The organism is Sphingobium sp. LF-16 (assembly GCF_003711185.1).
Lineage (GTDB): Bacteria > Pseudomonadota > Alphaproteobacteria > Sphingomonadales > Sphingomonadaceae > Sphingobium > Sphingobium yanoikuyae_A.
This window is the reverse complement of record NZ_CP029335.1, coordinates 2,550,029-2,606,635: the sequence shown is the minus strand read 5'-3', so window position 1 is coordinate 2,606,635 and position 56,607 is coordinate 2,550,029. Positions and strand designations below refer to the sequence as shown.

General features: G+C 65.8%; 54 protein-coding genes (2 of these 54 only partly in view). 36 read left to right on the top strand and 18 right to left on the bottom strand.

All coding sequences use genetic code 11. The features are described from left to right. The 5 genes from DIZ22_RS12190 to epsC all read left to right on the top strand — a co-directional run. Positions 1–694, top strand: the 3' portion of a protein-coding gene (locus DIZ22_RS12190) for a SulP family inorganic anion transporter (protein ID WP_004211076.1). 803 nt of this gene lie to the left of the window's left edge; the window shows 694 of its 1,497 coding nt (coding positions 804–1,497); the start codon falls outside the window, past its left edge; it ends in the stop codon at positions 692–694. Between the two features lie 285 nt (positions 695–979). Beyond that, positions 980–1,828, top strand: a complete 849-nt coding sequence (locus tag DIZ22_RS12185; RefSeq protein WP_010337000.1) for a TorF family putative porin — start codon at positions 980–982, stop codon at positions 1,826–1,828. Between the two features lie 194 nt (positions 1,829–2,022). Beyond that, complete coding sequence (locus DIZ22_RS12180; protein ID WP_004211079.1) at positions 2,023–2,733, top strand: response regulator transcription factor; 711 nt, start codon at positions 2,023–2,025, stop codon at positions 2,731–2,733. Continuing rightward, a complete protein-coding gene (locus DIZ22_RS12175) occupies positions 2,730–4,064 on the top strand; it encodes an ATP-binding protein (RefSeq protein WP_010337002.1) in 1,335 nt (444 codons plus the stop codon). The genes DIZ22_RS12180 and DIZ22_RS12175 overlap by 4 nt, the downstream gene beginning before the upstream one ends. Positions 4,065–4,179: 115 nt before the next feature. Continuing rightward, entirely contained in the window at positions 4,180–5,181 is a 1,002-nt protein-coding gene (gene epsC, locus DIZ22_RS12170; protein ID WP_004211082.1) for a serine O-acetyltransferase EpsC, read from the top strand. A 37-nt stretch (positions 5,182–5,218) separates the two neighbouring features. Here epsC and DIZ22_RS12165 read toward each other — a convergent pair whose 3' ends face one another. After that, a complete protein-coding gene (locus DIZ22_RS12165) occupies positions 5,219–6,898 on the bottom strand; it encodes an alkaline phosphatase family protein (RefSeq protein ID WP_048937796.1) in 1,680 nt (559 codons plus the stop codon). A 74-nt stretch (positions 6,899–6,972) separates the two neighbouring features. Here DIZ22_RS12165 and DIZ22_RS12160 point away from each other — a divergent pair, with 74 nt between their 5' ends. From DIZ22_RS12160 to DIZ22_RS12115, 10 genes are all read left to right on the top strand, one after another. Further along, complete coding sequence (locus DIZ22_RS12160) at positions 6,973–9,015, top strand: protein-disulfide reductase DsbD domain-containing protein (protein WP_122928223.1); 2,043 nt, start codon at positions 6,973–6,975, stop codon at positions 9,013–9,015. Beyond that, positions 9,015–9,752 carry a TlyA family RNA methyltransferase gene (locus DIZ22_RS12155; protein WP_048937798.1) on the top strand — a complete coding sequence of 246 codons (738 nt, stop codon included), beginning with the start codon at positions 9,015–9,017 and terminating at the stop codon, positions 9,750–9,752. Before DIZ22_RS12160 ends, DIZ22_RS12155 begins: the two co-directional genes overlap by 1 nt. A gap of 88 nt (positions 9,753–9,840) precedes the next feature. Next, positions 9,841–10,905, top strand: coding sequence for an efflux RND transporter periplasmic adaptor subunit (locus DIZ22_RS12150; protein WP_048937799.1), 1,065 nt, complete (start codon positions 9,841–9,843; stop codon positions 10,903–10,905). A gap of 4 nt (positions 10,906–10,909) precedes the next feature. Then, the gene (locus DIZ22_RS12145; RefSeq protein WP_048937800.1) at positions 10,910–14,014 is read left to right on the top strand and encodes an efflux RND transporter permease subunit; all 3,105 of its coding nucleotides are present in this window, start codon (positions 10,910–10,912) and stop codon (positions 14,012–14,014) included. Positions 14,015–14,032: 18 nt separating this feature from the next. Next, positions 14,033–14,581, top strand: coding sequence for a TspO/MBR family protein (locus tag DIZ22_RS12140; protein ID WP_048937801.1), 549 nt, complete (start codon positions 14,033–14,035; stop codon positions 14,579–14,581). Positions 14,582–14,621: 40 nt separating this feature from the next. After that, complete coding sequence (locus DIZ22_RS12135) at positions 14,622–14,933, top strand: accessory factor UbiK family protein (RefSeq protein ID WP_004211090.1); 312 nt, start codon at positions 14,622–14,624, stop codon at positions 14,931–14,933. Positions 14,934–14,975: 42 nt separating this feature from the next. Next, positions 14,976–15,482: a YbjN domain-containing protein gene (locus DIZ22_RS12130; RefSeq protein ID WP_004211091.1), complete on the top strand. Its 507-nt coding sequence runs from the start codon at positions 14,976–14,978 to the stop codon at positions 15,480–15,482. A 23-nt stretch (positions 15,483–15,505) separates the two neighbouring features. Further along, complete coding sequence (locus DIZ22_RS12125; protein ID WP_048937802.1) at positions 15,506–16,321, top strand: pyrroline-5-carboxylate reductase dimerization domain-containing protein; 816 nt, start codon at positions 15,506–15,508, stop codon at positions 16,319–16,321. A 62-nt stretch (positions 16,322–16,383) separates the two neighbouring features. Next, complete coding sequence (locus DIZ22_RS12120; RefSeq protein WP_004211094.1) at positions 16,384–16,887, top strand: asparaginase domain-containing protein; 504 nt, start codon at positions 16,384–16,386, stop codon at positions 16,885–16,887. An 81-nt stretch (positions 16,888–16,968) separates the two neighbouring features. Next, positions 16,969–17,214, top strand: coding sequence for a hypothetical protein (locus DIZ22_RS12115; protein ID WP_004211096.1), 246 nt, complete (start codon positions 16,969–16,971; stop codon positions 17,212–17,214). A gap of 38 nt (positions 17,215–17,252) precedes the next feature. Here DIZ22_RS12115 and DIZ22_RS12110 read toward each other — a convergent pair whose 3' ends face one another. The 4 genes from DIZ22_RS12110 to DIZ22_RS12095 form a co-directional block, all read right to left on the bottom strand. Continuing rightward, positions 17,253–18,410, bottom strand: a complete 1,158-nt coding sequence (locus tag DIZ22_RS12110) for a pyridoxal phosphate-dependent aminotransferase (RefSeq protein WP_122928222.1) — start codon at positions 18,408–18,410, stop codon at positions 17,253–17,255. Between the two features lie 145 nt (positions 18,411–18,555). Beyond that, entirely contained in the window at positions 18,556–19,083 is a 528-nt protein-coding gene (locus tag DIZ22_RS12105) for a CarD family transcriptional regulator (protein WP_004211100.1), read from the bottom strand. A 246-nt stretch (positions 19,084–19,329) separates the two neighbouring features. Next, positions 19,330–19,668 (bottom strand): ferredoxin FdxA, encoded by a 339-nt coding sequence (gene fdxA / locus DIZ22_RS12100; RefSeq protein ID WP_004211101.1) that lies wholly within the window; start codon positions 19,666–19,668, stop codon positions 19,330–19,332. Between the two features lie 159 nt (positions 19,669–19,827). After that, positions 19,828–20,508 carry an OmpA family protein gene (locus tag DIZ22_RS12095; RefSeq protein ID WP_026108966.1) on the bottom strand — a complete coding sequence of 227 codons (681 nt, stop codon included), beginning with the start codon at positions 20,506–20,508 and terminating at the stop codon, positions 19,828–19,830. Positions 20,509–20,655: 147 nt separating this feature from the next. Here DIZ22_RS12095 and DIZ22_RS12090 point away from each other — a divergent pair, with 147 nt between their 5' ends. Beyond that, positions 20,656–21,972 carry a hemolysin family protein gene (locus DIZ22_RS12090; protein ID WP_037510219.1) on the top strand — a complete coding sequence of 439 codons (1,317 nt, stop codon included), beginning with the start codon at positions 20,656–20,658 and terminating at the stop codon, positions 21,970–21,972. Between the two features lie 2 nt (positions 21,973–21,974). Then, complete coding sequence (locus DIZ22_RS12085; protein ID WP_048937805.1) at positions 21,975–22,781, top strand: kinase; 807 nt, start codon at positions 21,975–21,977, stop codon at positions 22,779–22,781. A gap of 40 nt (positions 22,782–22,821) precedes the next feature. Here DIZ22_RS12085 and DIZ22_RS12080 read toward each other — a convergent pair whose 3' ends face one another. Continuing rightward, positions 22,822–23,445, bottom strand: coding sequence for a c-type cytochrome (locus DIZ22_RS12080; protein WP_048937806.1), 624 nt, complete (start codon positions 23,443–23,445; stop codon positions 22,822–22,824). 172 nt (positions 23,446–23,617) lie between these two features. On the opposite strand from DIZ22_RS12080, the gene DIZ22_RS12075 reads away from it, so the two are divergent. The 7 genes from DIZ22_RS12075 to DIZ22_RS12045 all read left to right on the top strand — a co-directional run bounded on the left by DIZ22_RS12075 (position 23,618) and on the right by DIZ22_RS12045 (position 30,421). Further along, positions 23,618–24,508 carry a prephenate dehydratase gene (locus tag DIZ22_RS12075; RefSeq protein ID WP_048937807.1) on the top strand — a complete coding sequence of 297 codons (891 nt, stop codon included), beginning with the start codon at positions 23,618–23,620 and terminating at the stop codon, positions 24,506–24,508. 496 nt (positions 24,509–25,004) lie between these two features. Further along, entirely contained in the window at positions 25,005–27,332 is a 2,328-nt protein-coding gene (locus tag DIZ22_RS12070; protein WP_048937808.1) for an arylsulfatase, read from the top strand. Between the two features lie 84 nt (positions 27,333–27,416). Next, complete coding sequence (locus DIZ22_RS12065; RefSeq protein WP_122928221.1) at positions 27,417–28,136, top strand: sterol desaturase family protein; 720 nt, start codon at positions 27,417–27,419, stop codon at positions 28,134–28,136. 18 nt (positions 28,137–28,154) lie between these two features. Then, positions 28,155–28,592, top strand: a complete 438-nt coding sequence (locus DIZ22_RS12060) for a DUF2141 domain-containing protein (RefSeq protein ID WP_048937810.1) — start codon at positions 28,155–28,157, stop codon at positions 28,590–28,592. A 96-nt stretch (positions 28,593–28,688) separates the two neighbouring features. Further along, positions 28,689–29,600: a tetratricopeptide repeat protein gene (locus DIZ22_RS12055; RefSeq protein ID WP_048937811.1), complete on the top strand. Its 912-nt coding sequence runs from the start codon at positions 28,689–28,691 to the stop codon at positions 29,598–29,600. A 15-nt stretch (positions 29,601–29,615) separates the two neighbouring features. Next, positions 29,616–30,227, top strand: a complete 612-nt coding sequence (locus DIZ22_RS12050; protein WP_037510200.1) for an LON peptidase substrate-binding domain-containing protein — start codon at positions 29,616–29,618, stop codon at positions 30,225–30,227. An 8-nt stretch (positions 30,228–30,235) separates the two neighbouring features. Further along, positions 30,236–30,421 carry a Trm112 family protein gene (locus DIZ22_RS12045; RefSeq protein WP_234415735.1) on the top strand — a complete coding sequence of 62 codons (186 nt, stop codon included), beginning with the start codon at positions 30,236–30,238 and terminating at the stop codon, positions 30,419–30,421. 21 nt (positions 30,422–30,442) lie between these two features. Here DIZ22_RS12045 and DIZ22_RS12040 read toward each other — a convergent pair whose 3' ends face one another. Genes DIZ22_RS12040 through DIZ22_RS12025 form a run of 4 tightly spaced genes read right to left on the bottom strand, consistent with a single transcriptional unit; the run spans position 30,443 to position 36,028 of the window. After that, positions 30,443–31,966: a Ppx/GppA family phosphatase gene (locus DIZ22_RS12040; protein WP_048937890.1), complete on the bottom strand. Its 1,524-nt coding sequence runs from the start codon at positions 31,964–31,966 to the stop codon at positions 30,443–30,445. 7 nt (positions 31,967–31,973) lie between these two features. Next, positions 31,974–34,112 carry an RNA degradosome polyphosphate kinase gene (locus DIZ22_RS12035; protein WP_010337022.1) on the bottom strand — a complete coding sequence of 713 codons (2,139 nt, stop codon included), beginning with the start codon at positions 34,110–34,112 and terminating at the stop codon, positions 31,974–31,976. A gap of 3 nt (positions 34,113–34,115) precedes the next feature. Further along, on the bottom strand, positions 34,116–34,748 hold the full coding sequence (locus tag DIZ22_RS12030) for a hypothetical protein (RefSeq protein WP_004211120.1): 633 nt from the start codon (positions 34,746–34,748) through the stop codon (positions 34,116–34,118). Then, entirely contained in the window at positions 34,745–36,028 is a 1,284-nt protein-coding gene (locus DIZ22_RS12025; protein ID WP_048937813.1) for a hypothetical protein, read from the bottom strand. The genes DIZ22_RS12030 and DIZ22_RS12025 overlap by 4 nt, the downstream gene beginning before the upstream one ends. Positions 36,029–36,119: 91 nt before the next feature. On the opposite strand from DIZ22_RS12025, the gene purM reads away from it, so the two are divergent. The 3 genes from purM to DIZ22_RS12010 all read left to right on the top strand — a co-directional run bounded on the left by purM (position 36,120) and on the right by DIZ22_RS12010 (position 39,272). Beyond that, positions 36,120–37,214 carry a phosphoribosylformylglycinamidine cyclo-ligase gene (purM, locus tag DIZ22_RS12020; RefSeq protein WP_017500249.1) on the top strand — a complete coding sequence of 365 codons (1,095 nt, stop codon included), beginning with the start codon at positions 36,120–36,122 and terminating at the stop codon, positions 37,212–37,214. A gap of 116 nt (positions 37,215–37,330) precedes the next feature. After that, on the top strand, positions 37,331–38,281 hold the full coding sequence (purN, locus tag DIZ22_RS12015; RefSeq protein WP_048937814.1) for a phosphoribosylglycinamide formyltransferase: 951 nt from the start codon (positions 37,331–37,333) through the stop codon (positions 38,279–38,281). Between the two features lie 199 nt (positions 38,282–38,480). Then, on the top strand, positions 38,481–39,272 hold the full coding sequence (locus DIZ22_RS12010; protein WP_048937815.1) for a MipA/OmpV family protein: 792 nt from the start codon (positions 38,481–38,483) through the stop codon (positions 39,270–39,272). Positions 39,273–39,293: 21 nt separating this feature from the next. Here DIZ22_RS12010 and DIZ22_RS12005 read toward each other — a convergent pair whose 3' ends face one another. Both DIZ22_RS12005 and DIZ22_RS12000 read right to left on the bottom strand, forming a co-directional pair. Then, positions 39,294–39,584 (bottom strand): RNA-binding S4 domain-containing protein, encoded by a 291-nt coding sequence (locus DIZ22_RS12005; RefSeq protein ID WP_164488891.1) that lies wholly within the window; start codon positions 39,582–39,584, stop codon positions 39,294–39,296. Positions 39,585–39,597: 13 nt separating this feature from the next. Then, on the bottom strand, positions 39,598–42,534 hold the full coding sequence (locus DIZ22_RS12000; protein WP_122928220.1) for a helicase-related protein: 2,937 nt from the start codon (positions 42,532–42,534) through the stop codon (positions 39,598–39,600). 285 nt (positions 42,535–42,819) lie between these two features. On the opposite strand from DIZ22_RS12000, the gene DIZ22_RS11995 reads away from it, so the two are divergent. From DIZ22_RS11995 to DIZ22_RS11985, 3 genes are all read left to right on the top strand, one after another. Beyond that, positions 42,820–44,304 (top strand): M23 family metallopeptidase, encoded by a 1,485-nt coding sequence (locus DIZ22_RS11995; RefSeq protein WP_234415736.1) that lies wholly within the window; start codon positions 42,820–42,822, stop codon positions 44,302–44,304. Positions 44,305–44,344: 40 nt separating this feature from the next. After that, entirely contained in the window at positions 44,345–45,136 is a 792-nt protein-coding gene (locus DIZ22_RS11990) for a nucleotidyltransferase family protein (RefSeq protein ID WP_048937819.1), read from the top strand. 105 nt (positions 45,137–45,241) lie between these two features. Next, positions 45,242–45,604 carry a hypothetical protein gene (locus DIZ22_RS11985; protein ID WP_048937820.1) on the top strand — a complete coding sequence of 121 codons (363 nt, stop codon included), beginning with the start codon at positions 45,242–45,244 and terminating at the stop codon, positions 45,602–45,604. A gap of 95 nt (positions 45,605–45,699) precedes the next feature. Here the strand turns inward: DIZ22_RS11985 and DIZ22_RS11980 are convergent, their stop codons facing one another. Then, the gene (locus DIZ22_RS11980) at positions 45,700–47,046 is read right to left on the bottom strand and encodes a lipopolysaccharide biosynthesis protein (RefSeq protein WP_122928219.1); all 1,347 of its coding nucleotides are present in this window, start codon (positions 47,044–47,046) and stop codon (positions 45,700–45,702) included. Between the two features lie 126 nt (positions 47,047–47,172). Between DIZ22_RS11980 and DIZ22_RS11975 the strand changes: the two genes are divergently transcribed. Beyond that, positions 47,173–47,943: a phosphocholine cytidylyltransferase family protein gene (locus DIZ22_RS11975; protein ID WP_048937822.1), complete on the top strand. Its 771-nt coding sequence runs from the start codon at positions 47,173–47,175 to the stop codon at positions 47,941–47,943. Here DIZ22_RS11975 and DIZ22_RS11970 read toward each other — a convergent pair. Together DIZ22_RS11970 and DIZ22_RS11965 are read right to left on the bottom strand one after the other, a co-directional pair. Beyond that, the gene (locus tag DIZ22_RS11970) at positions 47,931–48,368 is read right to left on the bottom strand and encodes a hypothetical protein (protein ID WP_206364604.1); all 438 of its coding nucleotides are present in this window, start codon (positions 48,366–48,368) and stop codon (positions 47,931–47,933) included. The two genes, DIZ22_RS11975 and DIZ22_RS11970, sit on opposite strands and share 13 nt — an antisense overlap. A 118-nt stretch (positions 48,369–48,486) precedes the next feature. After that, positions 48,487–49,665: a BamA/TamA family outer membrane protein gene (locus tag DIZ22_RS11965; protein WP_234415737.1), complete on the bottom strand. Its 1,179-nt coding sequence runs from the start codon at positions 49,663–49,665 to the stop codon at positions 48,487–48,489. Between the two features lie 177 nt (positions 49,666–49,842). On the opposite strand from DIZ22_RS11965, the gene DIZ22_RS11960 reads away from it, so the two are divergent. Next, complete coding sequence (locus DIZ22_RS11960; protein WP_240626724.1) at positions 49,843–50,859, top strand: outer membrane beta-barrel protein; 1,017 nt, start codon at positions 49,843–49,845, stop codon at positions 50,857–50,859. A 24-nt stretch (positions 50,860–50,883) separates the two neighbouring features. On the opposite strand, the gene DIZ22_RS11955 is transcribed toward DIZ22_RS11960, so the two are convergent. The 3 genes from DIZ22_RS11955 to DIZ22_RS11945 are packed head-to-tail and all read right to left on the bottom strand — an operon-like array spanning position 50,884 to position 53,491. After that, positions 50,884–51,315 carry an HIT family protein gene (locus DIZ22_RS11955; protein ID WP_048937826.1) on the bottom strand — a complete coding sequence of 144 codons (432 nt, stop codon included), beginning with the start codon at positions 51,313–51,315 and terminating at the stop codon, positions 50,884–50,886. Continuing rightward, entirely contained in the window at positions 51,312–52,415 is a 1,104-nt protein-coding gene (locus tag DIZ22_RS11950; protein WP_048937827.1) for a CDP-alcohol phosphatidyltransferase family protein, read from the bottom strand. Before DIZ22_RS11950 ends, DIZ22_RS11955 begins: the two co-directional genes overlap by 4 nt. Then, positions 52,412–53,491: a glycosyl transferase gene (locus DIZ22_RS11945; RefSeq protein WP_048937828.1), complete on the bottom strand. Its 1,080-nt coding sequence runs from the start codon at positions 53,489–53,491 to the stop codon at positions 52,412–52,414. Before DIZ22_RS11945 ends, DIZ22_RS11950 begins: the two co-directional genes overlap by 4 nt. Positions 53,492–53,769: 278 nt before the next feature. Here DIZ22_RS11945 and DIZ22_RS11940 point away from each other — a divergent pair, with 278 nt between their 5' ends. The 4 genes from DIZ22_RS11940 to mdh all read left to right on the top strand — a co-directional run. Next, positions 53,770–54,558, top strand: coding sequence for a succinate dehydrogenase iron-sulfur subunit (locus tag DIZ22_RS11940; protein WP_004211148.1), 789 nt, complete (start codon positions 53,770–53,772; stop codon positions 54,556–54,558). Between the two features lies 1 nt (position 54,559). Continuing rightward, positions 54,560–55,021, top strand: a complete 462-nt coding sequence (locus DIZ22_RS11935) for a PaaI family thioesterase (protein WP_048937829.1) — start codon at positions 54,560–54,562, stop codon at positions 55,019–55,021. After that, on the top strand, positions 55,018–56,130 hold the full coding sequence (gene zapE / locus DIZ22_RS11930; RefSeq protein ID WP_048937830.1) for a cell division protein ZapE: 1,113 nt from the start codon (positions 55,018–55,020) through the stop codon (positions 56,128–56,130). The genes DIZ22_RS11935 and zapE overlap by 4 nt, the downstream gene beginning before the upstream one ends. Positions 56,131–56,446: 316 nt before the next feature. Beyond that, a protein-coding gene (gene mdh, locus DIZ22_RS11925; protein WP_010337480.1) for a malate dehydrogenase crosses the window boundary here: on the top strand, positions 56,447–56,607 show its beginning. Its footprint extends 802 nt past the window's final position; the window shows 161 of its 963 coding nt (coding positions 1–161); its start codon is at positions 56,447–56,449; the stop codon falls past the right edge of the window.

The following is a 56,607-nucleotide window of genomic DNA, read 5'->3' as shown; positions in this document are numbered from 1 at the left end:
TGATGGCGTGCGCACCAATTATAACCGCGAACTGAGCGCGCAGGGGGTGGGCAACCTGCTCTGCGGCGTGGCTGGCGCGCTGCCGATGACCGGCGTCATCGTCCGCTCGTCCGCCAACGTCCAGGCCGGCGCCAAGACCCGCCTGTCGGCGATCCTGCATGGCGCCTGGATCCTGGGCTTCGTCGCGTTGCTGCCCTGGCTGCTGCGCGAAGTGCCGATGGCGGCGCTGGCTGGCATTCTGGTCGTGACCGGCTTCCGTCTGGTCAGCCTGTCGCACGTCAAGCATCTGTTCCACCTCTATGGTCCGCTGCCGGCGATCGTGTGGGCCGCGACGCTGATCTGCGTCGTCGCGACCGACCTGCTGACCGGCGTGCTGGTGGGCATCGGCCTGTCGCTGATCGAACTGATCCCCCATGCCAGCCGCCTGCGCCTGGGCGTCGAGGAAGCCAGCCGCGGCGATGCGCATGAAGTGGCGCTGCACGGCACGGCGAGCTTCCTGAGCCTGCCCAAGCTGTCGGCCAAGCTGGAATCGGTGCCGGCGGGGCAACTGGTCATCCTCAATGTCGAGCGCCTGACCCATATCGACCATACCTGCGCCGAAATGGTGCGCGAATGGGCCGATCGCCGCACCGGCGCTGGCGCCAAGGTGGAGCTGTTCGGCGCGACCGGACGGATGCGCCAGCTCGTCGCCTGACAGGAGCCAGCATGACAGAAAAGCCGCCGCATCCCCGGATGCGGCGGCTTTTTCATGTTCAGATGCAATTCAGACATCAAATAGAAACAATATCGCTGGCAATTAGAAAAAAACCGTGATCGCTATATCACAGCGCCTCTCTTCCCTTGTGCAGATGCGAAGATAGAGGTTTGCGCCGACGGCTGGCGAGAATAGTCGAGTAGTCATCCGCCGGTACGGAAGACGATATTCCAACAGATCTTCGGGCCGCGGATGCAGGACGGAACATTCTTTCGTAAAAGGGGAATGTTCATGAAGTATCAAATCGCTTGTGCCGCTCTGGCTCTGATGTCGAGTGCGCCGGCCTTCGCCCAGGAAGAACCCGCAGGCCCGGTCACCGTGACCGGCAGCGTCGGCCTGGTTTCCGATTATCGCTTCCGTGGTGTTTCGCAGTCCGATCGCGGCATGGCGATCCAGGGTGGCCTGACCGCAACCCATGAAAGCGGCGTCTATGTCGGCACCTGGGGTTCCAACCTGTCGGGCTGGGGCACCTTTGGCGGCGCCAACATGGAACTGGACCTGTTCGCAGGCTATGCCATTCCTCTGGGCGACAGCGGCGCGACGCTGGACCTCGGCCTGACCTGGTACATGTACCCGTCGGGCGCCGACAAGACCGACTTCGCCGAACCCTATGTGAAGCTGTCGAGCCAGGTCGGCCCGGTCAAGGGGCTGCTCGGCGTGGCCTATGCCCCCAAGCAGGAAGCGCTGGGCAAGTGGTGCAGCGACGCTGATTGCACCATCTACAAGCCGGGTGACAAGGAAGATAATTTCTACATCTGGGGCGATGTCAGCGGTGCGATCCCGAACACCCCGGTTAGCCTGAAGGCGCATCTGGGCTGGTCGAACGGCAATAGCGGCCTGGGCCCGAACGGCACGTCGGTCGCGCCGACCGGCAAATATCTCGACTGGCTGGTCGGAGCCGACCTGGCCGTGCCGGGCACGCCGCTGACGCTGAGCATCGCCTATGTCGACACCGACATCGCTCGCGTCGAGGAAAATTATCTGCGTCCCAACTTCCAGGTCGCGGACGGCGATAATTTTGGCAAGTCGATCGCGCGCAGCACGGTCGTCTTCTCGATCTCGGCCGCTTTCTGATCTTTACGGATCGGGCCCGTTCGCGCGGGCCCGATCTGCTGTATTTCCGGGCCTTATCTTGTGCCGAGCTGTCGCCGGCGTGACAAATTGTTGCTGTGGCCCCCGTCAACTGTTTCGGCAGCAAGCTGCGGTTGACCCTCCACCGGTCGCTGCTTATCTCCCAACATCATGAACAGCCTGATGTTGCTCCGCGCATGACCGCCCCCTCGATCATCCTTGTCGAAGACGATCCGCCGCTCCGCACGCTGACGGCGCGCGCGTTGCAGGAACATGGCTATCAGGTCCGTCCGGCCTCGTCCGGTCCGGAAATGTGGGTGGCCTTCGATGCCGGCCCGGTCGACCTGGTCGTTCTGGACGTCATGCTGCCCGGCACCAACGGCATCGACCTGTGCCGCCAGATCCGTCGCAAGAGCGACGTGCCCATCATCTTCATCAGCGCCAAGGGCAGCGAGACCGACCGTATCGTCGGGCTGGAACTGGGCGCCGACGATTATCTGCCCAAGCCCTTTGGCACGCGCGAACTGATCGCCCGCATCCGCGCCATCCTGCGCCGCGTCGGCGTGGAGCGTGGCCCGGACGAGCAGCGCGAGAATGAAGCGCGCTTCGACGGCTGGATCGTCAACTTCCCGCGCCGTGAACTGCGGTCGCCGACCGGCGCGATCGTCGATCTGACCGGCGCCGAGTTCGACCTGCTGGGCAGCTTCCTCAGCCATCCGCAGCGGGTGATCGCGCGCGAGCGGCTGATCGAATTGTCGCGCACCCGCATGGGTGACAGCAGTGACCGCAGCATCGACGTGCTGGTCAGCCGCCTGCGCCGCAAGCTGTCGACCGAGGACCGGCCCGCGCCGATCACCACGGTGCGCGGCGTCGGCTACATGTTCAACGCGGAAGTCGCGCGCGCTTGAGACGACAGCGGTTCAGCCGGTCGCTCGGGCTGGTCGGCCGCATCTTTGGCATATTGCTGCTGACCGTCCTGTTGGAATTCGTGGTCGGCACGCTCATCTATGAGCGCGCCAGCCATTTGTCACTGCAGGATGACGAAGCGCGCCGCCTGGCCGAGCATCTGGTGATCGCGCGCAAGCTGGTGGCCAAGGCGCCGGTCAGCCAGCGCGGCGGGGTCAGCGCGCAACTGACCACCGACCGCTATGACATCCACTGGACGCTGGCCGCGCCGCCGCCGCCGCCGCTGTCGCCCGAACTGGCGCGGATGCGGCAGCAGATCGTCGACTGGGAACCCAGCCTGCATGAATCGCGGCTGTGGCTGCGGCTCAATTCGCCCGGCCGTTCCTCGCAGATCAATGGCGGGCTGCAACTGGCGGACGGCAGCTGGCTCTATTTCGGCATGCATCATAGCGGCGGCAAATGGGCCTTCACCTTCGGCCGTTTCGGCCTGGCGCTGATCCCGGTGCTGGCGCTGCTGATTGCGGGCGGCGTGCTGATCCGGCGGACCCTGGCGCCGCTGCGCGACCTGACGCATGCGACCAAGCGGATCGGCCTCGCGCAGCAGGTGGCGGTGGCGGAAGCGGGCACCAATGATGTACGCAACCTGATCCGCGCCTTCAATGCGATGCAGACCCGCATCCATCGCCTGATCAACGAGCGGACCGAGACGCTGGCGGCGGTCGGCCATGACATGCGCACGCCGCTCGCCCGGCTGCAATTGCGGCTGGAAGCGGTGGACGACCCCGAAATCCGCGAGGCGATGGGCGAGGATCTGGCCGAGATGGGCGAGATGATCGAGTCCGTGCTGGCCTTTCTGGGCGGTGAGAAGAATCCCGAGCCGGCGGTGCGGATCGACGTGGCGGTCACGATCGCGACGGTGGTCGACGCCTTCCAAGATCATGGCGACGATGTGATCTATGACGGGCCCGATCATCTGGAAATGGAGGTTCGCCCGCTGTCGCTGCGCCGCGCCGTGCGCAACCTGATCGAGAATGCGCTCCATTATGGGGTGCGTGCGCGGGTCAGCGTGGCGCGGCATGACAATGAGGTGCTGATCCGCGTCGATGATGATGGCCCCGGCATTCCGCGCGACCGGTTGGAGGAGGTGCTGAAGCCCTTCCATCGGCTCGATACGGCGCGCCAGCGCAACACGCGGGGCATGGGGCTGGGCCTGGCCATCGTCGCCAAGACGGTGGAGCAGGAGGGCGGTCGCCTGACGCTGGCCAATCGGCCCGAGGGCGGGCTGCGCGTCGAAATCTGCCTCTATCTGAACAGGCCGGAAGCCAAGGTCTGATCGGCCTTCCGGCGCGTTCGGCAAAGAGAATCTCGCTACCCCCAAGCAAAACTCGTTTATCCTGGCGCGCAGACGCGGGTTATTCCGGTTGCCCATCGGACAAGAGGCGCAGGGAATGGCGGACGGCGATATGCAGGGTGAAGGCGTGGGCTATTGGGATCTGGACCGGCTGGTCACGGACCTGGCCGCCGCGCGCAGTCGCTGGCGGCAGGAACAGCAGCATCATGCCGAATATGGCGCCGAAGGATTCCCGTCGCGCGCCAATCTGGTGAAGATCACCGGCGCGCTGTGCGGCGCATTGTTCCCGCTGCGGCTGGGGCCGAGCTTCGTGCGACTGCATAATGAGGACGCCTATGTCGCCGAGACGCTGCAGACCGTGCTCAGCCGCCTCTATGGCCAGATCCGGCTCGAACTCATCTATGCGATGAAGGATGACCCGATTGCCGCAGTCGACGCAGCGGCGGCGCGGATCATCGGCGAATTCGCGCATAGCCTGCCGGCGCTGCGCACATTGCTCGACAGCGATGTCGAGGCGGCCTTCCTGGGCGATCCGGCCGCGCGCAGCGTGGACGAGGTGCTGATCTGCTACCCTTCGATGCTGGCGATCATCCATCATCGGCTGGCGCACCGCCTCTATGAACTGGGCGCCCCGCTGGTGGCGCGGATCATTTCCGAAATCGCCCATTCCCATACCGGCATCGACATCCATCCCGGCGCACGCATCGGCCACGGCTTCTTCATCGACCATGGCACCGGCGTCGTCATCGGCGAGACGGCGATCGTCGGCGATCGGGTGCGGCTCTATCAGGGCGTGACGCTGGGCGCGCGCAGCTTCCCCTCGGACGAGAAGGGCGCGCTCGAAAAGGCGCAGCCGCGCCATCCGATCATAGAGGATGATGTCGTCATCTATGCCGGCGCGACAGTGCTGGGCCGGATCATCATCGGCAGCCGATCGGTCATCGGCGGCAATGTCTGGCTGACCGAAAGCGTGCCGGCCGACAGCAATGTGCGCCAGGCCAAGGCCCGGCACGAAGTGACCAGCCGGGTCGAGGTGTCGGCCCCGCACCGAGTTCATGCCCTGCTGGAAAGCACGGACGGGATTGGCGAGAATATCTGATCCTCCCCCTTTTGACGGGGGGAGGATCGGCAAGGGCTTATTGCCCGGCGCAGCTGTCGCCTTGGCCGGCGACCAGGTCGAGGCAGCGGCCGTCAATCTGGTCCTTGGGCACGGGCAGCTTGATCAGCGCGGCGAGGCTGGGGAGGATGTCCACCGTCTCGACGCCCAGCGGTTGCTCGAAATGCTGCATGCCCTTGCGCCAGAACAGGATCGGCACGCGGCGATCGGTATCCCAGGGCGAACCATGGGTGGCGACCGAGCCCATCACCGCCTGTTCGGGGATCGACATGACGCGCGGCTTGAGCAGCAGCAGCAGGTCGCCCGAACGGCCGGGATAGAAGCTGGCGCGCGCTTCCTGGATCAGGCTCCAGCTTTCGGGCGGACCCGAGGGCGAGGGGGTGGCGGCGATTTCCGCCTTGGTGAAGACGGTCTGCACCTGCGGATGGGCGCGCAGATATTTGAGCGCCTCGGTTTCGACCCTGGCGCGCTGCGCGGCAGTCAGCCCCTTGTCATAATAGATGTCGCCCGACGGGCCGTCGCTCCAGATCACCTTCTTGCCGGGCAGGCCGGCCTTCTCGGCGATGGTGGCGTTGAGCGCCTTGGGCGTCAGCGCCATGTCGACCCGCTGTTCCATCGGCATCGCATTCATGCGGTGGCGTTCGGGCAGGTCATGGCCGCCATGGTCGGCGGTCAGCACCACGACATAGTCGATGCCGTCCTTGTCGAGCTTGTCGAAGAAGGCGCCCAGTTCGGTGTCGAGACGATCGACCTGGATGCAGCTTTCGGTGCCTTCGGTGCCGAAGGTGTGGCCGACATAGTCGGTCGCCGACAGGCCGATCGAGATGATGTCGGTCTGCGCCTGCTTGCCAAGCTGCATGCTCTCGATCGCGGCGGCGGCGAAGGCCAGGGTCATAGCATCCTGCTCGGGCGAGATGCGGAAGCCCTTATAGTCGCCGGCCTCACGCGCGAAGCGGCCGGTGCCGACCGTCCTGTTGCCCGCCTGGACCGGGAAATCCTTCGACACGCACTGGGCGGGCAGTTCGAAGCCGGGGTTGGGCTGGGCGAGGCGCTGGGCAAAGGCCTGGTTGACCTGGGTGACGAGCGGGGTGGGGGCGACGCCCTTGTAGCTGACATAGCCCTGCGGCCCGCCGAGCCACCAGACCTGGTCGGCTGTCGCGCCGCCCATCATGATCGCGGCGCGATCCTTGCCAGCGACCGACACGACGCGGGTGGCGGGATTGGCCGCCTTCATCCGGCCGCCCAGCGTCGGCACCTTGAGGTGCAGGGGCGAGGCGTCGTACTTGTCGCTGCTGCTGCCCGGCTGGCTTTCATCCTCGGCGCAATAGAGATTCTTGTCCTCGCGCTTGGCGTCGAGGTCGAACCAGTTATTGGCGATGATGCCGGTGCGCGACGGGCGGCTGCCGGTCAGGATGGTCGAGTGGCCGGGGCAGGTCTCGGTCGCGGCGTGGCTCTGATAGCCGCGCGGGAAGACCGCGCCTTCGCTGGTCAGGCGCTTGAGGCCGCCGGTATAATATTGGCGATATTCGCTGAACAGGTCGGCCGAAAACTGGTCGACCGAGATGGCGACGATCAGCTTGGGCGGAGTCGCGGCAATGCTGCGGGCGGCCGGTGCAGGAGCGGCAGCAGGCGCGGGGCTCTGCGCCACGACGGGCATGGCGGTGGCAAGCAACAGGGCAGCGGCGACGTGTTTCAACATATGGGTACCTTCTCATGCCTTGACGGCGGATAGGGAGCGACCTAGCCCCTTGCATCCACCCGACCAGAGGCCCGATGCGGATTTTTCAAGTCATATTCGTGACGCTCGCCATGCTGGCGGGGCTGTCGATCGCATCTCCCGCGGTGCAGGCCCAGGCGGCCTTTGGCGGCGGCCCGGCGCATATCGCCGCGCTGCTGATGGCCGAAAGCACAGCGCCTGCGCCCGGCAAGGGCACGACCATCGCCTTTGCCATGAAGCCGGAAAAGGGTTGGCACGGCTATTGGGAAAATCCGGGCGATGCGGGCCTGGGCATGACCGTGACCTGGACCTTGCCCAAGGGCGTGACGATTGGCGCGCTGCGCTATCCGGTGCCCGAGACGCTGCTGATTTCGGGCCTGATGAACCATGTCTATGAAGGCCCCTATGCGGTGCTCGCCAATCTGGGCGTGGCGCCGGACGTGGCGGCCGGCACCCGCCTGCCGATCCGGGTGAAGGCGGAATGGCTGGCCTGCACCGACAAGATCTGCGTACCCGAAAGTGGTGAACTGGCGCTGGAACTGGTTGCGGGCGATGGCAAGGTGGTGCCGGCGATGCAGGCACGCTTCGATGGCTGGCGCGGCCATCTGCCCCGGCCGCTGGGCAGCGAGGCTATCTATCAGATCGTCGATGGCAAGCTGCGCCTGTCGGTGCCGTTCCCCGCCGATGCGCAGGCGCGCGAGGTTCACCTCTTCCCGCTGAGCGACGGGCTGGCCCGGTTCGCCGCCGCGCAGAAGGTCAGCCGCGAGGGCGACCGGCTGCTGGTCGAGACGCAGGCGGGCGAGGGTTTCAAGGGCGGCGCTGCGCAGGCGGTACTGCGGACCGGCGACCATGTCGGCTTCCTGCTGAGCGCCAAGCCCGGCGAGGTCGCGGCGATCGCGGCCAAGGGGCTGGCGGGCACGATATTGCTGGCGCTGGGCGGGGCGATATTGGGCGGGCTGCTGCTCAACGTCATGCCCTGCGTCTTCCCGATCCTGGGGTTGAAGGCACTGAGCCTGGCCAAGGCAGGTGGCGACGAGCGGGCGGCGCGGCGTGAGGCGCTGGCTTACACCCTTGGCGTGATCGTCGCCTGTCTGGCTTTGGGGAGCCTGCTGCTGGGGCTGCGCGCGGCGGGCAGCGCGGTCGGCTGGGCCTTCCAGTTGCAGGATCCGCGCATCATCCTGGCGCTGCTGCTGCTGGTCAGCGCGATCGCCTTCAACCTGGCTGGCCTGTTCGATTTGCCGGCCTTTGGCGGCGGTGGCAAGCTGGCGGGCAAGGGCGGCATGGTCGGCGCCTTCTGGACCGGCGCGCTGGTCGCCTTTGTCGCGACGCCTTGCACCGGGCCGTTCATGGGCGCGGCGATGGGCACGGCGCTGGTGCTTCCTTTGGGCGCAGCGCTGGCGATCTTTGCCGGCCTTGGCCTTGGTCTGGCGCTGCCTTTCCTGCTGCTTGCCTATCTGCCTGCGCTGCGCAATCGCCTGCCGCGTCCCGGCGCATGGATGGGCCGGTTGCAGCGCATCCTGTCGATCCCCATGTTCCTCACCGCGCTGGGCCTTGCTTGGCTGCTGGGTCAGCAACGCGGGGTCGGTGGCATGACCATCGGCCTTGGCGCGGCGCTGGCGTTGGTGCTGCTGCTCTGGTGGCTGGGCATGCGCCAGCGCACGGGGCGTGGCGGCTGGTTGCAGGTCGGCGTCGGCGCGGCGATCCTGCTGGTCGGTGCCGCGATGGCATTGCCCGCGCGCGCGCCGGCCGTTGCGGCAGCGGGAGAGGGGGGCGTCGTCGCCTTCGACGCGGAAAAGCTCGACGGGCTGCGCGCCGCGAACAAGCCGGTCTTCCTCTATTTTACCGCCGACTGGTGCCTGACCTGCAAGGCCAATGAGGCCGCCGCGATCGAGCGGGCGGAGGTGCGTGCAGCGTTCGAGAAGGCGGGCGTCACCGTCATGATGGGCGACTGGACCAATGCCGATCCGGCGATTACCCGCTTCCTCGAAGCGCAGGGCCGTTCGGGCGTGCCGCTCTACCTTTGGTACGCACCGGGCAAGGAGGCCCAGACATTGCCGCAGCTATTGACCCCGTCGACCCTCACCGGACTGGTGCGCTGATGGCCAAGATTCGCGCTGACCAGTTGCTCGTCGACAATGGCCTCGCCGAAAGCCGGGCGCGGGCGCAGGCGCTGATCCTCGCCGGCCTCGTCTATCTGGGCGACAAGAAGGTTGAGAAGGCGGGGCAGCAGGTGCCGGACGACGCCGAACTGGACGTGCGCGGCCGCGACCATCCCTGGGTCTCGCGCGGCGGCATCAAGCTGGCCCATGCGATCGACGAATATGGCATCGACGTCACCGGTTTCGTCGCGATCGACGTCGGCAGTTCGACCGGCGGCTTCACCGACGTGCTGCTGACCAAGGGCGCGGCAAAGGTCTACGCCGTCGACAGCGGCACCAACCAGCTAGCCTGGAAGCTGCGCTCCGACGATCGAGTCATCGTCCATGAACAGACCAGCGCGCGTATCCTGACCGACGCCCATATCCCTGAGCCGGTCGACATCATCGTGTGCGACGCCAGTTTCATCAGCCTGGCCAAGGTGCTGGAAAAGCCGATCGGCTTCGCCCGGCCCGGCGCGCAACTGGTCGCCCTCATCAAGCCGCAGTTCGAGGCAGGGCGCGAGGAAGTGGGCAAGGGCGGGGTGGTGCGCGATCCCGCCATCCACCAGCGCGTCTGCGACGAAGTCGCTGCCTGGGTTCGTGAGAAGGGCTGGGAAGTGCTTGGAATCACGACCAGTCCGATCACCGGACCGCAAGGAAATGTCGAATTTCTGATTCACGCGCGGCTTGGCGGATAATCGCGCCAGCTTCGTTACCCGCCCTGCGATACATTTTGACACATTCCATGCGGTTGTGTCCGTCACAAAGGCCCGTTAGCCCCTCGTCATGCGCTCGACCCTGCCTGTCATTCTCGTTGCCCTTTGTCTTGCCGGTTGCGGCGGAGAGAAGGAAAAGAAAGCTCGCCCGCCGGCGCTGGTGGAGGCGGTGGCGATTGCGCCCACCCGCTTCACCGACAATGTCGAGGCGGTCGGCACCGCACTCGCCAATGAGCAGGTGATATTGTCCGCGCCGGTGACCGAGCGGATCGACCTGCTGAACTTCACCGATGGCGGTTTCGTGTCCAAGGGGCAGGTGATCGCCCGCATGGCCGTGGGCCAGGAAAAGGCCGAGCTGGCTGCGGCCGAGGCAACCGCGCTACAGGCCGACCAGCAGTTGAAGCGCATCCAGGCGCTCAAGTCGCGCGGCTTTGCCACCGGTGCCACGGTCGAGCAGCAGATCGCGCTCGCCAGCAGCGCCCGCGCCAATGCCGACCTCGCCCGCGCGGGCATCGGCGACCGCACCATCCGCGCGCCGTTCAGCGGCTGGGTTTCCCTGCGCACGGTCTCGCCCGGCGCGGTCATCACCGCCGGCACCGCGATCGCCACGGTCAGCGACATTTCACGGATCAAGCTGGACTTCACCGTGCCCGAGACGCGGCTGTCGATGATCCGCGAGGGCATGCCGATCAAGGCACTGTCCGCGGCCTGGCCCGACCGGCCGTTCAATGGCACGATCGCAACGATCGACCCGGTGATTGATCCCGCTACCCGCGCCGTGCGGGTCCGGGCGATCATGCCCAATCCCGACAAGGCGCTGAAGCCCGGCATGCTGCTGACCGTCAGCGTCTTCTCGCGAGAGCGCCAGTCTCTGGGCGTGCCCGAACTGGCAGTGATCGGCGATGGCGACGAACGCTTCGTCTTCGTGCTGGACGGTCGCACCGCCAAGCGGACCAAGGTCGAAACCGGCATCCGCCAGAACGGCCTGGTCGAAATTCTGGGCGGCGTGAAGGCGGGCCAGCAGATCGTGACCGAAGGCGTGGTGAAGCTGACCGACGGCGCGCCGGTGCGCCTGGCCGGCGACAAGAAGGGTGATGACGACAAGGGCGGCAAGGCCGCCAAGGCCGCCGGCTAAGCCGATGCAGCTCTCCGATCTTTCGGTCCGCCGGCCGGTCTTTTCGGCGGTGGTTGCGGTGCTGATGTGCATCGTCGGCCTGGTCGGCTATTTCAGCCTGTCTGTCCGCGAATATCCCGATACCGATCCGCCGATCGTCTCGGTCGAAACCACCTATACCGGCGCCGCCGCGTCGGTGGTGGAAACCCGCATCACCCAGCAGATCGAGGATGCGGTCGCCGGCGTGCAGGGCATCCAGACCATCACCTCGACCTCGCAGGACGGCACGTCCAACATCAATATCGAGTTCGATCCCTCGCGCGACATCGACAGCGCCGCCAATGACGTGCGTGACCGTGTCGGGTCGGTGACGCAGGATCTGCCCGAGGATGCGCTGGCGCCCGAGATCCGCAAGGTGGATTCCGACGCGCGATCGATTCTGTTCCTCGCCTTCTCGCGCCCCGGCTGGTCGCCGATCCAGATCAGCGACTATCTCGACCGCAACATTGCCGACCGCTTCGCCGCGATCGACGGCGTCGCCCGCGTCACCATTGGCGGCGAGGCGCGTCCGTCGACGCGTATCTGGTTCAACGCGGAAAAGCTGGCCGCCTTCGGCCTGACCCCGGCCGATGTCGAGGCGGCGCTGCGCACCCAGAACGTCGAATTGCCCGCCGGCCGCTTTGAATCGAAGGATCAGAACCAGACGCTGCGCGTCGAGCGGCCCTTCGCCACGCCGGACCAGTTCGCGCAGCTGGTCGTGGGCCGGGGCGAGGATGGCTATCAGGTGAAGCTGGGCGATGTCGCCCGGATCGAGGAAGGGGCCGAAAACCCCTATAGCAGCTTCCGTTCCAACCAGGGCACGGCGATCGGCATCGGCATCATCCGCCAGTCGGGCGCCAACACGCTGGAAGTGGCGCAGAAGGCCAAGGCGCTGATCAAGGAGCTGGAGCCGACCCTGCCCAAGGGCATGCGCGTGGCCATCGGCACCGACGAATCCCTGTTCATCGAACGCGCGATCGACAATGTCTATGACACGCTGATCGAGGCGGCTCTGCTCGTCATCCTCGTCATCTTCCTGTTCCTGGGATCGGTGCGCGCGACGATCGTGCCGGCCGTGACGGTGCCGATCTGCCTGCTCGCCACCTGCGCGGTGATGTGGCTGCTGGGGCTGTCGATCAACCTGCTGACCCTGCTCGCTTTCGTCCTCGCCATCGGCCTGGTGGTCGACGACGCGATCGTGGTGCTGGAAAATGTCTATCACCGCGTCGAACAGGGCGAAGATCCGCTGGTCGCCGCCTATCTCGGCACGCGGCAGGTGGGCTTTGCCATCATCTCGACCACATTGGTCGTCTGCGCCGTGTTCGTGCCGGTCATGTTCCTGGCCGGCCAGACCGGCCTCTTGTTCCGCGAACTTGCCATCGCGATGATCGCGGCGATCGGCTTTTCGGGCTTCATCTCCTTGAGCCTCGCGCCGATGCTCTGCTCCAAGCTGCTGAAAAATGCCGAGCGTGGCCGGCTGGCGCGCTGGGTCGATGATCGCTTCCAGCGGATCGAGCATGGCTATGGCCGCTGGCTCGACTGGACCTTGAAGAAACCTCTGATGCCGCTGCTGGGCGTCGCGATCTTCCTGGGGGTCGCCTTCTTCCTCTTCACCCGCCTGCCGGCCGAACTGGCCCCGGCCGAGGATACCGGCGTGGTCGAGGCCAATGTCAACGCGCCCGAAGGCACCGGCTTCGACCGGATGATGGCCTATATGCAGAAGATCGAGAATGATCTCGCCTTCCTGCGCAAGGATGGCACGCTGCAGAATCTGGTGATCCGCACACCCGGCGGCTTCGGCACCACCGACGATTATAACAACGGCAATGTCATCGCCTTCCTGCGGCCGTGGGAAGACCGGACCATCACCACGGCGGAAGTCGCGACCATCATCAACAAGGTGATCGCCGACCAGCCGGGCGTGCGCGGCAATGCCGCGCCGCGATCGGGCCTGGGCCGTGGTCGCGGCCTGCCGGTCAATATCGTGCTGGCCGGCTCCACCTATGAGGGGCTGGTGGCGGCGCGCGACCGCATCATGCTGGCGGCGGCGAGCTATCCGGGGCTCATCAACCTCGACAGCGATTATAAGGAAACCAAGCCGCAGATGCGGATCGAGACCGATCTGCAGCGCGCCGGCGACCTGGGCGTGTCGGTGAACGATGTCAGCCAGGCGCTGCAAAGCCTGCTCGGTTCGCGCCGGGTCACCACCTATGTCGACCGCGGCGAGGAATATCGCGTGCTGGTGCAGGCGGAGCGGGACGGGCGCCAGACGCTCGCTGATCTGGAACGTATCCAGGTGCGCAGCCGCAGTGGCGTGCTGGTGCCGCTGTCGGCGGTCGTGACCGTGCGCGAAGTGGCCGGGCCGCGTCAGCTCAACCGTTACAACAAGCTGCGCGCCATCACCCTGACCGCCGCGCTGGCGCCGGGGACGTCGCTGGGGCAGGGGCTGGCCTTCCTGGAGGATCAGGCGCGTCAGTCGCCCGAGGTGCTGGCGATCGGCTATCGCGGCGAAAGCCAGTCGCTGCGTGAGACCGGCGGGTCAATCTGGATCGTCTTCGGCCTCACCATCCTGATCGTCTATCTGTTGCTCGCGGCCCAGTTCGAAAGCTTTATCCATCCCGGAGTCATCATCGCGACGGTGCCGCTGGCGGTGGCGGGCGGTGCGCTGGGCCTGGCGATCACCGGCGGGTCGATCAACCTCTACAGCCAAATCGGCATCGTCATGCTGGTCGGCCTGGCGGCCAAGAATGGCATCCTGATCGTCGAGTTCGCCAACCAGCTGCGCGACGAGGGGATGGAGATTGCCGAGGCGATCCGCGAGGCGGCCAAGCGGCGTCTGCGCCCGATCCTGATGACGTCGATAGCGACCGTCATCGGCGCGGTGCCGCTGGTGCTGCGCGGCGGGGCCGGTGCGGCGGCGCGCCATTCGATCGGCGTGGTCATCGTGTTCGGCGTCAGCCTGGCGACGCTCATCACCCTGTTCCTCATTCCCATTTTCTATTCGCGCGTTGCCAAGCGCACGGTTTCTCCGCAAACCGTTGGTCGCAAACTGGATTCGGCGCTCAAGGATTCGCCCGAACCCGCCGAATAGCTTGGAGCTGCGTTGCCGATGAACGAGATCGCGTCCCAGGGTCAGTTGCGTCTTGCCTATCTGCGCTGGGCGTTGGTCACGGTGCCCGCGATCGTCTTTCTCGGCTTCCTGTCGGGCAGGCTCGCCAATAGCGGTTTTGGCAATCGCTGGTTCGCCTCGCTCAACCTGCCGGCGCTGATGCCGCCGGGCTGGGCCTTCGGCGTCGCCTGGACGATCCTCTATATACTAATGGCGCTGGCCTTCGCGATCGTGCTGCATGCGCGCGGGGCCAGGGGGCGGGGGGCGGCGGTCGCGCTGTTCCTGGTGCAACTGGCGCTCAACCTTGCCTGGTCGCCGCTCTTCTTTCGCGCGCATCAGGTGGGGGCGGCGCTGGGGCTGATCATGGTGCTGGCGCTGCTGGTGGCGCTGACCGCCGCCCTGTTCTGGCGGATACGTCCCTTTGCCGGTGCGTTGATGTTGCCCTATCTGGTCTGGCTGGTCTTTGCCTCCTACCTCAACTATGAGGTCGGCCGCCTGAACCCGGATGCGCACAGGCTTGTCGCGCCGGCACTCCAGACCCAGATATGATTTCGGCGCATCCACGCGCCTGATACGAGGATAGACGATCATGCAGAGCGAGAACCGCTTTTTCGACGACCTGGCCAAGCTGGTGAACGGCGCTGCCGGCACGGTCGCGGGCATGACCCGCGAGTTCGAATCCAATGCGCGCGAACGCGCCAAGGAATGGATCGGCGGCGTCGACTTCGTCAGCCGCGAGGAATTTGACGCGGTCAAGGCGATGGCCGCCGCCGCGCGCGAGGAAGTCGAACTGCTCAAGGCCCGCCTCGACGCGCTGGAAGGCAAGGCGCCCGAGCCGGTCACCAAGACCGTGCGCGCCGCCAAGACGAAAGCTGTGGATAAGGATGCGGGCGCCGAGTAAGCGCCCTGTCCTTTCGCCGCTTGCGGTGATAAAGGCGCGCCGATGATGGATAGCGACGAATTTGAGAATGGCGGCCATGAGGCCGCGCCGATCGACATGCTGGCGGCCTTTTACGAGGCGCATGGCTGGAGCTATGAGCAGGTCGGCGAGGATGAGATCGTCGCGAGCACCCAGGGGTCGTGGGCGCAATATGAGCTGCGCGGCATCTGGCGCGACGAGGATCAGGTGCTGCAGCTGCTGGCGCTGCCCGACATCCGCGTCAATGACGACAAGCGCGCCGTCATCTACGAGACGCTGGGCCTGATCAACGAACAGCTCTGGCTCGGCCATTTCGAGCTGTGGTCGTCGAGCGGCATCATCCTGTTCCGCCATGGCGCCTTGCTGGGGCAGGGCGGCACGCTGACGCTGGACCAGGCGCAGGTGCTGATCGAGACCGCGATCGACGAGTGCGAGCGTTTCTATCCGGTGTTCCAGTTCGTCCTGTGGGGCGGCAAGAGCCCGAGCGAGGCGATCAGCGCGAGCCTGATCGAAACCCGCGGCGAAGCCTGACATATCTGCCTGAAAGCCTGACCATGACCATTGCCTGCTGGCCCGAACATCTTTTCCTTGTCGGCTGCGGCAACATGGCCGGGCAGATGCTGACCCGCTGGCTGGCGTGCGGGCTCGACCCCGCCCGCGTCACCGTGCTGCGGCCGAGCGGAAAGCCGGTGGCGCAGGGCGTGACCGTCGTCACCGCCTATCCCGACGCGCTGCCGGCCGGCACCACCGTGCTGCTGGGCATGAAGCCCTATCAGATCGCCGATGTCGCGGCCGGGCTTGCGCCGTTGCTGACGGCGGAGACGCGGCTGGTGTCGATCCTGGCGGGAACACCGATCGCCGACCTGCGCCGGCATTTCCCGGCGCCGCGTGATGTCGTCTGCGCCATGCCCAACCTGCCGGTCGGGCTGGGCGAGGGGGTGGTTGCGCTCTACACCGATGCGGCGACGGATGCGGCGGCCAAGGCCGACATTGCCGCGCTGATCGCGCCGCTGGGCCTGGCCGAATGGATGGGGGGCGAAGCCCTGTTCAATCAGGTGACGGCCCTGTCGGGCTGCGGCCCGGCCTTCCTGTTTCGCTTCATCGATGCGCTGTCGCGCGCCGGCGAGGCGCTGGGCATTCCCGCCGATCAGGCCGCACGCATGGCGCTGGCCACGGTGCAGGGATCGGCGAACATGGCGGCGCGCGCCAGCGTCAGCCCGGCCACCCTGGCGGATCAGGTCGCCAGCCCCGGCGGCATGACGCGCCAGGGCCTCAATGTGCTGGACGCCGACAATCGCCTGCTCGACCTTCTGACCGACACGCTGGTCGCCGCGCGCGATCGGGGTGCGGCGATGGCGCGGGGCGAATAGGGACGGTTCCGGTCGGCGCCATTATCCGTTAAGGGGGCGCGATCGATATACGGAGTCCGTTCATGCTGTCCCCCGAAACCCCCATCCTGCTGCTCACCACCGGTGGCACGATCGACAAGGTCTATTTCGACGCCCTGTCCGACTATCAGGTCGGCGAGACGGTGATGGCCAAGCTGTTGCAGGTGGCGCGGGTCAAGCGGCCCTTCCGCATCGAGGAAATCACCCGCAAGGACAGCCTGGAGCTGGACGACACGGATCGCGCGCTGATCGCCGCCCGCGTCGCCGCCGCGCGTGAGAAGCATATCGTCATCACCCATGGCACCGACACCATGACCGAGACGGCCAAGCTGTTGCAGGACATTCCCGGCAAGACCGTCGTGCTGGTCGGTGCGCTGGCGCCGGCGCGCTTTGGCGAGAGCGATGCGAGCTTCAACCTTGGCATGGCTTTCGCCACCGCGCAGGTCGCCGAGCCGGGCGTCTACATCACCATGAGCGGATCGGTTTTCCGCGCCGACAAGGTGGTCAAGGACCGCGCCAAGGGCGCCTTCGTCCCGACCGGCGAGTAAGGCGGGCCAGCGGGGCGGCTGAAACCTTTGCCCGCTCTCCGGCATTGTTGCCCCCACGGGGTGACAAAGAGGAGAGACTATATGGCAGATTATCAGGAACGCCCGGCGCCCACGACCACCATCATCGAAAAGCGCAGCGGCGGCGGTGGCACGACCATCGCGATCCTGCTGCTGGTCGTGGTGGTGGCTGTTGCCGCCTTCTTCCTGATCAGCAGCCAGACCCGCAAGGATGATGCGGTGTCGAGCGCGGCGAGCCAGGTCGGTCAGGCCGCGAGCGATGTCGGCGACGCCGCCAAGGATGCCGCCGACAGCGTGAAGGGCAATTGATCCAAAGGGCCAGCTTCCACAGCGAAGCCGGCCCTTTTTCAGACCATGATCCTGTCGAGGGCGGCGCAGAAGGCCTGCATGTCGGCCATGGAACCGACAGTGACGCGCGACATGGTGGGCCAAGGCGCCCAGTTGCGGCCGATGCCGACACCCGCCGCCAGAAACTGGGCCTGCACGCCGGCCGCCGGCTTGCCCCAGTCGACCATGAACATGTTGGCGTCCGACGGAATGAATTTGACCCCGCGCTTGGTGAGATGGGCGAAGGTGAAGTCGCGCGCGGCGATCATCTCGGCCCGGCGCTGCTCGATCAGCGCCTTCTGCGTCAGCGCCACCGTGCCGCACACGACCGAGGGCAGGGGCAGGTTGGTCGACATGCGCTTGCCGTCGTAGCGCATCATCCTGGCATGCAGGTCCGGCCGCGCGATGGTGGCGCCCAGCCGCATGCCGGCCATGCCGAACAGCTTGGAGAAGGTGCGCAGCACGATCACGTCCTTGCCCTGCGCAACCAGCGGCGCGGCCGACTGGCCGTGCGAGAAATGGAGATAGGCTTCGTCCACCAGGACGATCGATCCGGCCGGCCTGTTGGCGACCAGCCATTCGATGTCGGCCACCGGCGTCAGCGTGCCGGTGGGGTTGTTGGGCGAGCAGATATAATAGAGGCCGGCGTCCGGATTGGCCGCCAGCATCGCCTTCACGTCATGACGATAATCGGGCGTCAGTGGCACCTTCGTCACCTTGGCGCCGGCCCATTCCGCCGTGCCCCAGGGCTGTTCATAGCTGACATCGGCGGTCACCAGCCCCTTTTGCGGCGAGCAGAAGGCGACGACGATGCGCGAGAGCGGATCGCTGGACCCCGGCCAGGGCAGGACATGATCGACCGGCACGCCCTCGATCGTGGCGAGCGTCTTCTTGAAGTCGGTGACTTCGGTGCCGGGGTGATAGAAATTGGCGTGGGACACGATCTTCGCCGCGGCAGCCTGGGCGACGGGGAAGGGGCCGGTCCAGCATTCGTTGGAGCCGATCCGCACCTTGGGGAAATTGCCTTCTTCCGGGCCGTCATTGCGCTGCGCCCAGACCGGGGTGCCGGCGGTGGCGACCGCCACGCCCGCGCCCAGCACGCCCAATATGCGGGCGGCGTCGCGGCGCGAATAGCCGCGCTGGATCAGATCCTGCTGCGCGTCATTCTGGTCGTTCATGGCTATTCCCCTATGCGTCCTGAAGAACGGTTCGGGGGAGTCAACGGACGAGGGCGGGATTCCCGCAATGGCCCCGCCGTAACGAAGAAGGGCGCCCCCTGGGAGGGCGCCCTTCGTCATGTTTCAGCCTGTTCAGGCGAAGCGATCAGCCTTCGACCTTGGCATATTTCGGCGCGGCCTCATTGAGGATGCGCAGGATCTTCTGCAGCGCAGTGGGCTCGTCGGTCTCTTCCATCGCGGCGAGTTCGCGGGCGAGGCGGCTGGAAGCAGCCTCGAAGATCTGGCGCTCGGAATAGCTCTGCTCGGGCTGGTCGTCGGCACGGAACAGGTCGCGGGTCACTTCGGCGATCGACACCAGGTCGCCCGAATTGATCTTCGCTTCATATTCCTGGGCGCGGCGCGACCACATGGTGCGCTTGACCTTGGGCTTGCCCTTCAGGGTTTCCATCGACTCCTCCAGCGTCTTGTTGGAGGACAGCTTGCGCATGCCGACGCCTTCGGCCTTGTTGGTGGGAACGCGCAGCGTCATGCGCTCCTTTTCGAAACGGAGCACATACAGCTCCAGTTCCATGCCCGCGATCTGCTCCTTTTGGAGTTCGATCACACGGCCCACGCCGTGCTTGGGGTAAACGACATAATCACCAACGTCAAAGGACAGCGCCTTGGCAGCCATTTGAAACCTTTCTATTCAACCGGGGAACGGGCCGTCGCGGGGCAGGTGCAGCAGGGGCACGAGTCGGGGAAAGTCCGCGGCGTCACCGTCAAGACATGATGCGAATACTCCAGGACGAACGCGACCATGTTCGTCCGCTGGGCGCTATTTAGCAGATTCGTAACAAAATTGCCACCCCCGGACACAAAGTCTAGGGGTGCGGCACAAAATGGGACGCTGCGCCTTGATGGCGCAGGATAATATCGATCAGCTGCCCTCGCCGGGTTCAGGCGAGAAGAACTGCTCCAGCTTGTTCTCTACGCCGCTCATCGCGTCGGCGTCAGCCGGGGCTTCGCCCTTGACCGTGATGTTGGGCCATTCGGCCGAATATTTGGTGTTGAGTTCCAGCCACTTTTCGAGGCCGTTCTCGGTGTCGGGCAGGATAGCCTCGGCCGGGCATTCCGGTTCGCACACGCCGCAGTCGATGCACTCGTTGGGATTGATGACCAGCATGTTCTCGCCCTCGTAGAAACAGTCCACGGGGCAGACCTCGACGCAATCCATATATTTGCAGCGGATGCAGTTGTCGGTCACGACATAGGTCATTGTAGGGCACTCTTTGGGTTGCGACAGCGGCGGCCCTGCTATGCCCGGCGCGCGCGAAGGTCAATGAGGATAATGTTGACGGGGGCGTAGGGGCGGTTTTGTGCTGTCGGCAGCGCAGATGGTCGGTCGGGCCGCCCGTTCGAGCGGCCCGAGCCATTGTCAGTTGCGCACGTCGGATTCGGTGACGGGCGAGATCTTGATTTCGACGCGGCGGTTGGCGGCCTTGCCTTCCTCGGTCGCATTCGACGCGATCGGCTGGGTTTCGCCAAAGCCGCGCGTGGCGATGCGCGCCGACTGGACGCCATGGCTGGTCAGATAACCGGCGACCGACTGGGCGCGGCGTTCCGACAGCGTCTGGTTATAGGCGTCCGACCCGTCGCTGTCGGTATGGCCATATACGTCGATATAGGTCTTGGGATATTGCGACAGGATCGAGGATACCTCGTCCAGCGTGGGGCGGAACTGCGGCTGGACGCTGGCGTCGTTGAACGCGAAGGTGATGCCCGAGGGCATGCGCAGCAGCAGGTCGTCGCCCTGGCGGATCACGTCGACGCCGCTGCCGGCGGTCTGCTGGCGCAGCTTGCGTTCCTGTTCGTCCATATAGGAGCCGATGCCGGCGCCCGCGATCGCGCCGATGCCGGCGCCCAGGATCTTTTCGGTGCGGTCATGCCGGCCGCCGACAAGATCGCCCAGCAGATAACCGCCCAGCGCGCCGCCAATGCCGCCGATCGCCGCCTTCGACATGCGCTTCTGCCCGGTTTCCGGGTCGGTGGTGCAGGCGGTGGTGGTCAGCATCGCGGCCAAGCCGGCGGCCATCATGATCCGGTGCGAAATCCTCATTCTTCTATTCCCTTGTCCTTGGCATCCGCGTGGATGGATGCCTCCCTAATAACCCAGGCGATGGATTGTTCCACAAGTGAACTGAACGGGCGATGATGGGATGGTTGTGAAAACGAAAGAATAAAGGTTATAGGGGAGGAGACCACCATGGCCACGATCCCCCCTCCCGCTCCGACGCCCTTCCCCTGGGTAGACCTCATCATCATCCTGGCGCTGGTCGCTCTGAACGGCGTCTTCGCGATGTCGGAGCTGGCCATCGTGTCCGCGCGCAAGCCACGGCTGCAGGCGATGGAGAAGGCGGGCAAGCGCGGCGCCAAGTCGGCGTTGCAGCTGGCGGCGGACCCAGGCAAGTTCCTGTCGACCGTCCAGATCGGCATCACCCTGATCGGCATCATTTCGGGCGCCTATTCGGGCGCCAGCCTTGGCGGGCCGACCGGCGAGCGGCTGGCGGCGCTGGGCCTGTCGCCCAATATGGCGGAAAATCTTGGCTTTGCGCTGGTCATCGGCCTCACCACCTATGCCTCGCTGATCATTGGCGAGCTGGTGCCCAAGCAGTTCGCGCTGCGTCAGCCCGAGCCGATCGCCGTGCTGGTGGCGACGCCGATGCTGTATCTGGCCAAGCTGACCGCGCCGGTGGTGTGGGTGCTCGACAAGTCGAGCGGCCTGATCTTCAAGCTGCTGGGGCTGGACCGCGAATCCGAACATCATGTCACGGTCGAGGAACTGCATCTGATCGTCGCCGAGGCGAGCCGGTCGGGCATCATCGAGGAAAGCGAGCGGGCGATCATCTCCGGCGTGGTGCGGCTGGCCGACCGGCCGGTGCGCGAGGTGATGACCCAGCGCATGGATGTCGACTGGATCGACATCAACGCCGATGAGGACACGATCCGCCTGCGCCTGCTGGAAACGCCGCATACCCGCCTGCCGGTGGGGCGCGGATCGGTGGAGGACATTATCGGCATCGTCCAGGCGCGCGACATCATGACCGCGCTATTCCGGGGCGAGGCGCTGAATATCGAGGCGCTGCTGCGCAAGGCGGAGGTCGTGCCTGACCAGGTCGACGCGATGGATGCGCTGGAAGTGCTGCGCAAGTCCGACGTGCCGATGGTGATGGTGCATGACGAATATGGGCATTTCGAGGGGATCGTGACCCCGGCCGACCTGCTGTCCGCGATCGCCGGCCATTTCGCGTCGGACCGCGACGTCTATGACGAGCCGGACATGGTCGAGCGCGAGGATGGCAGTCTGCTGGTGTCGGGGCAGATGCCGATCGACCAGCTGGCCGAGAAGATCGACATCAACCTGTCCGAGGACCGCGATTATGCGACGGTCGCGGGCCATGTGCTGTGGCTGCTCAAGCGCCTGCCGGAAGTCGGCGACTATGCCGAGGATCAGGGCTGGCGCTTCGAGATTGTCGACATGGACGGACGCAAGATCGACAAGCTGCTGGTCGCGCAGCTCTGACCGTGGCGGCGACGGCGCTCGATGCGGTCGATCGCCTGGCGCTGCGCCTGCTGGAAGAGAAGGATGGCCTGGCCGTGCTGGGCCTGTGCGGGGCGCAGGGCAGCGGCAAGAGCACATTGGCGCAGGCGCTGCATGCGCGCATGGGCGCGCGGGGCGTGGCGAGCGCGATCCTGTCGATCGATGATCTGTATCTGACGAAGGCTGAGCGGGAAGCGCTGGCGCAGGACGTGCATCCGCTGCTGCGGACGCGGGGCGTTCCGGGGACGCATGATGTCGCGCTGGGACTGCGGGTGCTGGACGCGCTGGCGGCGGGGCAGGCGGCGTGCTTGCCGCGGTTCGACAAGGCGGTGGATGATCGCTTGCCTGAAAGCGCGTGGCCGGAGGCAGGGGCGGGGCTGCGGCTGCTGATCCTGGAGGGCTGGTGCGTGGGCGCGCGGGCGCAGGAGGCAGGCGCACTGGATGCCCCGGTCAACGCGCTGGAGCGGGACGAGGATGGCGACGGGCGCTGGCGGCGCTTCGTCAATGCGGCGCTGGCGGGGGACTATCAGGCGCTGTTCGGGCGGATCGATGCGCTGGCGCTGCTGGCGGCGCCGGGGTTTGACGTGGTGCAGGGCTGGCGGACGCAGCAGGAGGCGGAATTGCGCGCGGCCGGTGGCGGCAGTGCGGTGATGAGCGATGAAGAGGTCGCCCGCTTCATCCAGCATTATGAGCGGCTGACCCGGCATATATTGGACGAGATGCCGGCGCGGGCCGATCTGGTCGTGGAACTGGATGCCTGGCGCGGCGTGACGGCGGTTCGCAGCCGATAGCCGAAAAGGGCGCCGCCACCGGCCGCGCCCTTCCTGAAATTTACTGCGCTGCGTTCTCGGCCGGGGCTTCGGTCGCGTTGGCGGCATTGTCGCCGCCTTCGGCCGGGGCGGCATTGTCGGCCGCAGCGGGCGCGGCATCGGCGGCGGGCAGGGGGAGGTTGGACCCCTGGGTGTTCAGCCAGGCGATCAGGTTGGCGCGATCGGCCGGGTTGGAGAGGCCGGCAAAGGTCATCTTGGTGCCGGGGGCAAATTCACGCGGGCTCTTCAGCCAATGATCGAGATTGTCGAAGCTCCATTCGCCGCCCTTGCTCTTGAGCGCTTCGGAGAAGGCGAATCCGCCCTTGCCCTGGCCGATGCCTTCGCCGACGGTGGCGTAGAGATTGGGACCGATGCCGTTGGTGCCGCCCTGATTGACGGTGTGACAGGCGGCGCATTTCGCGAACACCTTTTCGCCGGCCGCGACATCCGCGCTGGCGAGCAGGGTGTTGAGGCCGGGGCCGCTGTCGCCGCCACCTTCGCCTTCCACCTCGACGCCCTCGATCGCATAGCCCATCTTTTCGGGCCGTTCATCGTGGAAATATTTGGAACTGACGATCGCGCCACCCAGCGCGATGATGCCTGCAAACAACGCCCACCCTGCAACGGTGTTGAATCGATCGCCCATCCGCAGATTTCCCTCGCATCTTTGTTATGGAGGCTGTCGTGCGCTCCCCCACTTAAGCACTTGCCATAATGGGGGATAGGCCGGGGTGCAACCCGCCGTGGCGCTTTTCGAGCGGTGCCGCCCCGCCGATGCTTGCGCGCGATCCCCCAACTGCCTAAGCGCGCAGGCACGCATGGAAAATTATCCCGCCCCCGCTCGCGCGCTGGTCGCCGACATGTCGCAAAAGGCCGCTGCCGATCCGGCGCGCGCCGTCGCCTATCAGGGCGCGCCCGGTGCCAATTCGCACCTGGCCGCGCTTGGCTACGCCCCCGATTGCGTGCCGCTGCCCAGCTTTGCGTTCGAGGATGCGATCGACGCGGTGCGGGGTGGCCTTGCCGCCCGAGCGATCATTCCGATCGAAAACAGCCTGCACGGCCGCGTCGCCGACATGCATTTCCTGCTGCCCGAATCCGGGCTGCACATCGTCGACGAATATTTCCTGCGCATTCGCCACTGCCTGATGGCGCCCGACACGGTGCCGGTGAAGAGCGCGATCAGCCATCCGCAGGCGCTGGGCCAGTGCCGCCATTATCTGCGCGAGCGCGGCATCCAGCCGGTCGCCTATGCCGACACCGCCGGCGCCGCCGCGCTGGTGGCGGAGACGCGGGCGCCGGGCGAGGGGGCGATCGCCCCCTATCTGGCCGCCGAAATCTATGGCCTGCGCCTGATCGCCGAGAATATCGAGGATAGCGACGACAATATGACCCGCTTCCTGGTGCTGGCGCGCGAGCCCAAGGCACCGGCGGCGGGCGTCGGCCCGGTCATGACCACCTTCCTGTTCGAGGTGAAGAATATCCCGGCCGCGCTCTACAAGGCGATGGGCGGCTTTGCGACCAATGGCGTCAACATGACCAAGCTGGAAAGCTACCAGCGCGGCGCCAGCTTTGCCGCGACCGAATTCTATTGCGATATCGAAGGGATGCCGGGCGACCCGGCGGTCGACCGCGCGCTCGCCGAGCTGGAATTCCACACCAAATGGGTGCGCGTACTGGGCAGCTACCGCCAGGCCCGCCCCCGCACCTGAATGGTGCGCCCGGCATAGGGCGGTTTCAGGGTCACTCCTGGGTCTCTCCAGGGTCACATCGCGAAGTTCACAGTGTCGTGGCGCGACGATATCGGCGTTTTCCGGCCTTTTCGCGCCTGCCGCGCACCGCCGACGCGCCTGTTGGATCACATCCGGGTCATTGCGAAGCGCCATCCGGGTCATGGTGGCGCGCCTGTTGGGTTGCGGGGGTGGCGGCGCATCGGTGCGTGTGCAAGGGCGGGATCGCGGCTGCTCCATCGCGGAGGATAGATCAGAAATTAGCCGAGTAGGAAAGCGGGGTGGATTTGCGCCCTGAAAAGACGGCCAGTTCAGATCATCGCCGTTCGCGCAGTCTATTATCAGGGTTCTCCCCGATGGTTTCGATCGCCTGGCAAATTAGCTTCTTTCGACGAATCCGCCGAAATCCTGCAAGGCCATGGCGGGGCCAGTCGAACGGGCGTCCCGTTTCGGCGTACCTAAATGATCGGAGCTACGGATGACCGAAACGATCCTTCCTTACCCGCAGACGGATACCCATTTTTCCGGTCGGGTCGGTCGAACCTATGCGGATTCCGAGGCTGTCGTGCCCGATGTGCCGCAGGCGCCGGACGGGGCGCCCAATGTGCTGCTGGTGCTGCTGGACGATGTCGGATTCGGCCATGCTTCGACCTTTGGCGGTCCGGTCAACACGCCGACCCTGGAAAAGCTGGCGAAGCAGGGTATCCGCTATAATCGCTTCCACACCACCGCGCTCTGTTCGCCAACCCGCGCGGCGATCCTGTCGGGCCGGAACCATCATTCGATGCACACCGGCATCATCATGGAATTGGCGACCGGTTTTCCCGGCTATGACGGCCGCTGGCCGGAAAACGCCGCCTGCGTGGCGCAGACACTGCGGCTCAACCATTACAACACCGCCGCCTTCGGCAAATGGCATAACACGCCCGATTTCGAAACCAGCCCGGCCGGCCCCTTCGATCGCTGGCCGACCGGCCATGGCTTTGAATATTTCTATGGTTTCATGGGCGGCGAAACCAATAATTGGGATCCGCCGTTGATCGAAAACACGCTGCCGATCGAAAAGCCCGAGGGCGATGACAATTATCATCTGAGTTCGGCCATGGCCGACAAGGCGATCGCCTGGATCAGCAGCCAGAAGGCCAGTGCGCCGGACAAGCCCTTCTTTGCCTATTGGGCGCCCGGCGCCGCCCATGCCCCGCATCACAGCCCCAAGGACTATGCCGACAAGTATAAGGGCCAGTTCGATCAGGGCTGGGACAAGGTGCGCGAGGAAACGCTAGCGCGACAGATCAAGCTGGGGGTGGTGCCGGAGGGCACGCAATTGACACCCCGGCCGGATTCGATGCCGGCCTGGGACGATTGCAGCGCCGACGAGAAAAAGCTCTACGCGCGCATGCAGGAGGTCTTTGCCGGCTTCCTGGAGCATGTCGATGCGCAGCTAGGCCGGGTTGTTGAAGCGCTGGAGATGATGGGGCTGCGCGACGATACGCTGATCATCTATGTCGTCGGCGACAATGGCCCGAGCGCCGAAGGTACGCTGACGGGCACGGTCAACAACATGAAATCGCAACATGGCTATCCTGACGATGTTCAGGAAATGCTGAAAGTGATCGACGAGATCGGCAACACCGAGCATGAAAATCACTATCCGGTGTCCTGGTGCTGGGCCGGCTCCTCGCCCTTCCAATGGTGCAAGCAGGTCGCATCGCACTTTGGTGGTACGCGCAACGGCATGGTGATGAGCTGGCCCAGTCGCATTGCCGATCAGGGCGGCCTACGCAGCCAGTTCCATCATGCGATCGACATCGTGCCGACCATATTGGAAGCGGCCGGCGTGACCGAGCCGATCTCCATCAACGGCGTGCCGCAAAAGCCGATCGAAGGCGTCAGCATGGCCTATAGCTGGGGCGATGCGGCCGCGCCCTCGACCCGGCAGACGCAGTATTTCGAGATGTTCGGCAACCGCGCCCTCTATCATAATGGCTGGGTCGCAGGCGCGCGCCATGGCAAGTTGCCCTGGCAGACCTCCGGTTCCTCGCCCGATTTCGACAGCGATACATGGGAACTTTACAATATCGACGAGGATTTCAGCCAGGCCAATGATCTGGCCGAAAAGGAACCGGCCAAACTGCGCGAATTGCAGGACATGTTCTGGGCCGAGGCGGCGAAATATAATGTCCTGCCGCTCGACGATCGCTTTGTCGAACGGGCCGACGTCAATCTGAAGCCCAGTTATCTGCGCGGCAAGAAACAGTTCATCTACCTGCCGGGCACGACGCGCATTCCCGAACCCGCCTCACCGCCGACCAAGAATATCAATCACACCATCGCGGCCGAAGTGGAGATACCGCAAGCGGGCGGTGACGGTGTGCTTGCCTGCTGCGGCGGCGAGGCTGGCGGCTACAGTCTCTTCATGAAGGACGGCACCCTCTATTGGGAGCATAATTGGTTCAATACCGAGCGCTATCGCGTGGCATCGAATGACAAGATCCCGGCGGGGCACCATGTGCTTTCGGTGCAGATCGAATGCGACAAGGAAGGTGAGTTCGCCACCGGCGGCAAGGCGACCTTGCGGCTCGGCGAGACGGTGGTCGGCGAAGGACGCTTCGAGCAGCAGGTCGGCGCACGCTTCACCGTGGGTGAAAGTTTCGATATCGGGTGCGATTTGATCACGCCGGTTTCGAAGCTCTACAAGAGCCCGGCCAAGTTCAACGGCACGATCAAGCGGGTGCTGGTCGACATCAGCGATGTCGAGTTTGACGATCTGGCCCACCAGGTGAAGATCGCCATCGCGACACAATGAACTGCCGGCGGCGACTTGCCGGCGTTCGGCAAGTCGCCAACCCCTCCGCTTCCGCTCCCCCGCATTCACCGCTATAGCCCCGCCATGGTCGCAGCCATCCTCTTGTCCGCGCTGGCGATGACGCTGATCGTCGGGGTGCGCTATCTGATTGCCAGTGGCGGTTTTGCGCTGGCGACAAGGCTGCGGCAGCCGGGCCTCTATCGCGGGCAGGGGCGGCAGATCGGGCGGGAGATTGGCTGGTCGCTGGCGTCCGCCGCCATCTATGGCATCCCCGCCGGGGTCGTCGCCTGGGGCTGGCAGGCGCGGGGCTGGACGCGCATCTATGAGGATGTCGGCCGCTATCCGCTCTGGTATCTGCCGGTGTCGGTGCTGCTCTATCTCGCCGCGCATGACACATGGTTCTACTGGACGCACCGGTGGATGCACGCGCCCCGGCTGTTCCGCATCGCCCATGCCGTCCATCATGCCAGCCGGCCACCGACCGCCTGGGCGGCGATGAGCTTTCACCCGTGGGAGGCGCTGACCGGGGCGGTGGTGATCCCGGCTTTGGTCTTCCTGATCCCGATCCATGTCGGCGCGCTGGGCGTGGTGCTGTCGATCATGACGATCATGGGCGTGTCCAACCATATGGGGTGGGAGATGTTTCCGCGCTGGATGGTGCGCGGGCCGATTGGCCGCTGGCTGATCACCGCCAGCCATCATCAGCGGCATCATGAACAATATCGGTGCAATTATGGCCTCTATTTTCGCGTCTGGGACCGGCTGTGCGGCACCGACCGGGGGCTTGGGGGATTTCGGGCGTGATTTCAGGAAGGAACAGGCGTGATCGGTCGGGTGGTGTTTGCAGCGGTGGCGTTGATCGGACTGGCGGGGGCGGCGCCGATGGACCTGGCCCAGCCGATCAGCATGACGGCCGAGGGGCTGCGATCGGCCAAGGGGCGCATCCTGATCTGCGTGGCGCGATCGGCCGACTTTTTTCCCGATTGCAGCAAGGATCCCGACAAGCGCCACCTGATCGTGGCGACGACGGGCAATGCCATACCGCTCGGTAATCTGGCGCCGGGCGACTATGCAATCGCGATCATCCATGACGAAAATGGCAATGGCAAGCTGGACACCTTTGCCGGCATTCCGCGCGAAGGGGTGGGCTTTTCGCGCAATCCGGTGCTGCGCTTTGGCGCGCCCAGCTTCCGGTCGGCCGAGTTCGTGGTGAGCGGCGCGCCGGTGCGGCAGGCGATCCGGCTCAAATATTTCCTGTAAGGCGGCGCGCGCGCCCCGACTTGTCCAGCAGGGGTGACGCCCCACATAAGGCGCTGTATGACGGCGGCGACTAACCGCATTGCAGGAGAATGAAGCGTGGCGACCCTGGGACTGAGCGAGGCCGACAAGGCGGCCGTGGAGGCGTTTCGCCAGGATGTGGTGGAGCCTTCGCGCACGAGCCTGGTGATCGTCGACTTCTGGGCCGAATGGTGCGGCCCGTGCAAGCAGCTGGCGCCGGTGATCGAGAAGGTGTGCGCCGACTATGCCAGCAAGGGCGTCAAGCTGGTGAAGGTGAATGTCGATGAAAATGGCTTCATCGCCAGCCAGTTCCGCGTCCAGTCGATCCCGACCGTCTATGCCGTGTTCCAGGGCCAGCCGGTCGCGGACCTGAGCCAGGCGCGGACCGAGGGGCAGTTGAAGCAATATCTCGACCAGCTGCTGAGCCAGTTGCCGATCGAATCGGACGAGAAGGCGCAGGCGGAAGAGATTGCGCCGCTGATCGCGATGGGCGAGGAGATGCTGGCCGGCGGCGAGGCGGAGCGGGCCTTGTCGGTGTTCCAGCAGATTGCCGACATCGCGCCGGACAATGCCGAAGTGCTGAGCGGCCTGCTGCGCGCGCTGGTGGCGCTGGGGCAGCTGGACGAGGCCGATGCGCTGCTCGCCGAACTGCCCGCCGAGATGCAGAAGGACCAGGCGATCGAGCGCGCGAAGGCGGCGCTGGCGCTGGCGCGCAATGCCAAGCCCGTGGCCGACCTGTCGGGGGTCGAGGCGCGGCTGGCGGCCGATGGTGACGATCATGAGGCGCGCTTCGAGCTGGCGACCGGGCTGATGGGCAATGGCGACCGCGATGGCGCGGCCGAGCAGCTGCTGGAGATCGTGCGCCGCGACCGGGCCTGGAATGACGGCGCCGCGCGCACCCAGCTGCTGACCCTGTTCGAGGCGGTCGGGCTGGAAGATCCGTGGGTGTCGGCGCAGCGCCGCAAGCTGTCGCAGATCCTGTTTTCGTAAAGGATCGGTGACCCGGTGAACCGCGCGCGCATCTCGATCTTTCCGCTGTCCGGCGCGCTGTTGCTGCCGGGCATGGAGCTGCCGCTGCATATCTTCGAGCCGCGCTATCGCGCGCTGGTGCAGGATGCGTCCGCGCGCGACCGGCGCATCGGCATGATCCAGCCGCGCAGCGAGGGGCAGAAGCCGCCGCTGTTCGACGTCGGCTGCCTGGGGCGGATCAGCCATATCGAGGCGCTGGACGATGGCCGGTTCAACATCATCCTGACCGGGCTGGCCCGGTTCCGGCTGGTGCGCGAGCTGGAGGTGTCGACGCTGTTCCGCCAGATCGAGGCGGAGGTGGAGCAGGCGCCGGAGGACGAGGTGCTGCATCTGGTCGAGCGGGCGGCGCTGGAGCAGGAATCGCGCCGCTTTGCCGATGCGCTGGGCTATGCGGTCGACTGGACGGCGGTGTCGCGGCTGGACGACATGGCGCTGGTCAACGGCATCGCCCAGATCGCGCCGTTCGACCCGGCGGCCAAGCAGACCTTGCTGGAGGCCGACACGCTGAGCGAGCGGGCCGACCGGATCATCCAGCTGATGCAGATCGTCGGTCGCGCCGAGCGCGACGGCGGCGCGACGATGCAATGAGCGAGATTATGAGCGAAGAGACGGCCCCGATCGATCCCTGGCTGCTGGCCAAGCTGGTCTGCCCGGCGACGCGCACGCCGCTGCGCTGGGACGCGGCCCGCCAGGCGCTGGTGTCGGACGCGGCGGGCCTCGCCTATCCGGTGCGCGACGGCGTGCCGGTGCTGGTCGTGCGGGAAGCGACCGCCCTTTCCTGACCGGGCGCGGTCGGTGTCGGCCTACCCCTGTCCGTCGAGCAGCTGATATTTGAGGCCCATGGCCTGGGCGAGGTTGCGCAGGCGGCGTTCGACCGCTTCGCCGTAGAGATCGGCATCCTCGTCGCGCAGGTGGAGGTCGATGCGGTCGCCATGCCGTTCCAGATGGGAAATGGCGAGCGGGCCTTCGACGCCGCCCGACAGGCGCTGGGCAAGGCGAATGGCGAGGCCCCAGAGCGCGGCGCGGCGCAGCGCATCCGCGCTGGCCATGCGGTCGAGGTTGGGCAGCGTGCCGACATCGCCGCCGAAATGGGTGTGCAGCGCCTGGCCCAGCATCGCCCGCTCGGCAGCGGTGATGCCGACCCAATTGCTGTGCAGGGCGATTTCGACGCCGCGTTCGGCGCGGAAATCGGGATTGGCACGCCAGCTGACATCGGCCAGCAGACAGGCGGCGCGGCGGATGCGGCGCGCACCCTTGTCATCGTCGGGGAATAGCGGGGCGATCCAGCGGTCGATACGGTCGCCATGGCCGCGGAAGCGGGCCTGTGCCTCGCCCTCCGCCTCAGCCGCGACTAGCAGCGGATCATGGGCACGGATATCGTCGGGCAGATTTTCGTAGAGCAGCCCTTCGCGCAGGCCATAGGCCGACACGATCATCCGGCTGGACTTGAGCTGGCGCACGACCACCGACAGCAGCGCGGCGGCATCCGGCAGGGTCGGCACGCGCGATCCGGTCATCGCCGGGATCTGCTTCAGCCGGCCCTTGTCGACATGGGAGATGATGCGGGTGAGCTGTTCGGCACGGGCCGCGCTCATCTCATATTGATGCACCACCGGCAGCGGGAAATGGGTGAGCTGCATGTCGAAGCGGGCGAGCGAGCGCCAGGATCCGCCGACGAGATAGAAGGGCAGGTCCGGTTCCGCCTGCCAGCCGGCCTTTTCCAGCATCTTGGCAACGCAGCGATCAAGCGCACGCGGCCCCTTGGCACGGATCTGCGGCAGGCGCAGCACGCCCAGTGGCAGCGAGATGGTCTGTTCGACCGCGCCCTTGCGCACGCGGGCCAGTTCCAGGCTGCCGCCGCCCAGGTCGCCGACGATGCCGTCGGCATCGGGAATGCCCGACAAGACGCCCATGGCGGCGCCGATCGCCTCCTGCGCGCCCGACAGCAGTTCGACGGTCAGGCCCATAGCCTTGGCACGGGTGATGAACTCGGCGCCATTGGTGGCGTCGCGCACGGCGGCCGTCGCGACGCAGCGTATGTCGGTGACGCGCATGTCGCGGCACAGATGGGCAAAGCGGCCGATGGCACGCAGGCCGCGCTCCATCGCTTCCGGTTCGATCGCACCGGTCTTGGCGAGCGAAGCGCCCAGGCCCGCCATCACCTTTTCATTGAACAGGATGAAGGGGATGCGGCGCGGCCCGTCATAGACGACCAGGCGGACGCTGTTGGAGCCGATGTCGATGATCGCCGAGCGCGCGGTAGCGGGTTCGGGCGAGGTTGCCATGGTCTCGGCCATGGCGCGCACGCGGCTGAGCATCGAGTTCATCGCGCGATCAGGCCCGGCCACGCAGGCGCAGGGTCGGCACCGCGCCATGCTCCTGCGCTGCGCCGCGCCCGGACAGCGACGGGTTGGTCATGAAATAGCGGTGCAGGTTGAACGGCCGGTCGCCCGGCTCCAGCCGGGTATAATGGCCGTCGCGGTCCAGCACCCAGCTCTGTTCGGTATCGATCAGATTGGCGACCATCACCTGGTCCAGAATCTGGTCATGGACGGTCGGGTTTTCGACCGGCGCGAGGAATTCGACGCGGCGGTCGAAGTTGCGCGGCATCCAGTCGGCCGAGCTGATATAGACCTTGGCGCCATTATTGGGCAGCGCCTTGCCATTGCCGAAGACGGTGATGCGGCTATGTTCCAGGAAACGGCCGACGACCGACTTGACCCGGATATTTTCCGACATGCCCGGAACGCCCGGCCGCAGGCAGCAGATGCCGCGCACGATCAGGTCGATCTGCACCCCGGCATTGCTGGCGGCATAGAGTTTCTCGATGATCGCCGGGTCGACCAGGCTGTTCATCTTGGCCCAGATGGTGCCGGGGCGGCCGGCGCGGACATGGTCGATCTCCGCATCGATGCAGGCGCACAGCGTGTCGCGCAGGTCGCGGGGCGACATGACCAGCTTTTCCAGCCGTTGCGGTTCGACATAGCCGGTGATGTAGTTGAACAAAGCGGCTGCATCGCGGCTATAGGCCGGATCGGCCGTGAAGAAGCTGAGATCGGTATAGATGCGCGCGGTGATCGGGTGATAGTTGCCGGTGCCGAAATGGCAGTAGCTGCGGAACTGGTCGCCCTCGCGCCGCACCACCATCGACACCTTGGCATGGGTCTTCCAGTCGATGAAGCCATAGACGACCTGGACGCCGGCGCGTTCCAGCGCGTCGGCCCACATCAGATTCTGTTCCTCGTCGAAGCGCGCCTTTAGTTCGACCACCGCGGTCACCGACTTGCCGGCCTCTGCGGCGTCGATCAGGGCGCGGATGATCGCCGACTGCTTGCCCGCGCGATAGAGGGTCTGCTTGATCGCGACCACATCCGGGTCGGACGCGGCCTGTTTCAGGAAGGAGATGACGACGTCGAACGCCTCATAGGGGTGGTGGACGACGATGTCCTTGGCGCGGATCGCGGCGAAACAGTCGCCGCCATATTCGCGGATGCGCTCGGGGAAGCGGGGCGCATAGGGCTCGAACTTGAGGTCGGGGCGGTCGGCGTCGACGATGCCGCTAAGGTCACCGATGCCGATGAAGCCCTCTACCTCGACCACGATCGCCTCATGGCCCTGGAGCATGTCCTGGAGCATTTCCTCGACCGGTTCGGGGATGCGTTCCTCTATCTCCATGCGGATCACGCGGCCGCGGCGGCGGCGCTTGATGGCGCTGCGGAAATAGCGGACCAGATCCTCCGCCTCTTCCTCGATCTCGATGTCGCTGTCGCGGATGATGCGGAACACGCCGCTGTTGCGGACGCGATAGCCGGGGAAGAGATCGGCCGAGAAGCGGCGGATCACCGCCTCCAGCGCCATGTAGCGCATCGGTTCGCCCGGAATGCGCACGAAGCGGGCTAGCGAGGAGGGGATCATCACCAGTTCGCGGATCGGCTGCTTGTCCGACAGGCGCTCCAGATCGAAGACGATCGACAGGCCCTGATTGGGGATGAAGGGGAAGGGATGCGCAGGGTCCAGCGCCTGAGGCGTCAGGATCGGGAAGATCTGGGTCAGGAAATGTTCGCGCAGCCATTGGGCGCAGCCGACATCCATTTCTGCGGACGGACCGATCACCTCGATCCCGACCTGCACCAGCTCGCCATGCAGCGCGCCCCAGACCTTCTGCTGGGCGCGCATCAGGCTGGCCGTGGTTTCGGTGATCGCGCCGAGCTGCTGCGCCGGCGTCAGGCCATCGGCCGATCGCAGATCGACATCCTGCAACTGCTGCCCCTTGAGCCCTGCCACCCGGACGGAGAAGAATTCGTCGAGATTGGCGCCCGAAATCGACAGGAAGCGGAGCCGTTCGAGCAGCGGGTGGGCCCGGTTCATCGCCTCTTCCAGCACCCGCTGGTTGAAGGCCAGCCAGGAAAGCTCGCGGTTGAAATAGCGCTCGCCCGCGGGCGAAAGGCTGGCGATGGGATCGGCTTCGGCCACGGATTACTCGCGCTGGTCGTTGGTGGGATCGGGCGGGACTATAGGCAAGATTCCTGCAGATTGCAGAGCCTCTTTCGCCAGTGCGACCGAAATCTTACGTCCAGATGACAGCGACGCCTCATCCAGCAGCGCCGTCACCGCCGCAATCGCGCCATAGCTGCGCTCGATCCGCCGGAGCAGCCAGGGGGCGAGGTCCGGCGCGAAGCTGGCGCCCGACGCGCCCAGCCGCCGTTCGATCAGCGCCAGCGCCAGCGCCTCGTCCGGCTCCTCGATCGCGACATGGGGCGATCCGGCCAGCCGCGATCGCAGGTCGGGCAATGCCACCGTCCAGCGCAGCGGGGACGTGCGGCCGATCATCAGCAGCGGGCGATGCTCGGTCTGCGCCTCGTTCCAGGCATGGAACAGCATATGCTCGTCCTGCCCCTCGGCATCGTCGATCACGCTGCCGCCGCTCATCGCGACGAACTGGCGGCCCAGCGCCGAACGACCCGACAGTGGCGGGCCGGTCAGCACGGTCACCGACACAGGCCAGTCGCGCCAGCGTTCCAGATGGGCAACGGCCAGTTGATTGGCCTCGCTCACCAGAAACTCCTCGCCCTGGCCCTGCCATTCGAAGGGCAGGCTGATCTGGCTCATGGCTGTCCTGCGGGGGCCTGCCGGCGCGAGATGCGCATGGTGTTGCCCGATACCGCCACGCTGTAGCCGCGCGCCTGCAATCCGGTGCGCAGCGCGTCGGCCGTGCCCTCGAAGCTGACCTGCATCACCGACGTGCCGCCCAGCGCCAGGCTGCTGGTCGCGGCCGAGCGGACGCCCGGAATGCTGCGCAAGGCCGATTCGCCGGCGGTGACCGATCCGACGTCAGGCGTGTCGAACTGGATGGCGAAGCTGGCGACGCTGGCGCCGGCGGTGGGCAGTGGCATGTCGACCGCCTCGATCGGCGCCTCGGTCGCATTCTCGATCGCCAGCGCGCTGGGATCGACCGGTTCCTCGATGATCAGCGACGGATCGGGCCGCAGGCGGCCGTCATTGAGCGCGCGGATATAGAGTTCGTCGATCCGGCGCGCGCCCTCGTCCAGCATCTGCGGGATGCCGCTGTCGTTCGAGGCGCGCAACGCGAAGCTGCCGATCAGGCTGTTGTCGGGGCCATAGCGGGCGGTGAAATTGGCCGTCACCGGGCCGCCGGGCCATTGCCGGTCGAGCCGCACCATCGGGATCACCACGTCGGCCGCGCCATATTGGTCGAGCAGTACGCGCCACCACAGGCGGCCGCGCCGTCCGGTCTGGCCGGCGTTGAGCAATACCGGGTCGGCGACCGAGCCCGCGACCCGGACATAGTCGATCGCGCTGTCGCCGGTGCGATAACGCGCCCAGGCCTTCTGCCATTCATTGACCCGTTCATAGGATACGGCGGAGCCGCCATCCCACAGGACCGGGATCACCAGCAGCGGCGGCGAGCGCATCACATTGCCGGAAACGCCCAGCAACTGGCCGGTACGCGCGCGGTCGAACAAGATGCCGAGCGTCGCGACATAGCGACCGGGGCCGGCCTGTTCATATTCGACCTCGATGCCCGAGATCATGGCTTCCAGTTGCGAATCGGACAGGCTGGGCACGCCCGTTCCGCCATGGGTGCGGGTCCACAGCATCTTCCACGCCTGGCGCTGGGCCAGCCGCCAGCCGGCATAGCGGGCCGCATCGGCGCTGCCGGCCTGGACGTCGACCTTCACGCCGCGCACCTCATAATCGCCGCCGCTGGCGATCGGCGGGACGCCGCGTTCGCCTTCCATCTGGGCGAACAGCGCAGCGCCGACCAGGCCGATTCCCACCGCGCCGGCGATCTGCGCCGGCCGGGACAGGGCATGGAGAGCAAGCGCTGGCGGAAACGACAGGCGACGAAGAGTCTTGGCAAGGATCACGGGCGTCCTTTTGGCGAGATTTGCCCCGCATGCCAAGCGCCAACCCATCCAGCCTTCCGTTTTCGGCGCTATTGTTCTAGGGCGCTGGCCCATGAGCGACAACGAATCCTACAGCTACGCCAAGGCTGGCGTCGACATCGCCGCGGGCAATGCCCTTGTCCGTGCCATCGCCCCCCTGGCCAAGGCCACCCGACGCCCCGGCGCGGACGCCGAACTGGGCGGTTTCGGCGGCTTTTTCGACCTGAAGGCGGCGGGCTATGACGACCCGTTGCTGGTCGCGGCCAATGACGGCGTGGGCACCAAGCTGAAGCTGGCGATCGACCATGACCGCCATGACGGCGTGGGTATCGATCTCGTTGCCATGTGCGCCAACGACCTGATCGTGCAGGGCGCCGAGCCGCTCTTCTTCCTCGACTATTATGCCACCGGCAAGCTGGAGTCGGGCGTCGCCGAACGCGTCATCGCCGGCATCGCCGAGGGCTGCCGCCAGGCCGGCTGCGCGCTGATCGGTGGCGAGACCGCCGAAATGCCCGGCATGTACAGCGACGGCGACTATGACCTGGCCGGCTTCTGCGTCGGTGCGGTGGAACGCTCCAAGGCGCTGACCGGCAACAAGGTGAAGGCCGGCGACGTCCTGATCGGCCTCGCCTCGTCGGGCGTCCACTCCAACGGTTTCTCGCTGGTCCGTCGCCTCGCCGCCGACAAGGGCTGGAAGCTCGATCGCCCGGCGCTGTTCGACAATGAAGTGCTGCTGATCGACGCGCTGATGGCCCCCACGAAGATCTACGTGAAGAGCCTGCTGCCGCTGGTCCGCGCCGGCATGATCAATGCGCTCGCCCACATCACCGGCGGCGGCCTGCTGGAAAATATCCCGCGCGTCCTGCCCGAAGGCACCCATGCCATCGTCGACGCCGACGCCTGGGAGCAGCCGCGCCTGATGGCCTTCCTCCAGGCGCAGGGCAATATCGAGCCCGAAGAGATGGCGCGCACCTTCAACTGCGGCATCGGCATGATCCTGGCGGTGGACGAGGCGCATGTTGTGGGCGTCACCCAGGCGCTGGAGGATGCGGGCGAAACCGTGTTCCGCGTCGGCACTGTCAGCGAAGGCGACAAGGGCTGCACCGTCAAGGGCAGCGCCGAAACCTGGAGCGCCAAGGCCGACTGGTCGGCCACGCATCTGGGCTGACAAGCACCACCAATCCCCCTCCCGCCTGCGGGAGGGGTTAGGGGAGGGTTTTCCAGGGGATCGCCTTTAAGACAGGCCCTCCCCCGGCCCCTCCCGCAGGCGGGAGGGGAGACCCTATGACCAAGGCAAAGATCGGCGTCCTGATTTCCGGCCGTGGCTCGAACATGGCGGCGCTGCTCTATGCGGCGAAGGCGCAGGACTGTCCGTTCGAGATCGTGCTGGTCGCCGCCAATGATCCGGAAGCCCCCGGCCTGGCGCTCGCCGCGGCCGAGGGCATCGGCACCTTCGGCCAGAGCCACAAGGGTATGAAACGCGCGGAGTTCGACGCGGTGATCGACGCGCAGCTGCGTGCCGCGGGCGTCCAATATGTCGCGCTGGCCGGCTACATGCGGCTTCTGTCGCCCGAATTCGTGTCCGGCTGGGAAGACCGGATGCTCAACATCCATCCCAGCCTGCTGCCCAAATATAAGGGCCTCGACACCCATCAGCGCGCGATCGACGCGGGCGACAGCCATGCCGGCTGTTCGGTCCATATCGTCACCGCCGAACTGGACGATGGCCCGGTGCTGGGCCAGACCCCGGTGGCGATCCTGCCCGGCGACACGGCCGACAGCCTGGCCGGGCGCATCCTGATCGCCGAGCATCAGCTCTATTCGCGCACGCTCGCTGATTTCGTCACCCGTGAGCGCCAGCCCGACTGGCTGCTGAACAAGGTGCGTGAAGCCGCGCTGGTGCTGCCGCAGGCGGACGAGATCGTGTCGCACGGCATGCCCTGCTTCGGCATCGTGAAGGGCAAGAAATTCGCCTATTTCACCCGCGACCATCATGGCGACGGCATCATTGCCGTGCTGGTGAAGACCACCGCGCCGGAAGAGCAGGCAACCCTGATCGAAGCCGATCCGGACCGCTATTACCGCCCCGCCTATTTCGGCAATGACTGGGTCGGCATCCGCCTCGACCTGGGCGATACCGACTGGGACCATATCGGCGAGCGGCTCCACGCCAGCTGGCGCCAGATCGCGCCGAAGAAGCTGCTCGGCCTGATGGATATCGCCGACCAGTTCTGACCATCTGGTCGATGGGCCGAACAAATATGCAGGATGAGTTGTGATCTTCCTGCGTCGGGCCGATGCTGGACATTTTCCGGAAACATTGTGCTGTATTTACAGTATATTGCCTGGAAATTATTGTGCCGGCCATGGATGCCCGTGCGCCGGCATGGGGCTGGTCGATCTTCGGACGGCCGTTTCGACAGGGATTTGCATAATGAAATCGACGATGGTCCGATCGAGCATCGCGCTGCTCGCCATGGGCGCAGCCGCGCAGGTGGCAGTCAAGGCGCAGGATCTCAGCAGTTCGCGCCAGTCGGTGGGGCAGCCGAGCAAGGACCGGATCGTCATCGGCCTGGGTGCGGCGGTGACGCCGGTCTATCAGGGCGCCGACGATTATCGCGTGCTGCCGCTGCCGGCGATCGACATTGTCGAGGGGCGCTTCTTCGCCAATTTCCGCAATGGCGTGGGGCTCAATCTGGTCGATGACCGGGCGCTGACCATCGGCGCGGGCGTCACGCCGATGCCCGGCTATCGGCGGCGCGACGTGCCGACGGGTATCGATCGGCTGTCCTGGGGCGTGGGCGGGCGCGTGTTCGCCAATCTGACCGGCGGCGGCGTGGTGGCGACGCTGGGCGCGACGCAGGGCATTAGCGGCAGCACCGGCGGCTTCATCGCTGACGCCAGCCTCTCCTATCCTGTCATCCTCAATCCCAAGCTCATCATCACCCCCTCGATCGCCACCAGCTTTGCCGACGGCAAGCATATGGACGGCTATTTCGGGGTGAATGCGCGGGAGGCGGCAGCGTCCGGACTGGACCAATATCGCGGCAAGGCAGGGTTCAAGGATGTCTCGGCGCTGCTCAACATCGTCTATCGGCTCGACAGCCGCTGGAGCGTGACCGGATCGGTCGGGGCGACCAGTCTGCTCGGCCGGGTCAAGGACAGCCCGCTGGTCGAGCATGCGACGCGACCGAACGGCTTCGTGGCGCTTGCCTACCGGTTCTAAAACAGGCGATCGGCGGCAGGTTTAGCTGCCGACCGTCAATTCCTCATAGCAGGCCTGCGCCTCGGGCGCGGGGCCGCGCCGGGTGGGCAGCTGGATCACGCGGACGACGCGGACGCCGGCGGCGTGGGGAAAGGTGATGAGGTCGCCGGCGCGCACCGGCGCATGGGACCGGTCGATTCGCCGGCCATTGAGGCGGATATGACCGTCTTCGGCCAGCTTCTGCGCGGTCGAGCGGCTTTTCGACAGGCGCGCGAACCACAGATATTTGTCGATGCGCAGGGACGGGCCGACGCCCGTCCCATGCACTGTCATGGCCCCCTTGGGGTCAGCCATTGCGCCCCAGCAGTTCGGCCAGGCCGGCGAAGGCATGGTTGCTGGTGGCGGCCTTGTGGCTGGCGGGGGTAGCGCGCGGCGCGCGATTATCGTCGCGGTCGCCACCCTTGCGCGGGCCGCGATCGCCGCCCTTGCCGCCACGGTTGTCGCCACGACCTTCACCGCGATTGTCGCTCTTGCCGGCAAATTTGCCTTCGGGGCGCTGCTGCTGGTCGCGGCGGGGGCCGCGCGGACCACGATCGCCCTGCGGGCGGCCTTTCTGCCGGCCCTTGAACACCCAGTTGGCGCCGGTGGCGGCGACGGGCGCTTCGGCCGGGGTTTCGGTTGCCGCCTCGGCCGCCGCTTCGACGGGGGCCTCGGCAACGGCTTCCGCTGCGGCTTCAGGCGCAGCCTCGGTCGCTTCGACCACGTCCGTGCCCTCCACGGCGGGCGCGGCTTCGGCCGGTGCCTCGGCGACGGGCGCCGGGGTTGGCACCGGATCGATCGGGCGGAAGCCGGCGGCGCGCATCAGCTGCAGGAACGCTTCTTCGCTCAGGCCCAGCGACACGATCTGCGGGCTGAGCGCGCTGAACGGCTCATTCTTCGCGATCGTCTCGTGCGCGGTGCGGGCCATGCGCTCGGCAATGTCGATGCGCAGCATCTGCGGGCCAAAGCTGCGGAAGCCCGCAATGCGGGCGCCCATTTCCTGGGGCTTGTCGCCGGTCGGGATCAGGGTCAGGCCCGGCTGGGGCAGCGGCAGGCAGGGCTTGCCGATGCGCGCCGCCTGCAGCGCCGCACGCCAGCGCGCCGCACCCGGCTTCAACAGGCCGGGATGATAGAGATCGAGCACGCCGATATCGATGCCGGCGCGGCGCAGCAGATGGCGCTGATCCTTGTCGAGATGGCCGAGCGCCGAATCAAGGTCGAGTCGCGGCGCGACGCCGCCGGCATCGGCCAGCTGGGCAAAGACCGCGCGGACGACGGCTGGCACGGCCGGATCGGCAGCGCTTTCGCTCATCTTGACCAGTGGCAGCAGATGCTTCTGCTTCTGCGCCTCGAACCAGGTCGCCAGACGGGTCGTCACCTGCTTCTGCACATCCGGGCCCAGCGCGGCGAGCGCGCGATCGAGCCGGATTTCGGGCGCGAGCAGGCCTGCGCCCGCCATCAGCGTTGCGACCGGGGTGCCCTGCCAGGCGATGCCCGGCGTCTGTCCCGCATCGTCCATGAGCGCGAAATCCGTATCCGCAGCGCTCATCAATTCGTCAGCCTTCACTCGTAATACCTTTCCAAGGCGCCTTTCCGCCGCCGCCAGCAACAGCTTTCTGTCCTGGAGTCGCGTAGCGGGATCGACTGAGAAACGAAATCCGTCAAGTCGCCCGATCGTCTCGCCATCGACGCAGACCGTCCCATCCGGGTCGACCGTGACCGGCAGATTGCTCGCATTCTGTCCGAGATCCCTTAGCAGAACAGAGGTGCGTCGGTCCACGAAACGCTGCGTCAGGGCCGCATGCAGCGCATCGGACAGCTTTTCTTCCAGCATGCGCGTGCGTTCCGCCATCTCCACCGGATTGGCCAGCCAGTCGGGACGATGGGCGATATAGGACCAGGTGCGCGCGGCGGCGATCCGGCCCGACAAGGTGTCGATATCGCCCTGGACCGAATCGAGGCGGGCGATCTGCTGGGCGAACCAGTCGCGCGGAATATGGCCGCCAAAGCCGGAGCCATTGCCGGCGATGAAGCGCCAGATGCGCGCCACGGTGCGGGCATGATGCTCCGCGCCCAGCTTCTGGAAATCGGGCAGGCCACAGGCGGCCCAGAGCCGTTCGACATCGCGCTTGGAGCGGACACGGGCCTGAACTTCCGGGTCTTCGGCCATCCGGCGCAGCACGGCCAGGTCGACCGCCTGCGGCGCGGTGCGCAGTTCCGGGCGATCGGGCCGGGCCTCCAGATCGATGATGAGATGATCGATGCTGTCGGTGCGCGGTGCGCCGTCGCGCCAGAAAAGCTGGTCGACGGACGGAAAGCGATGTGCCTCGATCGCCTCGATCTCTTCGGGGGTGAAGGCGGCGTCGCCATCCTCCGACCCCAGACTGCCGAAGGTGCCGTCCTTGTGATGGCGCCCGGCGCGGCCGGCGATCTGGGCCATTTCGGCGACCGTCAGCCGGCGCGAGCGGCGGCCGTCAAACTTGCGCAGCGAGGCGAAGGCGACATGGGCGACGTCGAGGTTGAGGCCCATGCCGATCGCATCGGTGGCGACCAGATAATCGACGTCGCCATTGAGGAACATCTGTACCTGGGCATTGCGGGTGCGGGGCGAGAGCGCGCCCATCACCACCGCCGCACCGCCCCGGAAGCGGCGCAGCATTTCCGCCACGGCATAGACTTCCTCGGCCGAGAAGGCGACGATGGCGGAGCGGCGCGGCAGGCGCGACAGCTTCTTGGCGCCAGCATAGGAGAGGGTGGAGAAGCGCGGCCGGCCGATGATCTCGACCTCCGGGACTAGGCTCTTGACCGTCTTCGCGATGCTGGCGGAGCCCAGGATCATCGTTTCTTCGCGGCCGCGGGCGCGCAGGATGCGGTCGGTGAAGATATGGCCGCGCTCGGGATCGGCGCCCAGTTGTGCCTCGTCCAGCGCGACAAAGGCGAAATCGCTGAGGCCGCCGGTCATCGCGGCGGCTTCCCTGCCGCCACTGATGGGCATGGATTCGGCGGTGCAGAGGAAATAGCGCGCGCCCGGCGGCACGATCTTTTCCTCACCGGTGATGAGGGCGACCTGCTGCGCGCCCTTGATCGCGACGACGCGGTCATAGACTTCGCGCGCCAGCAGGCGCAGCGGAAAGCCCATCATGCCGCTCGAATGGCCGCACATGCGCTCGACGGCGAGATGAGTCTTGCCGGTATTGGTGGGGCCCAGCACAGCGGTGACGGGCGAACGGGCGAACTGGGCCATGATGGGGCCTATGTCGTGCAGGATGGCGGGCAGGGCAAGGACTTTGCGCGATCGGCCCGATGTTCCCTTGGTTAACGGGACTCTGCCCGGCCATGGGCACGTTTCGTCGCAGCGGCGCGGGTCATGGCAGCGTCTTAAATTGACTTTAACCCTGCGCGTTCACAAGGGTGCGGTCCGACGCATGGCGCGGGGACCATTGCGTTGGCGATGCGATAAAAAGCACCCCGGGGGTTGCGGCTTTTGTTCCAGGATAATCAGTCGGGTTTTCAGCAGGGTGGCGCGTCCATGTCGCTATGGCTGGCGGACAGCCTGCAGCGACCGGCGGCGCCGCGCGACTGGCGCACGCGCCTGCGCGACTGGGCGGAGGACGTCAACCTCGTCCCGGACCTGGGGCAGAATGTCGGCAGCCTTACCTGGTTTCGCGGCCTTGCCACCTGTTTTGGCCTGTGCGCCACCGCCCTCTATCTCTCGCCCGGTTTCCAGCCGGTGCCCGGCGCGCCCGAACCGCTACTGGCGCCCGCCCAATATGACGAGGTGCGCAGCCAGATGATCACGCCGCTGGCGCTGGGCGCGGACAGTGGCCGGCGGATGGGCGCGACCGATACGGTGCAGCCCCTCAAGGAAACGCCCGAACGGCCGCAGATCGAACTCAATGCCCAGATCGGCAGCAGCGACACGCTGGCCCGCGCCTTGTCGCGTGCCGGGGTCAGCAGCGGCGATGTCGCGACCGTGACCAGCATGGTCGGCGGCGATATCGGCGCAGGCGTGAAGCCGGGCACCCGGCTCGACATCATCCTGGGCCGCCGTGCCAGCCGCACATCGCCCCGGCCGCTCGACAAGCTCAATTTCCGCGCGCGGCTCGACCTTGCGGTCGAACTCAACCGGGTCGGCGGCGTGCTGCAGGTGACGCGCGTGCCCATTCGCGTCGACAACACCCCGCTGCGCATCCAGGGCGTGGTCGGCGACAGCATCTATCGCTCGGCCCGCGCCGCCGGTGCGCCGCCCAAGGCGGTGCAGGCCTTCCTGCGGGTGATCGCCAAGCAGGTCGATCTGGGATCGATCGGCGCGGGCGACCGCTATGACATCATCACCGAATATCATCGCGCCGAAACCGGCGATGTCGAGGTGGGCGAGCTGCTCTATGCCGGTTTCCGCCGGGCGCGGGGTAAGGCGGTCGACATGCTGAAATGGACCAGCGAGGGCCGCACCGAATGGTTCGAGGCATCGGGCGTGGGCGAAAAACGCGGCGTGCTGGGCGCACCGGTCGACGGCGCCCGCATGACGTCGGGCTTCGGCATGCGCCGCCATCCGATCCTGGGTTATACCCGCATGCATGCCGGCATCGATTTCGGCGCGCGCTACGGATCGCCCATCTATGCGGTGACCGACGGCGTGGTTGCCTTTGCCGGCCGCCATGGCGGCCATGGCAATTATGTCCGTGTTTCCCATGGCGGGGGCCTGGCCACCGGCTATGCGCATATGAGCCGGATCGCGGCGGTGCCCGGCCAGCGGGTGCGGCGCGGCCAGGTGATCGGCTATGTCGGTTCCAGCGGCCTGTCGACCGGTCCGCATCTTCATTATGAGTTGTATCGCAATGGCCAGGTGGTCAATCCGCTGTCGGTGAAGTTCACCACGACGGCGCAACTGACCGGCAGCAATCTGGTCGCTTTCCGCGCGCGCCTGGCCCAGCTCAAGGGGCTGAAGGTCGGCACGCATGAGGTGGCGGCGGCCGCGCCGACCGCGGGCGCACCGGCCGCTGCGGGGAAATAAGCGGCTTTGCGGCGGTGGCTCGCTCGGCTAACGAGCGGGCATGACATCCTCCCATCCCGTCACCATCACCGCAATCCTGCTGGCAGGGGCGCGGCCGATCGCCGATCCGCTCGCAACCGCTGCCGGCGTGCCGGTCAAGCCGCTGGTGCCGGTCGCGGGGGAGCCGATGATCAACCGCCCGGCGCGCGCCTTGCTCGCCCATCCGGCGATCGGCCAGCTGGTGGTGCTGACGCAGAATCCCGAATATTTCGCCGATGATCCGGCCACCGCCTGGCTGGCCAGCGATCCGCGCGTGCGGTTCGAGCGCGGCGGCAAGGGCATCGCCTCCTCGCTGCTGGAACTGATGGAGAAGGCGGACCTGCCTTTCCCGCTGCTGATGACGACGGCGGACCATGTGCTGCTCGACGCGGCGATGCTGGACCAGTTCGTGGCGGAGGCGACGGGCGCCGACATCGCCGTCGCCATGGTCGAGAAGGCGACCCTGCTGGCCCATTATCCGCAGTCGCGCCGCACCTGGCTCAAGTTCCGCGACGGCTGGTGGTCGGGCGCGAACATCTTCTGGTTCGGCAGCGCCAAAGCGCGCCCGGTGATCGCGTTGTGGCAGGATGTCGAGCAGGACCGGAAGAAGGGCTGGAAGATCCTGTCCGCCTTTGGCCCGCTGGCGCTGGTCGGCGCACTGCTGCGCATCCTGACCCTGCGCGGCGGCATTGCGCGGGTGGGGCGGCGTTTCGGCCTGACCGCGCGGCTGGTGGCGATGGACCAGGCGGAAGCCTGCATCGACGCCGACAAGCCCGACGACATCGTGCTGATCGAATCCATCCTCGCGCGCTAAAGGGCAGGGCGTTTCCCTATCGGGTTATTCCCGATGCCGCGCGCTGTGGCTGCATGCTAGAAACAATCGGACCCGGCAGATGGGCCCGATGAAGGGAGCACCCGCATGCGCAAGATTCTGCCCCTGGCGGCATTGTTGCCCGCCACCCTCGTCCTGATGGCACAGACAACGCCCGAAGCGGCGCCCTCGCCGCCGGCGCCGACCCCGGTCACTCCGGTCAGCGGCGATTCCCGCGACGTATCGGTCGCCGCCTGCCTGAACGAAGCCAAGGCCCAGGGCGCAAAGAAGGGCGTGATCGACGTCACCCTGCGCGAGGTCGAGGATACCGACAAGAAAAGCGACAGCCGCGGTGCCGTGCGCGCGCTGGTCAATGTCGTGATCGACAAGGACGGCAAGCAGAAGACGGTCAAGAAGACGTTCAAGTGCAGCACCCAGAACGGGGTGGTCACCGCCTTCAAATATTATTGAATTTCCCTAGCCCGGTCTCATCAGGCTGAACCGGGCGCGGCACCAGTGCGTCGTTCCTCTCCCCCCTCGATCCAGGGATGGCGCGCTGGTGTCGCTCAGTTCGCGTCGGACTCCGGCGGCAGCGTATCGCGCAATGCCAGCGCATGGCGGGTGGCAAGACCCATCATCAGGAAGCCGGCGATCGAGGCGACGATATTGGCGATCGCAGCGCCGATCGTGCCATTCATCGGCAGCAGCACCGCCTGCATCCCCAGCAGCAGCAGGGTGGAGGCAAAGGTGATGCGCAGCGACAGGCCGGCCCGGTCGGTCGCCATCAGCAGCGGGCGATAGCTGACCCCGACCAGGTCGATGCAGGCCGACACGCCCAGCAGCATCAGCAGCGGATAGGCGGGGAGGAATTCCTTGCCCGCGATCAGGCCCAGCAGCGGATGGCCGATGGTCAGGATCAGCGCGATGATGATGGCGCCGGCGATCAGCGCCAGCCGGTTGGTGCGGCGGAACAGGGACCGCAGCGCATCCACGCCATGGCTGGACTGTGTGCGCGACAGTTCGACGAAGATGCTGCGCGAGAGCAGGCTGGAAATCTTGGTCAGAGACTGGGCGAGCTGGTTGGCAAGGCGATAGAGGCCCGCGCCCACCGGCCCGACGAACAGGCCGACGACCAGCACCGCGACCTGCTGTCCCATGGCGGACAGGCTGGTCTGCAGGTTGGTGGCGGTTAGGAAGCCGACGATGCCGGGATTTTCCTGGCGCGCATCAAGCGCCCGGCCGGCGGTCCAGCTGCCGAGCCGCCCCTTGCCTTCGCGCAGGGCGAGGTACCAATAGGCCGCCGCGCACAGCAGTTCGGCGGCGCCCCAGGCGATCAGGAAGCCGGTGATGCCGGGCATCAGCGCAAGCGCCAGGCCCGCGCCGATCATCCGTCCGACCGGGATCATGGTTTCGGCGACGGCGGCCGAATCGAAACGGTCGAACAGGCGCAATATGCCGGTGGGGGAGGAGCGGATGGTGATCATCATCACCATGCAGAACAGCCAGGCCTGAAGCCCCATGCCCGGCCCCAGTTGCAGCTGGTTGCCGAAGGCGAGGATGATGATCGCGGCGATCAGGCCGCCGGCCACGGCCGAGGCGAGATCGATCAGGATGCAGAAGCGCAGCACCCGGTTGAGCGCATTGCCGTTGCCGTCCGCCAGATGCGGCTGGCCATAGCGCACGACGATCTGCCAGCTGTCGAAGGACACCAACGTCTTGATGACGTTGGCGGCGCTCAGCACCAGCGCGAAGCGGCCGAAATCGGCAACGCCCAGCGTGCGGGTGACGATGGCGAGATAGGCAAGGCTCAGCACCGCGCCCACGCCCTTGCCGCCCAGCAACCAGCCGGTATTGGCCAGGATACGGGCAAAGCCATCCTGTGCGCTGCTACCCTTTGCGCGCTTCAACTTCACCGGAACAGGAGCCTTTCGCGTGACACGCCGTTTGTTGCTGGCGGGCGTCTATCTAGGGAAGGGCGGCGCATTGCGCAAATGCGTCCTTCTCTTCCCTGCGCTGCGAAATCGCTCTAAAGCGCGGGCATGACCATCAAGAAAGCCATCATCCTCTCCGCCGGCCAGGGTTCGCGCCTGCTGCCGCTGACCCGTGACGTGCCCAAGTGCATGATCGACTTCAACGGCCGCACCCTGATCAGCTGGCAGATCGCCGCGCTGGTCGCCAATGGCGTGACCGACATCGTCGTCGTCACCGGCTTCCGCACCGAGCGGGTCGAGGATCATGCGCTGCAACTCTATCGCGAGACCGGCGCGCGCATCCGCACGCTGTTCAATCCCTTCTTCCAGGTCGCCGACAATCTGGGCAGCTGCTGGATCGCGCGTGAGGAGATGGACCAGGACTTCATCATCCTGAACGGCGACACCATCGTGTCGGACGAGATCGTCGCGAAGCTGGTCTCGGGCGCCAAGGACGCGATCACCGTCACCGTCGATGTGAAGCCCGACGGCGACTATGACGATGACGACATGAAGGTGAACCGGGACGAGACCGGGCGCCTGCACCATATCGGCAAGCGGCTGCTGCCGCCCGACACCAATGCCGAATCGATCGGCATGCTGGCGTTCGTGGGCGAAGGGCCGGCGATCTTCCGCAACCAGGTCGACCAGATGATGCGCACGCCCGAAGGCGTCGCCCGCTGGTATCTGCGCGCGATCGACATCATCGCCAAGGGCAACCGGGTCGGCACCGTGTCGATCGAGGGGCTAGCATGGCAAGAAGTCGATTTCCCGCAGGATGTCGATGCCGCCAATGCGCTCACCGAGAAATGGGTGGAAGAAGGGCGCTACGGCGCGTGAGCGCCGGGTTGCGTAGCCAATTCGGCGGCTGCCAAATGGCCGCAATGGGTGAATAGGAGACTGTCAGCTTTCAGCCGAAAAACGGCAAATCTTGCCACTTCGGTGGATGACATGGCTTTGGCCATTTCGCGGTCTTTGTAGCCGTCTAACGTACTCAGCCAATCGACAAAGTCTTGGCATCCACCGGCCTCAAGCGGGAAAATACCGACAGGCTCTGATCCATCAGAATAGAGCAGAAACACTACATCGTCGCCCCAAGGTCCACTGTCGTCAGTCGCGACAACGACGCGTTTAAGATCGACAATGGGTAGCTGGCGTTCAGTGCCTTGCCCATCGGTGGTAACGATCGCTTCACCTGAGATGGTAACCATCCACGATGAAACGGGCCGAATGCATTTCAACTTGTCGCGCAACCAATTGAACATAGTTGATGATGCTAAGATCGGTTTCCGCAAACTGCAATGTCCGCAGATGGAGAAGCGCGAGAGCCGCGTGGATGGCAAATGTTGGTCGTTTGCCGACCGTCTGATCTGTCTACCCGACCTAAAAGGCTTCCCCGATCCCGAAATAGAAGGCGGCGCCGTCCTTGCCCCAGGCGATGTCGGCCCGCAGATTCACATTGGCCTCCTTCGAGGCGAGATAGCGCAGGCCGAAACCTCCGGCGGGGAGCATCTTGGTATGTTTCCAGATATCCTTGCCGCTGCGCGCAATGCCGCCGATGCCGCCGAAGGCGACCATGCCGATCTTGCCGAACAGATGCTGGCGCACCTCGCCCTGCAGCGCCCAGCTGGCCCGGTCGCGATAGCGGCCGGTCTCGTAGCCACGCAGGTCGCCATTCTGGCCATAGAGGCACAGGTCATAATAGGGCGCGCCGTCCGACGCCTCGCACAGCGTCTTGCGCACCACCAGCACGGTCTCGCGCCCCAGCGGGAAATAGCCATTGCCCGCAATCTGCAGCTTGTGATGGGTGAAGTCGCTGCCCAGCCAGTCGGCGCCATAGGTCAGTGATCCGGTGGTATAGACGCCCTTGCGCGGATCGACCGGATTGTTGCGGCTGTCGAAGGTGAAGGAGGGGCCGAGCATCGCAATCTGGCTGTGCCGCTCGATCGCGGGCGGTGTCAGGTTCGGATGATTGGGCAGCGGCAGCGAAACGCGGGCGTTCATGTCGAGATAATAGAGGCGCGCGCCGAAGGAGAGGTGGCGCAGGAAGCCTTTGCTGAAGATCTGATATTGGGTGTCGACCATGGCGGCGAAGGCCTTGTCGCGCAGCTTGATCGACAGGTTGGACGCGCCGGCATTGGCGCCGATGCCATAGAAGCGCAGATTGGCGACGCCATAGCCGGCCCAGCCTTGGAAGCGCAGCCGGTCGTCGGCCAATGTCATGTTGTGCGATGCGCCCAGGCCCCAGCTATCGGTGCTGGTGTAGCCGCCACCAAAGCCGCTGACCCAGGGGCGGGACGATCCGTTGGGATTATAATAGAGCACCGCCGCACCGGCGAGGCCGGTGCCCATCGCCGGATTGGACAGCGGGATCGGCGCGATTACCAGGTCCGGCTTGGTGCTGGGCGGGGGCAGGGCGGCATCGGGCGCGGGTTCCGGTTCGCCGGCCTGCACGCTCTGCGCCTGATCCATGATCTCGCGCGATGGCGTATTTTGGGCGGCGGCGGGAAGGGCCATGCCCAGGCACATCATCAGGCTTGGGCCGGCCAGCGCGTGTCGCACGCCATGTCTCCCTGTCATATCGGACCAGCCTAGAGGAAGGCGGGGGCGGCACCATCGGGGGAAATGTGCAGGCAAAAGGGGGAAATTACCCAGAAGCCAGGCAAGCGCCTTTCCCGCATATTGTCTGCCCGGCCCGAAGGAGCAGGGCGCGGGGCCGGGGGACAGGGAATGATGGCGATGCGAGGATTGACGCTGCTATCGGTCATGGCGCTGGGTGTGGCGGGCCATGCCCGCGCAGAAGAAGTGCCGCCCGTCCCGATCATTACCCAGGTTGCGACCAGCGCCGATCCCGTCAGCGGGGCGACCGACACGCCGATGCCCGTTGCGCCCGCAGAAGGGGCGGCGGAGCCCCCGCCCGAACGCGAAAAATATCCGCTGCTGCCGATCGGCGGGCGGGCGGCGATCGAGCGCGGCTATCATATCCAGCGCGCGCTGGGCGCCAGCGGCATGCTGATCCACAATGTTCAGCATATGAACAGCCGGAACCTGGCAGTCGCCATCGCCAAGGGCGAGGATCCGCCCGAGGGCGCGTCGCTGCTACAGGTGCCCTTCGTCACCACGACGGAGATGGAAAGCCGGACCAGCAACAGCGAGTTCAAGGCGGATGTCTGGCTGTTCCCCTTCCTCAACCTGTTCGCCGGCATCGGCAAGGTGAAGGGGCATGTCGATGTCGGCGTCGACATCGATCTCGATGCCTTCGTGCCTTTCCCCTTCTGTCGCCCGGCCAAGCCCTGCGGTCATAGCCAGCTGCCCTTCAAGGCGGATGTCGACAACACCTCCTTCACCTTCGGCAGCATCCTGGGTTATGGCAGCAACAGCTGGTTTGCCGCCCTGTCCCTCGCCAAGACGATCAGCGTGGCGAAGAAGGACCGGTCCGACATGCGGATGACCAACATCGCGGCACGGGCCGGCCCGCGCGTCTCGCTGGGCGGCAACACGATCCTGACACCCTATGTCGGCGCCAATTATTTCGACATGGATGTCACCGTGTCGGGGCTGGTGCGCAGCGGCCCGTTGTTCGAGGACGGCGATGGTGTCGGCCTGCGCTACAAGGTCGACCTGTCGAGCCGCCGCCCCTGGGCCGGCATCGCCGGCGCCAATCTGGAACTGTCCAGCCATTGGGCGATGCAGGCCGAATATAATCTGGGGCAGGAATCCAACCGCTTCGTGCTGAGCCTGACCTTTCGGCCCTGATTCGGCCGGCCCCGATCCGTCCGATCAGAGGGCGAAATGCCCCTTCAGCCAATCGCGCAGCGCCGTGTCAGCTTCGTTGTCAATCTTGACCGCGCTGCCAAGGTCGGGCTGGCCCGGCCAGCCGGCATCGGTGATGGTCAGGCCGGCGGCGCTGCGTTCCCCGTCATAGCGGGGGATGACATGGAAATGGACATGCGGGTCGACCATCATCAGCATCAGATAGTTGATCTTGGCATAGTTCACCGCGCGGGTCAGCGCGGCCTCGATCGCGGCGGTGACGGTCTTGAGTTCGGCATGCGCCGCGCCCGGCAGGTCGCCGAACGCGGTCGCGTCGCTCTTGGCTGCCAGCACCAGCGATCCCAGCGTCGGCTGGGCGGGGCGCAGCAGCACGACCCAATGGTCGAATTCGGCAACCAGCGTCGCGGGCCAGCCGAACTTGGCGATGGTCGCGTTCATGCCGCTGCCTCGGCCTCGTCCATCCAGCTGACGATCGGCCGGCCGGAGCGGTGGACGATATAGGCCTGGGCCAGGCGCACGGCATGGACGACCAGCGAGATGATGGTCCACCAGGCGAGCGCGATCAGGCCGATATCGGGCCGGCCGAACAGCAGCGCCACGAACAGGATCACCATGTTCGGGTTGCGACGCGCGGTGATCAGGCGGAACTGACTGTCGAACGGACGCCATACATGGATGTCCATCTTGAAGTCCTTGAGGAACATCCCCTCGATCAGGCGCTGGAGGATATAGCCCGCGATCACGGCGGTCATGATGAAGGTGAAGGTGCCGGCCGACAGGCCCAGCCCCCAATAGGTAAGGCCCACGCCCCAGAAATACCACCAGAAGGGCGGGTGGACCAGGTCGACGCCATGGTCGATCACATTGCCCCATTTGGAAGAAGTGATGGTGCAGCGGGCGAGCTTGCCGTCCACCGTGTCCAGCACCATGAAGATGAAGCCGCACAGGAAGCCGGTCCAGAACAGTCCCTTGGCGAACAGGAAGGTGGCGACGAGGCAGAGCGTCACGCCGATCACCGACACCATGTTCGGTGTCATCTTCAGCTGCGCGGCGATGCGCGTCAGGATCAGTGCCAGTTCGGGCCAGAGATATTTGGTCAGCAGGTCGGTCACGCCCTTATAGGCGCCGAAATAGCTTTGCCGTTCGATCGCCTTGCGGGTCTGGGGCACCAGTTCGCGCACCATCGGCTGTTCCAGCTTGCGCAGCTGGCGATTGTATAGCTTGCGCCCGTCCGACAGGTCGATGAGGCCGCTGGCCTTCATCGGGTCGCTGCCCGCGGGCACCTGACCGACGATCGGCTGGCCGGCCCAGGCGAACATCGTGCCGGGCGTTTCCAGCACCAGCCGCAGCAACAGCGGGTCGAAGGCATAGGCGAGGTTGAAGACCAGTTCATGGCCCGGCGCCAGCGTGCTGCCATTCTTGGCCGCGCTTTCCGCCATGCGGCGATTGCGTTCGGCGTTGGACATGCCCCAGATCGGGGTCGCATTCTCGCCGAGCAGGCGAACCGGGCCGAGGGTGGTGCTGATCGTCTGCATCATGCCTGTGCCTTCTGCGCAAAATCGAGGATGAGGGCGGCCTGCCGCTGCGAGGCGGGGACCGGGGAAAGATCGATACTATCCTGCATTGCCGCTTCCTGAGCAGCAACCAGGCCCGGTTGCAAGTCTGCTGCCCGATCGAGCGCGCCCTGAAGCGCATCCGCGCGGTCGATCACCTGGCCCAGGCGCCAATGGGCGAAGGCCTGATCCTCGCGCCAGTCATGATGGTCGAGGTTCAGGAAGATGCAGGGGCGGGGGGTGAGCAGAAACTCGTAAACCTGGCTCGACACGTCGCCCAGATAGGCGTCGGCGCTGGTCGTGTAGCTCATGTCGATCGAGTGGCGGCTACCCATGTCGACGCGGATATGCGGGCTGTCGCTGTGGATTGGCGGGATGCGGCGGGCGAGCTTCACATGCGGCGCGATGATGACGTTCCAGCCCTGCAGCGCTTCGAGCGCGGCCATGACCTGCGGCCCGTGCCTGACCCAGGAGGACAGCTCCGGGTCGAAATGCGGATTGTAGAGCAGCACCGGCTTGTCGTCGTCGAACAAGGGGCGGCGCGGCGCGCGCAGTTCGAACTTGGCATAGCCGCCGACCAGGCAATTGGCTTCGGTGCAGAGGCCGTAGCCGATCATCCGGCGCCGGTCCTTCTCGCCCGCGACGATGGTCAGGTCGAAATCGGCGTGGCGCTGCTTGTAGCCGCCAGCCCGGTCGCCCGCGCCATGCTTGATCAGGATCAGGCGGGTGGCAAAGCCGGGCATCCGTTTCAGCCAGGCGCTGGTGATTTCCGTCGTCACCAGCGTCGGGAAGCGGGCGATGGCGCGATAGTTGAGCAGCAACGTCGCCAGCCGCGAGGGCAGGCGGAACAGGGAGTCGGGCTTGGTCGAGGGGCGACGCAGCTTGATGAGGTCGAGCCGTCCTTCGGGATCATAGCTGGCGACCAGATCGAGAATCAGGCGCGAGGGCGAAAGCACATGGACGCGCACATCCGCGCGCTTGCCCAGTTCAAGGGCGGCCGGCAGCCAGTGAAACACCTGCTGCGCTTCGGCGATGGCAAGAAAGGCGATGTCGATCGGCAATGAAGGCGGTCCCCACAGATATTCGCCGCCGCAGGGGCATGACCTGCGTTTGCTTTACTTCGCCCCGCGTCGCAATGCGAGGGGGGAGCGAAACGAGGTCGCTCTAGCGTGGCTGGCGCGGGACGCAAGCCGAAGCCCCTCTTCGGCAATGATTATTTGCAATCGATTTGCAACAAGGCCCGCCGGGGCAGAAACATGGTCTCAGTGCTGGACCTTTGCAGATTTTTCGTTATGCGGACCCCCATCAGACAGACATCGACGAAGAGGCTCGACGAGCGATGGCCGAATTTGCTTTGCCCAAGAACAGCAAGATCAGCGGCAAGGGCGTGACCCACAAGGCGCCCGAGGGCGCGACCAATGTCCGCAGCTTCAAGGTCTATCGCTACGATCCGGACTCGGGCGAGAATCCGCGCTACGATACGTTCGAGATCGATCTCGACAATTGCGGCCCGATGGTTCTCGACGCGCTGCTGAAGATCAAGAACGAGTATGACTCGACCCTGACCTTCCGCCGTTCGTGCCGCGAAGGCATTTGCGGTTCCTGTTCGATGAACATGAACGGCAAGAACGGCCTGGCCTGCACCACCGCGATCGACGAATGCGCCGGCAAGCAGGTGCAGATCACCCCGCTGCCGCACATGGACGTCATCAAGGATCTGGTGCCGGACTTCACCCACTTCTACGCCCAGTACAACAGCATCAAGCCCTGGCTGCAAACCGTCAGCCCCGCGCCGAGCGGCAAGGAGCGGCTGCAGTCGCCCGCCGATCGCGAGAAGCTGGATGGTCTTTATGAGTGCATCCTGTGCGCCTGCTGCTCGACCAGCTGCCCCAGCTACTGGTGGAACAGCGACAAGTTCCTGGGCCCGGCGATCCTGCTGCAGGCCTATCGCTGGCTGGCCGACAGCCGCGACGAGTTCACCGGCGAGCGCCTCGACGAGCTGGAAGATCCCTTCCGCCTCTATCGCTGCCACACCATCATGAACTGCGCGAACGTCTGCCCCAAGGGCCTGAGCCCGGCCAAGGCGATCGCGGAGACCAAGAAGATGATGGTCGAACGGCAGCTGTAAGTTGACCAGCGACGGTGTTGCAGGCGGGCGACCGCTGAACGAAGGGAAATGGTCGGGCTGGACCGCCTGGCACGATCCGCATCCCGACACCTTCCTGCAGGCCATCGGCCGCGGTTACATGCGCGGGCTGGGCGAGAAGAAGGCGCATGTCGCGCTGGAAACCCGCACCAGCCACCGCAACCGGCTCGATACGCTGCATGGCGGCTTCCTCGCTGCCTTTGCCGACCATGCCTATTTCGGCGGCCTGTGGGCGATGGGTTATCGCGATCAGGTGAACGGCGTGACCATCGACCTGTCGATGCAATATCTGGGCGCGGGCAAGGTCGGTCCCGACCTGCTGGCCGAGGTGGAATTGCTGCGCGAGACCGGGCGCCTGATGTTCCTGCGCATGCTGATCACCCAGGAGGGCGAGCCGGTCGCGGCGTCCACCGCCACGCTGCGCAAGGCGCCCAAGGCGCAGTGACCAGCGTCATCGCCCGTTATGATGCGCTGGTCGAGGCTGGCGAATTGCGGCCCGACCCGGACCAGCGTGCCGCCGCCGTGCGACTCGACCAGCTTCAGCATGATCTGGAAGCGACGCCGGCGCGTGGCTCGACGCTGTGGAAGCTGCTGCGCAAGCAGCCCGAGCCGCCGCGGGGCCTCTACATGTGGGGCGGGGTCGGGCGCGGCAAGTCGATGCTGATGGACCTGTTCTTCGACACGGTCCATGTGCAGCGCAAGAAGCGCGCCCATTTCCATGAATTCATGCTCGACGTGCATGCCCGCCTGGCCGAGGCGCGCAAGTCCGAGTCGGGCGATCCGATCCCGCCGGTGGTCGAGTCGCTGGCCGAAGAGGCGCGGCTGCTCTGCTTCGACGAGATGGTCGTCAACAATATGGCTGATGCGGCGATCATGTCGCGCCTGTTCACGGGGCTGCTGGAAAAGCGGGTGACGATCGTCACCACCTCCAACCGTGAGCCCGACGAACTCTACAAGAATGGCCTCAATCGCCAGCTCTTCCTGCCCTTCATCGACCTCATCAAGGCCAAGCTGGACGTGATGACGCTGAACGGTCCGGTCGATTATCGCCGCGACCGCCTGGGCGACTCGAAGCTGTGGCATGTGCCCAATGGGCCGGAGGCGACCAGGGCGCTGTCGGAGGCCTTTTTCCGCCTGACCGACTTTTCGGTCGAGGACCGGGCCAAGGTGCCCTCGGAGGAGATCGTCGTTCAGGGCGGGCGCACCATGCATGTGCCCAAGAGCCTGAAGGGCGTTGCCGTCTTCTCGTTCAAGCGGCTGTGCGTCGAGGCGCGCGGCGCGCCCGACTATCTGGCGATCGCGCGCAAATATCATACGGTCATCATCGTCGGCATTCCGGTGCTGGGGCCGGAGAAGCGCAACGAGGCGGCGCGCTTCGTCACGCTGATCGACTCGCTCTACGAATATAAGGTCAAATTGCTCGCTTCGGCCGATGCCGAGCCGATGCGACTCTATCCCGAAGGGGATGGGGCGTTCGAATTCGAGCGGACCGTGTCGCGGTTGATGGAAATGCAGTCCGACGATTATCTCGCGCTGGGTCACGGCCCCAAATAAGCGCGGCGCACCCCGTCGTGCGCGCATTTCGCCCTATCGCCGCTTGCGTCGACGTTCATCAGGGCGCAACTTTCTTACGGAAAAACAGACCGGATGCTTCCACTTGGGAAGCATCCGGCAGGCTACCGCTGCAGGGAAGGCTCTAGGTCCAGGGTAGGAGACCAGGAGCGACAGGGTGTGAAAAAGCCTCTAATGCAACTGCGAATGAATTGCAAAGATAATTTGCTGCAGGGGGCTTTGTTTGGTTGAAACCCCCACAATATGGGCGTAGGCGCACTGACAATTCCAGAGTTCACATCTTGGAGGATGATTGCATATGGCCCGTAAGAAGATCGCGCTCATTGGCGCTGGCAATATCGGCGGCACGCTCGCGCATCTCGCGGCTCTCAAGGGACTCGGTGACATCGTCCTGTTCGACGTCGTCGAAGGCGTTCCCCAGGGCAAGGCTCTCGACCTGTCGCAGTGCGCCTCGGTCGA

Excerpts from the sequence above, each read along its gene's own strand:
- DIZ22_RS12065 (WP_122928221.1), top strand. The coding sequence starts at position 27,417 with ATGGTCGCAGCCATCCTCTTGTCCGCGCTGGCGATGACGCTGATCGTC.
- DIZ22_RS12105 (WP_004211100.1), bottom strand. The coding sequence starts at position 19,083 with ATGGCTGCCAAGGCGCTGTCCTTTGACGTTGGTGATTATGTCGTTTAC.
- DIZ22_RS11975 (WP_048937822.1), top strand. The coding sequence starts at position 47,173 with ATGACCATCAAGAAAGCCATCATCCTCTCCGCCGGCCAGGGTTCGCGC.
- DIZ22_RS12185 (WP_010337000.1), top strand. The coding sequence starts at position 980 with ATGTTCATGAAGTATCAAATCGCTTGTGCCGCTCTGGCTCTGATGTCG.
- DIZ22_RS12130 (WP_004211091.1), top strand. The coding sequence starts at position 14,976 with ATGATGGATAGCGACGAATTTGAGAATGGCGGCCATGAGGCCGCGCCG.
- DIZ22_RS12110 (WP_122928222.1), bottom strand. The coding sequence starts at position 18,410 with ATGAACGACCAGAATGACGCGCAGCAGGATCTGATCCAGCGCGGCTAT.
- DIZ22_RS12160 (WP_122928223.1), top strand. The coding sequence starts at position 6,973 with ATGCGGATTTTTCAAGTCATATTCGTGACGCTCGCCATGCTGGCGGGG.
- DIZ22_RS11955 (WP_048937826.1), bottom strand. The coding sequence starts at position 51,315 with ATGAACGCGACCATCGCCAAGTTCGGCTGGCCCGCGACGCTGGTTGCC.
- DIZ22_RS12075 (WP_048937807.1), top strand. The coding sequence starts at position 23,618 with ATGGAAAATTATCCCGCCCCCGCTCGCGCGCTGGTCGCCGACATGTCG.
- DIZ22_RS12120 (WP_004211094.1), top strand. The coding sequence starts at position 16,384 with ATGCTGTCCCCCGAAACCCCCATCCTGCTGCTCACCACCGGTGGCACG.
- DIZ22_RS12135 (WP_004211090.1), top strand. The coding sequence starts at position 14,622 with ATGCAGAGCGAGAACCGCTTTTTCGACGACCTGGCCAAGCTGGTGAAC.
- DIZ22_RS11950 (WP_048937827.1), bottom strand. The coding sequence starts at position 52,415 with ATGATGCAGACGATCAGCACCACCCTCGGCCCGGTTCGCCTGCTCGGC.
- DIZ22_RS12095 (WP_026108966.1), bottom strand. The coding sequence starts at position 20,508 with ATGAGGATTTCGCACCGGATCATGATGGCCGCCGGCTTGGCCGCGATG.
- DIZ22_RS12040 (WP_048937890.1), bottom strand. The coding sequence starts at position 31,966 with ATGAACTCGATGCTCAGCCGCGTGCGCGCCATGGCCGAGACCATGGCA.
- DIZ22_RS12000 (WP_122928220.1), bottom strand. The coding sequence starts at position 42,534 with ATGGCCCAGTTCGCCCGTTCGCCCGTCACCGCTGTGCTGGGCCCCACC.
- DIZ22_RS12115 (WP_004211096.1), top strand. The coding sequence starts at position 16,969 with ATGGCAGATTATCAGGAACGCCCGGCGCCCACGACCACCATCATCGAA.
- DIZ22_RS11970 (WP_206364604.1), bottom strand. The coding sequence starts at position 48,368 with ATGTTCAATTGGTTGCGCGACAAGTTGAAATGCATTCGGCCCGTTTCA.
- DIZ22_RS11940 (WP_004211148.1), top strand. The coding sequence starts at position 53,770 with ATGGCCGAATTTGCTTTGCCCAAGAACAGCAAGATCAGCGGCAAGGGC.
- DIZ22_RS11995 (WP_234415736.1), top strand. The coding sequence starts at position 42,820 with ATGTCGCTATGGCTGGCGGACAGCCTGCAGCGACCGGCGGCGCCGCGC.
- DIZ22_RS12180 (WP_004211079.1), top strand. The coding sequence starts at position 2,023 with ATGACCGCCCCCTCGATCATCCTTGTCGAAGACGATCCGCCGCTCCGC.
- purN (WP_048937814.1), top strand. The coding sequence starts at position 37,331 with ATGACCAAGGCAAAGATCGGCGTCCTGATTTCCGGCCGTGGCTCGAAC.
- DIZ22_RS12165 (WP_048937796.1), bottom strand. The coding sequence starts at position 6,898 with ATGTTGAAACACGTCGCCGCTGCCCTGTTGCTTGCCACCGCCATGCCC.
- DIZ22_RS12125 (WP_048937802.1), top strand. The coding sequence starts at position 15,506 with ATGACCATTGCCTGCTGGCCCGAACATCTTTTCCTTGTCGGCTGCGGC.
- DIZ22_RS12045 (WP_234415735.1), top strand. The coding sequence starts at position 30,236 with ATGAGCGAAGAGACGGCCCCGATCGATCCCTGGCTGCTGGCCAAGCTG.
- purM (WP_017500249.1), top strand. The coding sequence starts at position 36,120 with ATGAGCGACAACGAATCCTACAGCTACGCCAAGGCTGGCGTCGACATC.
- DIZ22_RS11960 (WP_240626724.1), top strand. The coding sequence starts at position 49,843 with ATGCGAGGATTGACGCTGCTATCGGTCATGGCGCTGGGTGTGGCGGGC.
- DIZ22_RS12155 (WP_048937798.1), top strand. The coding sequence starts at position 9,015 with ATGGCCAAGATTCGCGCTGACCAGTTGCTCGTCGACAATGGCCTCGCC.
- DIZ22_RS12150 (WP_048937799.1), top strand. The coding sequence starts at position 9,841 with ATGCGCTCGACCCTGCCTGTCATTCTCGTTGCCCTTTGTCTTGCCGGT.
- DIZ22_RS12145 (WP_048937800.1), top strand. The coding sequence starts at position 10,910 with ATGCAGCTCTCCGATCTTTCGGTCCGCCGGCCGGTCTTTTCGGCGGTG.
- DIZ22_RS12070 (WP_048937808.1), top strand. The coding sequence starts at position 25,005 with ATGACCGAAACGATCCTTCCTTACCCGCAGACGGATACCCATTTTTCC.
- epsC (WP_004211082.1), top strand. The coding sequence starts at position 4,180 with ATGGCGGACGGCGATATGCAGGGTGAAGGCGTGGGCTATTGGGATCTG.
- fdxA (WP_004211101.1), bottom strand. The coding sequence starts at position 19,668 with ATGACCTATGTCGTGACCGACAACTGCATCCGCTGCAAATATATGGAT.
- DIZ22_RS12080 (WP_048937806.1), bottom strand. The coding sequence starts at position 23,445 with ATGGGCGATCGATTCAACACCGTTGCAGGGTGGGCGTTGTTTGCAGGC.
- DIZ22_RS12090 (WP_037510219.1), top strand. The coding sequence starts at position 20,656 with ATGGCCACGATCCCCCCTCCCGCTCCGACGCCCTTCCCCTGGGTAGAC.
- DIZ22_RS12010 (WP_048937815.1), top strand. The coding sequence starts at position 38,481 with ATGAAATCGACGATGGTCCGATCGAGCATCGCGCTGCTCGCCATGGGC.
- DIZ22_RS12140 (WP_048937801.1), top strand. The coding sequence starts at position 14,033 with ATGAACGAGATCGCGTCCCAGGGTCAGTTGCGTCTTGCCTATCTGCGC.
- DIZ22_RS12030 (WP_004211120.1), bottom strand. The coding sequence starts at position 34,748 with ATGAGCCAGATCAGCCTGCCCTTCGAATGGCAGGGCCAGGGCGAGGAG.
- DIZ22_RS11985 (WP_048937820.1), top strand. The coding sequence starts at position 45,242 with ATGCGCAAGATTCTGCCCCTGGCGGCATTGTTGCCCGCCACCCTCGTC.
- DIZ22_RS12005 (WP_164488891.1), bottom strand. The coding sequence starts at position 39,584 with ATGACAGTGCATGGGACGGGCGTCGGCCCGTCCCTGCGCATCGACAAA.
- DIZ22_RS11990 (WP_048937819.1), top strand. The coding sequence starts at position 44,345 with ATGACATCCTCCCATCCCGTCACCATCACCGCAATCCTGCTGGCAGGG.